The organism is Pseudomonas sp. Teo4, from assembly GCF_034387475.1.
In the GTDB taxonomy this organism is placed as follows: domain Bacteria; phylum Pseudomonadota; class Gammaproteobacteria; order Pseudomonadales; family Pseudomonadaceae; genus Aquipseudomonas.
On the sequence record NZ_JAXCIL010000001.1, the window covers coordinates 3,140,595 to 3,196,257 of the forward strand.

Annotated in this window: 61 protein-coding genes (1 of these 61 running past the window's edge); 3 read left to right on the forward strand and 58 right to left on the reverse strand. The window is 62.3% G+C overall.

Annotation, left to right across the window (positions count from 1 at the left end):
- Positions 1-30 precede the first annotated feature (30 nt).
- From PspTeo4_RS14015 to ccmA, 17 genes are all read right to left on the reverse strand, one after another.
- Positions 31-249 (reverse strand): hypothetical protein, encoded by a 219-nt coding sequence (locus tag PspTeo4_RS14015; protein ID WP_322364401.1) that lies wholly within the window; start codon positions 247-249, stop codon positions 31-33.
- Positions 250-256: 7 nt separating this feature from the next.
- The gene (locus PspTeo4_RS14020) at positions 257-445 is read right to left on the reverse strand and encodes a hypothetical protein (RefSeq protein WP_322364402.1); all 189 of its coding nucleotides are present in this window, start codon (positions 443-445) and stop codon (positions 257-259) included.
- Positions 446-563: 118 nt separating this feature from the next.
- Positions 564-902 carry an FKBP-type peptidyl-prolyl cis-trans isomerase gene (locus PspTeo4_RS14025; protein WP_322364403.1) on the reverse strand — a complete coding sequence of 113 codons (339 nt, stop codon included), beginning with the start codon at positions 900-902 and terminating at the stop codon, positions 564-566.
- 35 nt (positions 903-937) lie between these two features.
- Entirely contained in the window at positions 938-1,879 is a 942-nt protein-coding gene (locus tag PspTeo4_RS14030) for a DMT family transporter (protein WP_322364404.1), read from the reverse strand.
- A 94-nt stretch (positions 1,880-1,973) separates the two neighbouring features.
- Positions 1,974-2,381, reverse strand: coding sequence for a GFA family protein (locus PspTeo4_RS14035; RefSeq protein WP_322364405.1), 408 nt, complete (start codon positions 2,379-2,381; stop codon positions 1,974-1,976).
- A gap of 216 nt (positions 2,382-2,597) precedes the next feature.
- Positions 2,598-3,386 carry a PhzF family phenazine biosynthesis protein gene (locus PspTeo4_RS14040; RefSeq protein WP_322364406.1) on the reverse strand — a complete coding sequence of 263 codons (789 nt, stop codon included), beginning with the start codon at positions 3,384-3,386 and terminating at the stop codon, positions 2,598-2,600.
- A 51-nt stretch (positions 3,387-3,437) separates the two neighbouring features.
- A complete protein-coding gene (locus PspTeo4_RS14045; protein WP_322364407.1) occupies positions 3,438-4,376 on the reverse strand; it encodes a 2-hydroxyacid dehydrogenase in 939 nt (312 codons plus the stop codon).
- Positions 4,377-4,611: 235 nt separating this feature from the next.
- Positions 4,612-5,028 (reverse strand): hypothetical protein, encoded by a 417-nt coding sequence (locus PspTeo4_RS14050; protein ID WP_322364408.1) that lies wholly within the window; start codon positions 5,026-5,028, stop codon positions 4,612-4,614.
- A 12-nt stretch (positions 5,029-5,040) separates the two neighbouring features.
- A complete protein-coding gene (ccmI, locus tag PspTeo4_RS14055) occupies positions 5,041-6,222 on the reverse strand; it encodes a c-type cytochrome biogenesis protein CcmI (protein WP_322364409.1) in 1,182 nt (393 codons plus the stop codon).
- Positions 6,215-6,691 (reverse strand): cytochrome c-type biogenesis protein, encoded by a 477-nt coding sequence (locus tag PspTeo4_RS14060; RefSeq protein ID WP_322364410.1) that lies wholly within the window; start codon positions 6,689-6,691, stop codon positions 6,215-6,217. Before PspTeo4_RS14060 ends, ccmI begins: the two co-directional genes overlap by 8 nt.
- On the reverse strand, positions 6,688-7,224 hold the full coding sequence (locus PspTeo4_RS14065) for a DsbE family thiol:disulfide interchange protein (protein ID WP_322364411.1): 537 nt from the start codon (positions 7,222-7,224) through the stop codon (positions 6,688-6,690). The genes PspTeo4_RS14060 and PspTeo4_RS14065 overlap by 4 nt, the downstream gene beginning before the upstream one ends.
- Entirely contained in the window at positions 7,221-9,194 is a 1,974-nt protein-coding gene (locus tag PspTeo4_RS14070) for a heme lyase CcmF/NrfE family subunit (RefSeq protein WP_322364865.1), read from the reverse strand. Before PspTeo4_RS14070 ends, PspTeo4_RS14065 begins: the two co-directional genes overlap by 4 nt.
- An 11-nt stretch (positions 9,195-9,205) precedes the next feature.
- A complete protein-coding gene (gene ccmE, locus PspTeo4_RS14075; protein ID WP_322364412.1) occupies positions 9,206-9,661 on the reverse strand; it encodes a cytochrome c maturation protein CcmE in 456 nt (151 codons plus the stop codon).
- Positions 9,658-9,834, reverse strand: a complete 177-nt coding sequence (gene ccmD, locus PspTeo4_RS14080; protein ID WP_322364413.1) for a heme exporter protein CcmD — start codon at positions 9,832-9,834, stop codon at positions 9,658-9,660. Before ccmD ends, ccmE begins: the two co-directional genes overlap by 4 nt.
- A complete protein-coding gene (locus PspTeo4_RS14085; RefSeq protein WP_322364414.1) occupies positions 9,834-10,598 on the reverse strand; it encodes a heme ABC transporter permease in 765 nt (254 codons plus the stop codon). The genes ccmD and PspTeo4_RS14085 overlap by 1 nt, the downstream gene beginning before the upstream one ends.
- 46 nt (positions 10,599-10,644) lie before the next feature.
- Entirely contained in the window at positions 10,645-11,322 is a 678-nt protein-coding gene (gene ccmB / locus PspTeo4_RS14090) for a heme exporter protein CcmB (protein WP_416196925.1), read from the reverse strand.
- Complete coding sequence (gene ccmA, locus PspTeo4_RS14095; protein WP_322364417.1) at positions 11,310-11,942, reverse strand: cytochrome c biogenesis heme-transporting ATPase CcmA; 633 nt, start codon at positions 11,940-11,942, stop codon at positions 11,310-11,312. The genes ccmB and ccmA overlap by 13 nt, the downstream gene beginning before the upstream one ends.
- Positions 11,943-12,191: 249 nt before the next feature.
- Between ccmA and PspTeo4_RS14100 the strand changes: the two genes are divergently transcribed.
- The 3 genes from PspTeo4_RS14100 to PspTeo4_RS14110 all read left to right on the forward strand — a co-directional run bounded on the left by PspTeo4_RS14100 (position 12,192) and on the right by PspTeo4_RS14110 (position 16,949).
- Positions 12,192-13,754: a flagellar hook-length control protein FliK gene (locus PspTeo4_RS14100; RefSeq protein ID WP_322364419.1), complete on the forward strand. Its 1,563-nt coding sequence runs from the start codon at positions 12,192-12,194 to the stop codon at positions 13,752-13,754.
- Complete coding sequence (locus PspTeo4_RS14105) at positions 13,751-14,095, forward strand: EscU/YscU/HrcU family type III secretion system export apparatus switch protein (protein WP_322364420.1); 345 nt, start codon at positions 13,751-13,753, stop codon at positions 14,093-14,095. Before PspTeo4_RS14100 ends, PspTeo4_RS14105 begins: the two co-directional genes overlap by 4 nt.
- An 88-nt stretch (positions 14,096-14,183) precedes the next feature.
- A complete protein-coding gene (locus tag PspTeo4_RS14110; protein WP_322364421.1) occupies positions 14,184-16,949 on the forward strand; it encodes a dermonecrotic toxin domain-containing protein in 2,766 nt (921 codons plus the stop codon).
- Between the two features lie 212 nt (positions 16,950-17,161).
- Here the strand turns inward: PspTeo4_RS14110 and PspTeo4_RS14115 are convergent, their stop codons facing one another.
- The 41 genes from PspTeo4_RS14115 to PspTeo4_RS14315 all read right to left on the reverse strand — a co-directional run.
- On the reverse strand, positions 17,162-17,557 hold the full coding sequence (locus tag PspTeo4_RS14115; protein WP_322364422.1) for a DUF2802 domain-containing protein: 396 nt from the start codon (positions 17,555-17,557) through the stop codon (positions 17,162-17,164).
- Position 17,558: 1 nt separating this feature from the next.
- Entirely contained in the window at positions 17,559-18,038 is a 480-nt protein-coding gene (locus tag PspTeo4_RS14120) for a chemotaxis protein CheW (protein ID WP_003254393.1), read from the reverse strand.
- A gap of 40 nt (positions 18,039-18,078) precedes the next feature.
- Complete coding sequence (locus PspTeo4_RS14125; protein WP_322364423.1) at positions 18,079-18,984, reverse strand: CheW domain-containing protein; 906 nt, start codon at positions 18,982-18,984, stop codon at positions 18,079-18,081.
- On the reverse strand, positions 18,984-19,772 hold the full coding sequence (locus PspTeo4_RS14130; RefSeq protein ID WP_322364424.1) for a ParA family protein: 789 nt from the start codon (positions 19,770-19,772) through the stop codon (positions 18,984-18,986). Before PspTeo4_RS14130 ends, PspTeo4_RS14125 begins: the two co-directional genes overlap by 1 nt.
- 92 nt (positions 19,773-19,864) lie before the next feature.
- On the reverse strand, positions 19,865-20,722 hold the full coding sequence (gene motD, locus PspTeo4_RS14135) for a flagellar motor protein MotD (protein WP_322364425.1): 858 nt from the start codon (positions 20,720-20,722) through the stop codon (positions 19,865-19,867).
- A 3-nt stretch (positions 20,723-20,725) separates the two neighbouring features.
- Positions 20,726-21,466: a flagellar motor protein gene (locus tag PspTeo4_RS14140; protein WP_322364426.1), complete on the reverse strand. Its 741-nt coding sequence runs from the start codon at positions 21,464-21,466 to the stop codon at positions 20,726-20,728.
- Positions 21,466-22,596: a chemotaxis response regulator protein-glutamate methylesterase gene (locus tag PspTeo4_RS14145; RefSeq protein ID WP_322364428.1), complete on the reverse strand. Its 1,131-nt coding sequence runs from the start codon at positions 22,594-22,596 to the stop codon at positions 21,466-21,468. The genes PspTeo4_RS14140 and PspTeo4_RS14145 overlap by 1 nt, the downstream gene beginning before the upstream one ends.
- A gap of 45 nt (positions 22,597-22,641) precedes the next feature.
- The gene (locus tag PspTeo4_RS14150; protein WP_322364429.1) at positions 22,642-24,858 is read right to left on the reverse strand and encodes a chemotaxis protein CheA; all 2,217 of its coding nucleotides are present in this window, start codon (positions 24,856-24,858) and stop codon (positions 22,642-22,644) included.
- A gap of 12 nt (positions 24,859-24,870) precedes the next feature.
- Positions 24,871-25,659 carry a protein phosphatase CheZ gene (locus tag PspTeo4_RS14155; protein WP_322364430.1) on the reverse strand — a complete coding sequence of 263 codons (789 nt, stop codon included), beginning with the start codon at positions 25,657-25,659 and terminating at the stop codon, positions 24,871-24,873.
- An 18-nt stretch (positions 25,660-25,677) separates the two neighbouring features.
- On the reverse strand, positions 25,678-26,052 hold the full coding sequence (locus tag PspTeo4_RS14160) for a chemotaxis response regulator CheY (protein WP_104881405.1): 375 nt from the start codon (positions 26,050-26,052) through the stop codon (positions 25,678-25,680).
- Positions 26,053-26,155: 103 nt separating this feature from the next.
- The gene (gene fliA, locus PspTeo4_RS14165; protein ID WP_322364432.1) at positions 26,156-26,896 is read right to left on the reverse strand and encodes an RNA polymerase sigma factor FliA; all 741 of its coding nucleotides are present in this window, start codon (positions 26,894-26,896) and stop codon (positions 26,156-26,158) included.
- A complete protein-coding gene (fleN, locus tag PspTeo4_RS14170; protein WP_023630864.1) occupies positions 26,893-27,726 on the reverse strand; it encodes a flagellar synthesis regulator FleN in 834 nt (277 codons plus the stop codon). The genes fliA and fleN overlap by 4 nt, the downstream gene beginning before the upstream one ends.
- 93 nt (positions 27,727-27,819) lie before the next feature.
- Positions 27,820-29,127 (reverse strand): flagellar biosynthesis protein FlhF, encoded by a 1,308-nt coding sequence (gene flhF / locus PspTeo4_RS14175; RefSeq protein WP_322364434.1) that lies wholly within the window; start codon positions 29,125-29,127, stop codon positions 27,820-27,822.
- An 11-nt stretch (positions 29,128-29,138) separates the two neighbouring features.
- Positions 29,139-31,268 (reverse strand): flagellar biosynthesis protein FlhA, encoded by a 2,130-nt coding sequence (gene flhA / locus PspTeo4_RS14180; protein ID WP_322364436.1) that lies wholly within the window; start codon positions 31,266-31,268, stop codon positions 29,139-29,141.
- 158 nt (positions 31,269-31,426) lie between these two features.
- Positions 31,427-32,569, reverse strand: coding sequence for a flagellar biosynthesis protein FlhB (flhB, locus tag PspTeo4_RS14185; protein WP_322364438.1), 1,143 nt, complete (start codon positions 32,567-32,569; stop codon positions 31,427-31,429).
- Positions 32,570-32,571: 2 nt separating this feature from the next.
- Complete coding sequence (fliR, locus tag PspTeo4_RS14190) at positions 32,572-33,348, reverse strand: flagellar biosynthetic protein FliR (protein ID WP_322364439.1); 777 nt, start codon at positions 33,346-33,348, stop codon at positions 32,572-32,574.
- Between the two features lie 7 nt (positions 33,349-33,355).
- Complete coding sequence (gene fliQ / locus PspTeo4_RS14195; RefSeq protein ID WP_322364440.1) at positions 33,356-33,625, reverse strand: flagellar biosynthesis protein FliQ; 270 nt, start codon at positions 33,623-33,625, stop codon at positions 33,356-33,358.
- A 21-nt stretch (positions 33,626-33,646) separates the two neighbouring features.
- A complete protein-coding gene (fliP, locus tag PspTeo4_RS14200; protein ID WP_322364441.1) occupies positions 33,647-34,414 on the reverse strand; it encodes a flagellar type III secretion system pore protein FliP in 768 nt (255 codons plus the stop codon).
- Positions 34,414-34,854 (reverse strand): flagellar biosynthetic protein FliO, encoded by a 441-nt coding sequence (fliO, locus tag PspTeo4_RS14205; RefSeq protein WP_322364866.1) that lies wholly within the window; start codon positions 34,852-34,854, stop codon positions 34,414-34,416. Before fliO ends, fliP begins: the two co-directional genes overlap by 1 nt.
- 12 nt (positions 34,855-34,866) lie before the next feature.
- Complete coding sequence (fliN, locus tag PspTeo4_RS14210; protein ID WP_322364442.1) at positions 34,867-35,331, reverse strand: flagellar motor switch protein FliN; 465 nt, start codon at positions 35,329-35,331, stop codon at positions 34,867-34,869.
- A gap of 47 nt (positions 35,332-35,378) precedes the next feature.
- Positions 35,379-36,347 carry a flagellar motor switch protein FliM gene (gene fliM, locus PspTeo4_RS14215; protein WP_322364443.1) on the reverse strand — a complete coding sequence of 323 codons (969 nt, stop codon included), beginning with the start codon at positions 36,345-36,347 and terminating at the stop codon, positions 35,379-35,381.
- Between the two features lie 9 nt (positions 36,348-36,356).
- Positions 36,357-36,854, reverse strand: a complete 498-nt coding sequence (fliL, locus tag PspTeo4_RS14220) for a flagellar basal body-associated protein FliL (protein WP_322364444.1) — start codon at positions 36,852-36,854, stop codon at positions 36,357-36,359.
- A gap of 350 nt (positions 36,855-37,204) precedes the next feature.
- Positions 37,205-38,518, reverse strand: a complete 1,314-nt coding sequence (locus PspTeo4_RS14225; protein ID WP_322364445.1) for a flagellar hook-length control protein FliK — start codon at positions 38,516-38,518, stop codon at positions 37,205-37,207.
- A 72-nt stretch (positions 38,519-38,590) separates the two neighbouring features.
- Positions 38,591-38,938, reverse strand: coding sequence for an Hpt domain-containing protein (locus PspTeo4_RS14230; protein WP_322364447.1), 348 nt, complete (start codon positions 38,936-38,938; stop codon positions 38,591-38,593).
- A gap of 60 nt (positions 38,939-38,998) precedes the next feature.
- Positions 38,999-40,690, reverse strand: coding sequence for a fused response regulator/phosphatase (locus PspTeo4_RS14235; protein WP_322364448.1), 1,692 nt, complete (start codon positions 40,688-40,690; stop codon positions 38,999-39,001).
- A gap of 8 nt (positions 40,691-40,698) precedes the next feature.
- The gene (locus PspTeo4_RS14240) at positions 40,699-41,004 is read right to left on the reverse strand and encodes an STAS domain-containing protein (RefSeq protein WP_322364449.1); all 306 of its coding nucleotides are present in this window, start codon (positions 41,002-41,004) and stop codon (positions 40,699-40,701) included.
- Positions 41,005-41,159: 155 nt separating this feature from the next.
- The gene (gene fliJ, locus PspTeo4_RS14245) at positions 41,160-41,612 is read right to left on the reverse strand and encodes a flagellar export protein FliJ (protein WP_322364450.1); all 453 of its coding nucleotides are present in this window, start codon (positions 41,610-41,612) and stop codon (positions 41,160-41,162) included.
- A 6-nt stretch (positions 41,613-41,618) separates the two neighbouring features.
- Positions 41,619-42,977 (reverse strand): flagellar protein export ATPase FliI, encoded by a 1,359-nt coding sequence (fliI, locus tag PspTeo4_RS14250; protein WP_322364451.1) that lies wholly within the window; start codon positions 42,975-42,977, stop codon positions 41,619-41,621.
- The gene (gene fliH, locus PspTeo4_RS14255) at positions 42,967-43,728 is read right to left on the reverse strand and encodes a flagellar assembly protein FliH (protein WP_322364452.1); all 762 of its coding nucleotides are present in this window, start codon (positions 43,726-43,728) and stop codon (positions 42,967-42,969) included. The genes fliI and fliH overlap by 11 nt, the downstream gene beginning before the upstream one ends.
- A 162-nt stretch (positions 43,729-43,890) precedes the next feature.
- Positions 43,891-44,910 (reverse strand): flagellar motor switch protein FliG, encoded by a 1,020-nt coding sequence (gene fliG / locus PspTeo4_RS14260; RefSeq protein ID WP_023381528.1) that lies wholly within the window; start codon positions 44,908-44,910, stop codon positions 43,891-43,893.
- On the reverse strand, positions 44,903-46,681 hold the full coding sequence (gene fliF, locus PspTeo4_RS14265) for a flagellar basal-body MS-ring/collar protein FliF (RefSeq protein ID WP_322364453.1): 1,779 nt from the start codon (positions 46,679-46,681) through the stop codon (positions 44,903-44,905). The genes fliG and fliF overlap by 8 nt, the downstream gene beginning before the upstream one ends.
- Positions 46,682-46,697: 16 nt before the next feature.
- A complete protein-coding gene (fliE, locus tag PspTeo4_RS14270) occupies positions 46,698-47,030 on the reverse strand; it encodes a flagellar hook-basal body complex protein FliE (RefSeq protein WP_322364454.1) in 333 nt (110 codons plus the stop codon).
- 107 nt (positions 47,031-47,137) lie between these two features.
- Positions 47,138-48,514, reverse strand: coding sequence for a sigma-54 dependent transcriptional regulator (locus PspTeo4_RS14275; RefSeq protein ID WP_322364455.1), 1,377 nt, complete (start codon positions 48,512-48,514; stop codon positions 47,138-47,140).
- On the reverse strand, positions 48,514-49,731 hold the full coding sequence (locus tag PspTeo4_RS14280; RefSeq protein ID WP_322364456.1) for a sensor histidine kinase: 1,218 nt from the start codon (positions 49,729-49,731) through the stop codon (positions 48,514-48,516). Before PspTeo4_RS14280 ends, PspTeo4_RS14275 begins: the two co-directional genes overlap by 1 nt.
- A 409-nt stretch (positions 49,732-50,140) precedes the next feature.
- On the reverse strand, positions 50,141-51,616 hold the full coding sequence (gene fleQ, locus PspTeo4_RS14285) for a transcriptional regulator FleQ (RefSeq protein WP_322364457.1): 1,476 nt from the start codon (positions 51,614-51,616) through the stop codon (positions 50,141-50,143).
- Positions 51,617-51,781: 165 nt separating this feature from the next.
- Entirely contained in the window at positions 51,782-52,078 is a 297-nt protein-coding gene (locus PspTeo4_RS14290) for a flagellar protein FliT (protein ID WP_322364458.1), read from the reverse strand.
- Between the two features lie 13 nt (positions 52,079-52,091).
- A complete protein-coding gene (fliS, locus tag PspTeo4_RS14295) occupies positions 52,092-52,487 on the reverse strand; it encodes a flagellar export chaperone FliS (protein WP_322364459.1) in 396 nt (131 codons plus the stop codon).
- 171 nt (positions 52,488-52,658) lie between these two features.
- Positions 52,659-54,074, reverse strand: coding sequence for a flagellar filament capping protein FliD (gene fliD / locus PspTeo4_RS14300; RefSeq protein ID WP_322364460.1), 1,416 nt, complete (start codon positions 54,072-54,074; stop codon positions 52,659-52,661).
- 83 nt (positions 54,075-54,157) lie between these two features.
- The gene (locus PspTeo4_RS14305) at positions 54,158-54,511 is read right to left on the reverse strand and encodes a flagellar protein FlaG (protein WP_322364461.1); all 354 of its coding nucleotides are present in this window, start codon (positions 54,509-54,511) and stop codon (positions 54,158-54,160) included.
- Between the two features lie 70 nt (positions 54,512-54,581).
- Positions 54,582-55,436 carry a flagellin domain-containing protein gene (locus tag PspTeo4_RS14310; RefSeq protein ID WP_322364462.1) on the reverse strand — a complete coding sequence of 285 codons (855 nt, stop codon included), beginning with the start codon at positions 55,434-55,436 and terminating at the stop codon, positions 54,582-54,584.
- 217 nt (positions 55,437-55,653) lie between these two features.
- Positions 55,654-55,663, reverse strand: the 3' portion of a protein-coding gene (locus tag PspTeo4_RS14315) for a hypothetical protein (RefSeq protein ID WP_322364463.1). 239 nt of this gene lie beyond the right edge of the window; the window shows 10 of its 249 coding nt (coding positions 240-249); the start codon falls outside the window, past its right edge; the stop codon is at positions 55,654-55,656.

Sequence of the window (55,663 nt, forward strand, 5' to 3'; positions counted from 1 at the left end):
AACAGCGGATCAGCTACGGGCGGAAGTTGCTCAGGGCTGCACGATCGAGTCCGGCGCTGATACAGCGTCGTTAATCGTCACATCGAAGACCTGCTCGATGACCTGTTTCGGCCCTTGATTCAGGCTCCAGGTGAAAAAGACAAGAAAGCCTAACAAAAAAACGAAAAGCACTGACCCCACCAAACTCTGAATCACGCCCAACCAGAATCCCGGTTTTGCATTTCTGATTTCATTGCTGGCCTTGGCCATTCGACTGTCACTCCCTGCGCAATCGGGAGTACGCAGCCTCGAAGGCGGCCTTGATTTCGGAGCGAGTCTTTCGGGTACTGGTAACCACGCCTTCCAGTTCGCGCGGCAGCGAAATTTCCCGCTGCCCTCCGCAAGCAACAAGCATGGCGTTCGCTTCACGAACGACTCGTGCGGAAAAATGCGGTCTTATGGACATGTCGCCCTCCTTCGACAAGACAGCTGGAATCGTAGCCTTCGAATGGCAGCGGCTCAATCGGATACAGGCCAACCGCATGCGTATTCCGTTTCCGCTTCTTGTGTAGGACAGAGCCTACTCAATCATCCCGCGTCAGTACTTCCAGCAGTTCGATCTCGAAGGTAAGGTCCGAATTGGGCGGAATCGAGCCAACGCTACGCTCGCCATAGCCCAGGTGGGCCGGCACTTGCAGTTTGCGCTTGCCGCCAACGCGCATGCCCATAAGGCCCTGGTCCCAGCCCTTGATCACTCGGCCGGTACCGATGACGCACTGGAACGGCTTGCCGCGCGACCACGACGAGTCGAACTCGCTGCCGTCGGCCAGCCAGCCGGTGTATTGGGTGGTGATCAACGCGCCCTTGACCACGGCTCTGCCGTCGCCTTGCTCAAGGTCGATGATCTGCAATTCGCTGCTCATGGCATGCTCCAACGGAAATCAAAGCCGCCCTTTTCTCAGGAATGCACCGGTTTGGCAAGCGCGCGTGGCACCTCGTGCTGACGCATGGACCACAGCACCCCGCCAACCACCAGGACAATCGCGGCCCCCTCCAGCAGGCTTGGCCCGCTCTGCCGCCAAAGGAAGGCATACAACAGCGCGAACAGGGTTTCGAATACGATCAGCTGGCCACTCAGGGTTAGCGGCAGGCGTTTGGAAGCCGCATTCCACAGCGCCATGGCCAACCACGAACCGAGCACTGCGCAGCCCAGACTAGCGGCCCAGAACAGCCACCAGCGGGACATTGGTGCCTCCACCTGCAGTTGCTGCGGTTGCCACAGGGCCAGGGCAGCAACCATGAACAGGCTGGCCAACCCCGTCATCACCCCGCACAGCACCGACCACTGATGGCTGTCGAAATGGGCGCACTGCTTGAGAAAGCGACTGTTCTGCACCGCGTACCAGGTCCAGCAGGCCAGTGCGGCAAGGGCGAAACCCAGGCCCATCAGCTTGTCACCGATATCACCCGGGACAAACACGAACGTTTCCAGGTTGATGCACAAAATGCCGGCCAGGATCAGCACCAGCGGACCGATCAACCTGGTTAGCGGCACCGCACCGCTGTCATGGCGACCGCACAGGGTGATGGTCAATGGCAGCACCCCCACGATCAGCGAGGCTGGCGCCACACCCAGGCGCTGGATGGCAGCCACCAGGCAAATGAAATACAACAGGTTGCCAATCACCGCCAGGCGCAGCAGCATCCAGCCGTCGCTCAGGGTCAACTGGCGCAATTGGCGGGCCATGGGCAACGCCAGCAACAGCGAGATCACCCCGACCATCACATAGCGCACACTGCTCAATAGTATCGGGTTGAACTCCGGCAGCAGCTCCGGAACCATGAGCACCATGCCCCACAACGCGCCAGCCATGCCGGCATACATCACACCGCGTTTCACCTGACAGCTCCCCTTCGAAGATGACGCAGGCTACCGCCGGCCAGGGTTTCAGGCAAAGGATCATTGCTCATGCTGGCATTCCCTGGAGGAATGCTCAGCCGAGCTGCTCGAAGGCCTGCTCGCCGGTCAGTTCCTTGGTCTGGTTGGCGAAGCAGTACCAGGCCGGTTTCTGCTCGACGAAAATCTGCAGGTCGAAGTCCCAGGCCTCATCACCATCGAGCAGACCGACCGGCACGGCATAGAAATCGTTGGCCTTGAGCCGGTAGTACAAGTGCGTACCGCACTGGCCGCAGAAGCCGCGCTGGGCCCAGTCGGAAGAGTCATAGACGCTGGGGGCACGCCCTTCGATTTTCGGCGGCTGGCTGCAGTGCACCACCAACAGCGGCCCACCGGTCCACTTGCGGCACATGCTGCAGTGGCAGGCGCTGATATGGGTGTTGTCGACCGTGACGCTGAGGCGGGTGGCACCGCACAGGCAAGTGCCTTGTTTTTCGAGGGCCATGGGCGGGTCCTTGGGATGGGGTACGGGCTGGCAAGTATAGATGCCTGCACCGGCCTCATCGCCGGCAAGCCGGCTCCCACAGGGACGGCAGTGATCTCAAGATCTGTGCGGTCCATGTGGGAGCCGGCTTGCCGGCGATGAGGCCAGTAAAGGCAACACAAGACTGCTACTCCCACAAGATGAAGTTGTGCCTGCAGGAGCGATAAGTCTTCCCAATCAGATGAACACGCTACCCCGCAGGTAGAGCGCCGCCCGACCGCTGATAATCACCCGGCCGTTGCCCGGTACTTCACAGAACAGCTGCCCCTTGCGGGCCCCGCCCTGCTCACAGCTCAGGCTGGCCTTGCCCAGACGCTCGGCCCACAGCGGCGCCAGCGAGGTATGGGCAGAACCGGTAACCGGGTCTTCGTTGACCCCGACCCGCGGGCCGAACCAACGGGTGACGAAGTCGTAACCACGGCCCGGAGCGGTCACGGCGATGCCGCGCACATCGAAGGCCGACAGTGCAACGAAGTCCGGCTTGAGCGAATCGAGCAATGAAGCATCATCGATCATCAGCACGAAGTCGTCGCTGCGGTACAGCTGACGCGCGTCGCCAAGGCCCAGCGCCTCCAACAGGCCCTCGGGAATATCCACGGCAACTGGCTGCTTGGCCGGGAAGTCCATCGCCAGCAAGCCATCGGCGCCACGGCTGACCCGCAGTTCGCCGCTGCGGGTATTGAAGCGCAATACTTGCGCCGTCTCGCCCAGCTGCTCGAACAGCACATAGGCCGAGGCCAGGGTGGCATGACCACACAGGTCGACTTCGACCGTCGGGGTGAACCAACGCAGGTCGTAGGCTTCGCCATTGCGCACGAAGTACGCGGTTTCCGAAAGGTTGTTCTCTTCGGCAATGCGTTGGAGCACATCGTCCGGCAGCCAGCTTTCAAGCGGGATCACCGCCGCCGGGTTACCCCCGAACGGCTCAGCGGAGAAGGCATCGACCTGGAAGATCTCGAGTTGCATGCAAACACTCCTTGAGGCCCGGACAGCACCGGGCGGAATCGAAAGCGAAGGTTACGGGCGTACTGGTGTGAGCACTGGCTCGCCGGCGAAGAACGCCTGCAGGTTGCGCAGCACCAGAGTCACGGTGTCCCGCGCGGCTTCCGGCGACTGGCCGGCCACATGGGGGGTGAGCACCGTGTTGCCGAGCGCCTTGAGCGCATCGGGCACTGCCGGTTCATCGTCGAACACGTCCAGTGCGGCACCGGCGATCTGCTTGCGCTCGAGCGCCGCGACCAAGGCCTGGGTATCCACCACGCTGGCACGGGCGATATTCACCAGGTAGCCCTCGCCCCCCAACGCTTCGAGCACCTGCGCATCGACCAGGTGCCTGGTATTGGCGCCACCGGGCGTGGCGACCACCAGGATGTCCACGGCGTCGGCCAGGTGCCGCGGGCTGTCGTACCAGGTGTAGGGCACATCCGCACGTGGGGTGCGGCTGTGGTAGCTGATGTTCATGTCAAAGCCCAGGTTTGCGCGCTTGGCAATGGCTTGCCCCACCGCGCCAAGGCCGAGGATGCCCAGGCGCTTGCCGCTGACCGACGGGCTGATCACCCGCTTCCATTCGCCCCGACGGGTACTGGCGTCTGCACGCGGGATATCGCGCAGCAGCGCCAGCATCAAGGCGAGGGTGTGGTCAGCGACAGCGGCGGCATTGGCGCCGGCACCATTGGTGACGGTGATCCCACGTGCGGCGGCGGCCGCCAGGTCGACCTGCTCGTAGCCGGCACCGATCACGCAAATGATCTGCAGTTTCTGCAGCGTGTCAATCTCGGCGGCGGTCAGGCCAAGCGGACCGCGGGTGAGCACTGCGTCAATCTCATGGGCATGGCGGGTGATGGCATCGGCACGCAGTTTTGGTGAAGGGGCGCGGATCAGGCGATAGCCGGCCTTTTCGAGCAAGGGCAGGTAATCGTCGACGGTTTCCACCAGTACCAGAACTGTTTTGCTCATACCGCCTCCGGGTCAATTCGAAGGGGCATTATGCGGAGTTACCAGGCAGTACAGTCAATCAAAAAAACAGCACTGAACTGTACTGTATCGGTTGCCTGTACCGGCCTCATCGCCGGCAAGCCGGCTCCTACATGGACCGCGACGTTCTCAAGATCATTGCAGTACCTGTGGGAGCCGGCTTGCCGGCGATGAGGCCGGTACAGGCAGCGCAAGGCATGATGCCGGGTGACCTATCTTATTGGGCGAATGCTCGCCCAAGCCCTCCGGGCACACCACTGCTATCGGTTTCCTGCCACGGGCCATCCGGGCTCAGCGACCAGCTCCAGCCGCCATCCCAGCGGTAGTAGGTGCGTTGGCGATAGAAGGTATTGGGCTTCTTCTCCAGCACATACACACCCAGTTTCGGGTCCCAATGGCTGGCACCGCCAGGGGGTGGTGCGAAGCTGGCGGAGGTGCGCGGCATGGGCTTGGGTGTCGCCGCCGGCTTGCTCGGCTGGGTGGATGGCCGGCTACCCGGCAGCGGCTTGACCGCGGGGCCCTGATGCGGCGGCGGTGCAACCGGCGGCTCGGGCTGCTCGTACGGCTCGTGCACCGTACACGCAGACAAACCCAGGGCGAGGGTAATCAGGGTCAGGCGGACGGTGCTGTGCATGGCGTTGTTCTCTTACAAATCGGGGCTGTCGATGATCAGGTGCTGGGTGGCCTGGGTGCCTTTGGCCAGGGGTGCGCCCTGGCCGATCCACTCGCCGCGGGTCGGTTGACCGGCGCGTGAAACACGGGCAACCAGTTTGACTTCAGCGAAGTCCGACAGTTTCATCTGCGGCATCATCGCATCGGCGTCGGACAGCTCCACCTCGATCGGCAGCTGGGCAACCGTCACCCGCTTGGCCGCCAGCGGCATCGGCGGGCCATTGAGGGCACGGGCAAAGATGAACACCGTGTCATCGGGCTTGACCTTGTCCTTGAGCGCGGCAGCCAGTTCCACTCGCACTTTCAGCCGCGCAGCCACCGGCGCGGCCGGCTTGCCACCGAGCCGCTCGGCGGCGCGGTCGATGCCGCCCTGCAAGGCCGCGCGTGAGGCATCGCCCTCCGGCAGCAGAGCCAGCAGGCGCTGCCAGTAGTCGATAGCTTCCTGGTACCGCTCGCCCTCGAATGCGGCAATGCCACGCAGGCCCAGGCTGGTCACTTCTTTCGGGTCAGCTTGCAGTGCCTCGTCGGTGAGCGCCTGCAGTTGTGGGCTCCACTTCTTGTCGGCGGCAAAGTACAGCGCCTGAGCCCACTGCCCAAGCAGCTCGGGCTGGCGCCCGGCCAGGGCCACGGCACGTTCGAAGGTGCGCGCCGCATCGGCCGGGCGCTGCTCGGCCATGTAGGCGCGGCCCAGGAAGTACAGGCCTTCGGCAGAGTCTGGCTGTGCCTGGACGGCACGTTCCAGGCGCGTGGTCATTTCTTCCATGGTCTTGGGCGCCTCGGCGAACTCCTGGGTCAGCTCGACCTTGTCCGCTGCGCCGAAGTGCAGGTACAACCCCAAGGCCATCACCGGCACCAGCACCGCTGCCAGTAACGGCAGGGCCTTGCCCAGATGGCCTTGACGCGGCGCCTCGCCCCCTTCGGTGTCGGCCAGCAGCTCACGGGCCGCTTCGTCACGCCCAGTTGCAAATTGCGCCTCATCGAGCACGCCGGCCGCCTGCTGGGCGGCCAGTTCGGCGACCCGCTCCTGGTACAGAGCCACGTTCAATGCGGTACGGTCTTCTTCCTGCTGACGACGGCGGCCACGCAGGATCGGAATCAGCAAAAAGCCGAGGGCGGCGAGCAGCAGCAGGCCCGCACTAAGCCAGAATTCAGTCATGGGTCTGTTCTTTTTCCAGCAGTTTGGCGAGACGCTCGCGTTCTTCGACGGACAGTGCCTTGGTGCCAGCGGCGGCAGGACCACGGCGCCGACGGACGATCACCGCCAGTACCACGAAGCCACCGGCCAGCAGAATCCCAGGGCCGAACCACAGCAGCCAGGTGCGCCCGCTGAGCGCCGGCTTGTAGCGTACGAAATCACCATAGCGGTCGACCATGAAGTCGATGATCTGCTGGTTGCTCTTGCCTTCACCTAGCATGCGGAAGATCTCGCGGCGCAGGTCGGCGGCAATCGGCGCATTGGAATCGGCGATGTCCTGGTTCTGGCATTTGGGGCAGCGCAGTTCCTTGGTCAACTGCTGGTAACGCTCACGCTCTGCCTCATCGCGGAACTGGTAGGTGTCGATGGCCGCCTTGGCCACGCCGGCCAGGCTCATGCCCAGCACGGCCGCTGCCAACCAGCGCCTCATGGCTTGGCCTCATCGACCAACCCTTGGTACAGCGGCGCCAGCTGTTCACGCCAGACCGTCGCGTCGACGACACCGACGTGCTTGTAGCGGATGACGCCTTTGGCATCGATCAGGAAGGTCTCCGGCGCGCCGTACACCCCCAGGTCCAGGCCCAGTGAGCCTTGCTCGTCACGGATATCCAGCTGGTACGGGTTATGGAACTCCGCCAGCCACTTCATTGCGGCAGCGTTGTCATCCTTGTAGTTCACCCCGTAAATCACCACGCCCTGCTGGGCCAGCTGGTTCAGGTACGGGTGTTCGACCTTGCACGACGGGCACCAGGTCGCCCATACGTTGACCAACGCCGGGCGGCCAACCAGGTCGGCCTGGGTAAGGTTGCGATCGCCCTGCACCGAGGCCAGGGAAAACGCCGGGAACGGCTTGCCGATCATTGCCGAGGGCAGCTCGTCGGGCTTGAGGAACAGTCCCTTGTAGAGAAACACCGCCACCAGCAGGAACACCGCCAGTGGCACAACCATGATCCAACGCTTCATGCAGCTGCTCCAGACACGCCCAGGACATCACGCACCCGGGTCTTGACCTTGACGCGGTAGCGTCGGTCGAGGGCCGCCAGCAATCCACCCAGGCCGGTCAGCAGACCGCCCAGCCAGATCCAGCGGACATAAGGCTTGATGTGCACGCGCACGGCCCAGGCACCGTTCTCCAGCGGCTCGCCCAGGGCAACGTAGAGGTCACGGGTGAAGCCGGCATCGATACCGGCCTCGGTCATCATCGACTGCTGCACGGTGTACAGGCGTTTTTCCGGGTGCAGCGTGGTGATTTCGCGACCCTCGCGGGAGACCACCACCGTGCCTTTGTCAGAGATGAAGTTAGGGCCTTCGAAGTGCTTGGCGCCCTGGAACAGGAAGTGATAACCGCCCAGCTCGACACTCTCACCCGGCGCCATGCGCAGGTCACGCTCGGCGCTGTTGTTGCTCGACAGCACCACGCCCAGGGCGCACACCGCCAGGCCCAAGTGCGCCAGCTGCATGCCCCAGTAGCTGCGGCTCAGGCCGCGCGTGCCCTTGGCCAGGCCTTTGTGACGGGTCTTGTCGAAGATATCGCGCAGCCCGCCCAACACCACCCAGGCGGCCAGGGCGAAGGCGCTCAAGGTCGGCCAGTCGAAGTCGTCGACGATAAAGCCTGCAACCGGAGCCAGCACCGCGCTGCCGATCAGCACCGGGGTCATCATGCTGGCCAGCCATTTGCCGGGGGTGTCCTTCCAGCGCACCACCACGCCAACGGCGAGCACCACCATCAGCAAGGCCATCAGCGGCAAGAACAAGGCGTCGAAGTACGGTGGGCCGACCGAAAGCTTGGCGCCGGTCAGGGCGTCCAGTACCAGGGGGTACAAGGTACCCAGCAGAATCATCGAGGCCGCCACTACCAGGATCAGGTTGTTGGCCAGCAGCAATGTCTCGCGCGACCACAGGGCAAAGCCGACCTGGCTTTTCACCACGGGCGCACGCAGGGCGAACAGGGTCAGCGAACCGCCGACCACGAACAGCAGGAAAATCAGGATGAACACGCCTCGGGCCGGGTCGGAGGCGAAAGCATGCACCGACGTCAGCACCCCGGAACGGACCAGGAAGGTCCCCAGCAGGCTCAGCGAAAACGCGGCGATGGCCAGCAGTACCGTCCAGCTCTTGAATACACCGCGCTTTTCCGTCACCGCCAGCGAATGGATCAGCGCCGTGCCCACCAGCCAAGGCATGAACGAAGCGTTCTCCACCGGGTCCCAGAACCACCAGCCGCCCCAACCCAACTCGTAGTACGCCCACCACGAACCCAGGGTGATGCCGACGCCGAGAAACGCCCAGGCAACGATGGTCCACGGCCGCGACCAGCGTGCCCAGGCAGCATCGAGACGCCCACCCAGCAAGGCGGCAATGGCGAAGGCGAAGGCCACCGAAAAGCCCACGTAGCCCATGTACAGCATCGGCGGGTGCACGATCAGGCCGAAGTCCTGCAGCAGCGGGTTGAGGTCGCGACCATCGGTCGGCACCTGCGGCAGCAGGCGCTGGAACGGGTTGGAGGTGATGATCAGGAACGACAGGAAGCCGACGCTGATCATGCCCATTACCGCCAGCACACGGGCCAGCATCACCTGCGGCAACTGGCGCGAGAACACCGAAACGGCGAAGGTCCAGCCACCGAGAATCAGGGCCCAGAGCAACAACGAGCCTTCGTGGGCACCCCATACCGCGCTGAACTTGTAGTACCAGGGCAAGGCGCTGTTGGAGTTGCTGGCCACATAGGCGACCGAGAAATTATCGGTCAGGAAGGCGTGGGTGAGGCAGGCGAAGGCGAACGCCAGGAAGGCGAACTGCCCCCAGGCAGCCGGACGCGCCAGGCTCATCCACAGGCTGTCACCACGCCAGGCACCCAGCAGCGGCACACTGGCTTGCACGGCGGCAAAGCAGATCGCCAGGATCATCGACAATTGGCCCAGCTCGGGGATCACCAACGCCGCGTTCATGGCTTGGTCTCCGCGCCCGTCGCGGCCTGGCCGCTTTCTTTCAGGGCCTTGGTGACCTCAGGCGGCATGTATTTTTCATCGTGCTTGGCCAGTACCTCGTCGGCCACCACCACACCTTCGGCATTGAGCTTGCCCAGGGCAACGATGCCCTGCCCTTCACGGAACAAGTCAGGCAGGATGCCACGGTAGGTGATCGGCACCGACTTGTTGAAGTCGGTGACCACGAAGCGCACGTCCAGCGAGTCGGACGAGCGCTGCACAGAGCCTTTTTCGACCATGCCGCCAGCACGGATACGGGTGTCCAGCGGTGCCTCGCCATTGGCGATCTGGGTCGGGGTATAGAACAGGTTGATGTTCTGTTGCAGGGCGCTCAAGGCAAAGCCGACGGCAACGCCGACACCGACCAGCAGGCCGAGGATGAGCAACAGGCGTTTCTTGCGCTGCGGATTCACTGGTTGTTCTCCCGGCGCAGACGGCGCGCCTCTTCTTGCAGGTAGCGACGACGGGCCAGCAGCGGCGCGGCGACATTAACCGCCAACACCGCCAAGCAGATGCCGTAGGCCGACCAGACGTACAGGGCATGGTGGCCCATGGCGAGGAAATCGCCGAATGAAGAAAAGCTCATCACGCGGCCCTCCGACCCAGGCTGCTCAACACTTCCTCCCGAACCCAACTGGCCCGTGCCTCGCGTTTGAGCACCTCAAGGCGCATGCGCAGCAGCAGCACGGCACCGAAGAAGCAGTAGAAACCCAGCGCCGTGAGCAGCAGCGGCAACCACATTTCGGCAGGCATGGCCGGCTTTTCGGTGAGGGTGAAGGTGGCGCCCTGGTGCAGGGTGTTCCACCACTCCACCGAGTACTTGATGATAGGAATGTTCACCACCCCGACGATGGCCAGCACCGCGCAGGCCTTGGCCGCGCTGTCACGGTTGCTGATCGCCTGGCCCAGGGCGATGATGCCGAAATACAGGAACAGCAGGATGAGCATCGACGTGAGGCGCGCATCCCAGACCCACCAGCTGCCCCAGGTCGGCTTGCCCCAGATCGCACCGGTGACCAACGCCACGGCGGTCATCCAGGCGCCGATGGGGGCCGCGCATTGCAGCGCGACATCGGCCAGTTTCATCTTCCACACCAGCCCCACCACCCCGGCCACCGCCAACAGCACGTAGCAGGACTGGGCCAGCATGGCCGCCGGCACATGGATATAGATGATGCGGAAACTGTTGCCTTGCTGGTAATCCTGCGGGGCGAAGGCCAGCCCCCAGATCACACCGGTCACCAGCAGAACGATGGCGGAGACGGTCAGCCACGGCAGCATTCGGCCGCTGATGGCATAGAACCATTTGGGAGAGCCCAGCTTGTGGAACCACGTCCAGCTTATTTTCATCAGGGTACATCCAGGGTGTTTGCCGGGCTTGGAAGCCCGGGACTCGTTATTCGCCAACGCTGATCTTCAGGCCGGCGGCGATCGCAAAGGGTGCCAATGTCACAGCCAGGGCAGTCAGGCTGGCAAGCCAGAGCAGATGGCCGGTTGCCGGCATATTCTGCAACGCCGCTTGCAACGCACCACTGCCCAGGATCAATACAGGGATATACAACGGAAGAATCAGCAACGCCAGCAGCAAACCACCGCGCTTGAGGCCGACCGTCAGCGCAGCCCCCACGGCGCCCAGCAAGCTCAACACTGGCGTGCCCAGCAACAGTGAACCCAGCAGCACCGGCAGGCAGTGGCTCGGCAAGCCCAGCATCAGCGCCAACAGTGGCGCCAACAATACCAGCGCCAGCCCGGAAAATATCCAGTGCGCCAGCACCTTGGCCAGTACCAGCAAGGCCAGCGGGTGCGGTGACAACACCCACTGCTCAAGCGAGCCATCCTCGAAATCGCTGCGAAACAGGCCATCCAGCGACAACAACACGGCCAGCAAAGCCGCCACCCAGACCAGCCCAGGCGACAAGGTTTGCAACAATTGGGTTTCGGGGCCGACCGCCAACGGGAACAGCGCCACGACGATGGCGAAGAACACCAGCGGGTTGGCCAGCTCGGCCGGACGGCGGAACAACAGACGCGCTTCACGGCGCAACAACAGGATGAATACGCTCATGCCGCCCATTGCCCCAGGTTCAGTTCACGGTAGCCAGAGGGCTTGCGTTCGAGTGTGTGGTGAGTGGTCAGCACCACCGTGCCACCCTGCTCGCAGTGCGCCGCCAAGTGCGCTTCCAGTTGCGCCACGCCCTGCTTGTCGAGGGCGGTGAAGGGTTCGTCGAGAATCCACAACGGCGGGCTGTCGAGGTACAGGCGAGCCAGGGCCACACGACGCTGTTGCCCTGCGGAAAGGGTATGACAGGGCACATCTTCGAAACCGCGCAGGCCGACCGCCTCCAGCGCCTTCCAGATCGCTTCTTCGGTGGCCGGTTGGTGCAGGGCGCATAACCAGGTGAGGTTTTCCTCGGCCGTCAGCAGGTCCTTGATGCCAGCGGCATGGCCGATCCATAGCAGAATGCTGGCCAAGGCATGGCGCTGCTCGGCCAATGGCTGGCCGCCCAGCAGGATCTGCCCGGCAGTCGGCTGCATCAGCCCGGCCAGCAGCCGCAGCAGGCTGGTCTTGCCGCTGCCGTTGGGGCCGCTGATCTGCAGCATGTCGCCAGGACGCAGTTCGAAATGCAGATGCTCGAACAGCAGGCGCCAGTCGCGCTCGCAGGCCAGGCCCACGGCTTGGAGGTGAAGGGTCACGGGTTCGCCTTATCCAGTGTCGGGCTCATGATCTACGTTGCCTGTTTCACGGGTAAACCCGCCCCCACAAGAGCCTGTGCTGAACCCTGTGGGAGCGGGTTTACCCGCGAAGAAGACGCCAATGATCCTGAACCCTGAGTCTCAAGTCGCCCCGCTCGCTGCCGTTATACTGGCAGTGGCGGACGAACGGCATTATTACATGCGACGCTCGCCTGCCAAGAGGGCGGGTTCGACAGGTTGTATACAATCATGACTGAAATCAATAGTCTCGGCACACAAACCGCGGTCAGCCCTCAGGCGATCAAGGCGGCGATGACCAGCGAGCTGTTGCGCCTGACCGAAGCCCAGCCCGGGCTGCTCAAGCCAGGCGAGACCGCGCAGGCCGAGGTGTTATCGCTACGCCAGGTGGGCCAGGACATCCAGCTGTTGCTGCGGGTCGTGCAAGCCAACGGCAACCAGACACAGCTTCAGGCCAGTGCCAGCCAGCCATGGCCGCAGGGCAGCCAGATCACCGTCAGCCAGCCCGAGAGCAACCGCCTGGCAGTCATGGTCCAGCAGAGCACTGCCAGCAACGTCGCCACCCTCACACAACTCGACACCAGTAAAGTACCGGTGGGCACTGTGTTGCAGGGCAAAGTTCTGACCAACCAGCCCCTGCCTCCAACCCCCGGCCTGCCCCCCAGCTTCCGGTCTCTGGTCAGCCTGCTCAACAGCGCTCAAGCCGGCGCCACGCTGACCATCGACAGCCCGCGACCGCTGCCGGTGGGCAGCCTGCTCACGGCACGGGTGGAAGGTGATCAGTCACTGCGCTTCGTCCCCCTGAGCGGCCGTCAGGATCAACTGAACATCGCCCAACTGCTGCTGACCCAGCAAAACCGCCAGGCCTCGCTCCCGAGCCTGCTCAGCACCTTGCAACAAATCAGCCGCGACCCGAACAGCAACAGTGAATTGCGCGCCACCGCCGAGCGCGTGCTGTCGAGCTTGCCCGATGCCCGTCAGCTTGGCGATGCCAAGACACTGGCCCAGGCCCTGAACAACAGTGGTGGTTTTCTCGAAGCGAAGCTGCTCGGCGGCGCGCCCGGTAGCGTCGCCACCGACCTGAAGGCGCAACTGGTCCGTCTGGTCGCCCAAGCCTCGACGAACGCGCCCACTGCCGCTGCGTTCGTACCCTCGGCAGCGACCCTGGCCCAGGCATTGCCAGTGTTCGCCCGCAGCGCACTGGGCATGCTCGATCGCGTCAGCCCTCGGCAGCAACCCGGGGCGTTTCCGCTGCCTTCGCGGCTGTTGCAGGCCATGGAGAGCGAGGGCGACCTGCAACAACTGCTACGCCTTGCAGCGGCCGCTGTTTCGCGCTTGCAAAGCCACGCGCTGAGTAGCCTGCAACAGACCGGCGCCACTGAAACCGGCAACCTTCAGACCACCTGGCAGACCGAAATCCCCGTGCGCCACGGCCAGGAGTTCGTCCCCCTGCAGGTCAAGCTGCAGCGCGAAGAGACGCCCGAGCAGCACGCCGACCGGCAACGTCACGCGGCAGAACCGCTGGAGGCGCTGTGGCGCATAGAACTGGCGTTCGACCTCGCCCCGCTGGGGCCCTTGCAGGTTCAGGCGCAGCTGAGCCAAGGCCGATTGTCTGGGCAGCTGTGGGCCGAGCGCGAGCAGACGGCGCAACTGATCGAGCGCCAGCTGGGTGATCTGCGCGAGCGCTTGCTGGCCCGTGGCCTGGATGTCGGCGACCTGGAGTGCCACCCTGGCATACCGCCGCAAGGCCCAAGAACGCGACTGGAACAACGCTGGGTGGACGAAACCGCATGACCCACAAGCAACCGCGCCAGGCCATTGCCCTGAGCTACGACGGCCAACAGGCCCCCACCCTCAGCGCCAAGGGCGATGACGAGCTGGCCGAGGCCATCCTGGCCATTGCCCGCGAGCACGAAGTACCAATCTACGAAAACGCCGAGTTGGTGCGCCTGTTGGCACGCCTGGAACTGGGCGAGCAGATTCCCGAAGCCCTGTACCTGACCATCGCCGAAATCATCGCCTTTGCCTGGCAGTTACGCGGCAAGGTGCCGGTGGGTTTCAACGACGACACAACCACGGAACGCGACATCACACCGTCGTTGCTTGCCCTGCCAGAGGGCAGTGGCGGACGTTAGCTGCCCTGAGTCACCAAGCACTATCTACCACTTCGCCCCACGCCTGATCGGTAAGCCTGCGCCTCTCATCCAGAGTCAGGCAACCATCATGAACGACAGCATTATCAATAGCGCCGGCATCCAATATGTGCGGGATCACTTGGCCCACTTCCCCCGCCCGGACAATGAAGCCAAGCGAGCCCTGCGCGACTGGGCATCGAACAGGGGAGTCACCCTCGACCCTGACCAGGTCGATGTAGTGACCCTGCACTACCGGCCCGACGGCGCGCAGGGCTACCAGGCGGTGATCACCCAGCGCATGAGCCTTACCCAGGCCTTGCTCGGCAAATGGCAAGGTGAGTCGAACAACGACCTGTTCGGCTCCCTGTTCGGGGCTCCTTGGGCAGGAACCTTTCCGGCAGGACCACTGAAAATCGTCGACCAGTTGCCAGCGACTGGTTTTGCTGACAACAGCGCGCCATATCTGGTCTTCAACGGGGTGTTCCAACGCACGCAACCTGCACGGTTCGACCCATCGACCTACATCAAGCTACCCATCGAAGAGCTGCAAAGCTTCATCGACGATAGCGACTTCCATGCCTACTACACCCAAACTCTCGACATCTACTGGAGGGTCCATGCAGGCTCGCATCGGCTGAGCTGCAAGCTGGCTTTCATCGCGGCCTGCAACAAGCAGGTGGCCGAAGGCAGCCTGAGCGATGCCGCCCGCAAGCTTGCCTGGCGTGCGGCGGGCCTCATGCCCCGTGGCCGCGGGATACGCCTGAGCACGTTGACGGTCTACGGCTACGCCTCCACCGACCTGTTGTACATGAACCACGCACAAAGCGACCTGACCCTGCTGTACCTACCTGGCAACAGCTCACCGCTGCTGGAGTTCACCAGTGAGGTCGCCCTCAAGGACTGGTTTGGCGAGCAATGCAAAGACTCGGTCAAACGCCAGGCCCTGAAGCAGCACTTCAACCTCGCTGACCTCCCAGACGGCCTTGACTTCAGCGGGCTCGAAACCGCCCTTTCCGGACTTGGCGACTACCCGGCGATCCACCGGTTATCGTCCAACCGTCCCGGCTTCACCACCGACGGCCGCTGGTCGCCGCGGGACTACGTGAACTACCGCCCTGGCAAATACAACCCAAAGCTTACGGGCGATCTTTTCGAGGTCCTCACCCAAAGACAAAAGGAACGCAGCTACGCTGACGCCGACTTCATCATCACCAGCAACGGTGAACTTGCCAAAGCGAAATGGCGTGGCTATCTGAACTCGGCGCTCAATCTGCTGATGCCACTGACCTTCGTGGTGCCGGAGCTGGCCCCATTGCTGGCGCTGGGAGGTGTGGCACAGCTGGGCCTGGGCCTGGACCAGGCCATCAACGGCAAGACGTCGCAAGCAAAAGCCGAGGCCGTCGGCGAAATCGCCTATGGGCTTTTCAATGCCAGCCCGCTGGCCGTTGGCGCTGTAGCCAAGGGGTCAGGCCTGCTGCGCTTCGAGATTGAGGGTTTCGTCCCTCCAAGCAGAATCAACGATCAATGGGGCTACCCCCTGAGCCCGATGAACGCGCCTCGTCTGCCCGAGGTGGAAACCGCTCGATTTTTCCACTTCTCCGAGACCATCGAACCGCTGGATGCAATAGACCCCTTCGAAAGGCCGATAACCAGAAAAACCCGCTACGACGGCCAACCTGATCACCTGCAAGCACTCACGGTCTCGAGCGACGGCGAGGTGAAGGAACTCAACCTGATCTACGACATGGACCTTGATCTGTTTTTCGATCCCCGAGACGCGAACGAAATCAATCCACCGCGCTACAGGGCGACCGTCGGCACGCCTTTCGTCGACAGCATCGATCCCGCTACACACCTGGCAACCAACGCGTCGCGTACCGCTACCCTGCGCATCCTTGGCGTGGACCTACCGTTGCCGGCGCAGATTCCAGTACCTGTACGGGGCCTGCAGCCCATCCCCAAAACACTGTCTTCACTTTGGGTAGGTGACAAGGCCATCAGTGAGAAATTGATCGAGAACTTGGGCAACAACATGAAACTGCTGAAGAACAGCGGATACGAATACCGACTGTTCCTCTCCAACAACAACCCGACCGTTTACGCAGAGAATGTCAGCCAATTGAGCCGCAAGGCACCTGACCTGGTCGTACTGCCACTGGAAGACCAGCCGTTCTTCAACGCGTTCAAGCAAAGCAAATACTTTGAGCAATACCAGGCGGCTGTTGATGGCAATGGCGGCGTGGCCACCAATTTCTCATCGGCGTCGGACGTGCTGCGCTACCCAATGCTGCACCATGAGGGGGGGCTTTACATGGATGTGGACGACGAAGTGCTCACCCCCGGCAGTGGCCGTTTCGGCTGCATCGGCTTGGGTGTTTGTGCAGCTCAACCGATTGAACAGGTAACACTCGCCACCACCGAAGACGGTCTGCTATTGCAGCCGGCGATGTCCAACCAGCGCCTGGGCATGAACCAGCAGTACAACACCAGCATGATCGGCAGCCACGCTGGCAACCCCACCTTGGTGGCCATCTCCGATGAAATGCATGCGCGCTATCAGGCCAACAAGGACTTTTACCAGTCAAGGCCCAGCCAGGCCGAAGACCCCTCCGGCTTCAGTGCCTACGCCAAGCGCCTTAACCGGCTCACCGGCCCTGGGTTGGTGACCGACGTGGTCGATCGACTGCTTCCAGACCTGTACCGTCTGCGTCAATTCAGGCTGCTTTACAGCATGGCGCAAACCAATGCCAACCACTTCCTGGACTTGAGCGCCTGGGGCGAAGCAGAACTCGAATTGTTACCCCTGAGCCGCTTCGCCAAGGTGGGAGGGTTACATTCCTGGGCCAACACATGACAACAAACAGACGACCTTCGGGTTAATGCCGGTCAGTCAAGCCGGTTGGGACCGCTTTGCGGTCCATCGCAGGCTTCGCCAGCTCCCACGCATGAAGTGCAAGGTTCAAGATATGGAACCATTCGTGGGAGCTGGCGAAGCCTGCGATGGGCTGCAACGCAGCCCCATTTACCTCAACTGACCGACATCAACCTTCAGGTCGCCCTTGCGTATCACTCAGCCCGATGCAACTTGCTCATCAACTCCGCCTCGGCCTGGGTCAGGCCGCAGGTTTCGGTCAACTCGGCGACACTCGCCCCCATGCCCACCAGCTTGGCGGCCTGGGTGAAGGTCACGTTGCTCGGGTCACGCTGCTCAAGCCGCTCCAGACGGTCAGGCATGGAGGCGACCGCCGCACGCAGCTCATGGATCGCTTCGCCCATGCGCACGGTCACGTTCTGGTAATCGTCCAGGCGCTTGGCCAAGTCTTTGATGCGCTGGTCACGCAGCGCATCGCCGATGGCCTGCTGGGCGGCCAGTTCGCGCTGGCGCTTGCTGTAGTTGAGGAAGAACCACAGGCTCAACGCCCAGAGCAGCGCCAGGAAGATGACAGCAACCTCGAAAATCAACTCAGATGTTCTCCAGCTCGGACCACTCTTCTTCGGTCATCATCTTGTCCAGCTCGACCAGAATCAGCAGCTCGCCGTTCTTGTTGCAGACGCCCTGGATAAACTTGGCCGACTCTTCGTTGCCCACGTTCGGCGCGGTTTCGATTTCCGACTGGCGCAGGTAGACCACTTCCGCGACGCTGTCGACCAGGATGCCGACTACTTGCTTGTCCGCCTCGATGATGACGATACGGGTGTTGTCGGTCACCTCGGTTGGCATAAGCCCGAAGCGCTGGCGGGTGTCGATCACGGTCACCACGTTGCCGCGCAGGTTGATGATGCCCAGCACATAGCTCGGGGCACCCGGCACCGGGGCAATTTCGGTGTAGCGCAGCACTTCCTGCACCTGCATCACATTGATGCCGTAGGATTCGTTATCCAGACGGAAGGTGACCCACTGCAGGATCGGATCTTCAGAACCTTGTGCGGACGACTTTTTCATTCCCCTACCCCTTGAAATCCGCCCTTGGCGGTGTGTTCTGTCATTTGTGTTTGGCGTGCATCTGCTTGACGGCGCCGCTGGCGATCAATTCGGCCAGTTCGGCAACGTCGAGCAATGCACACATGTGTTCTATGACCGTGCCGGCCAGCCACGGGCGCTGGCCACGCTGGCTGCGCCATTTGATCTCGGCCGGGTCCAGGCGCAGCGAGCGGCTGACCTGATGCACGGCCAGCCCCCACTCGTAGCCCTGGACGGAAATCACGTACTGCAAACCCTGGCGAAAATCGTCGCGGTAGCGGTCAGGCATCACCCAACGCGCGGTATCCAGCACCTTCAGGTTACCGGCCTGGCACGTCAGGATGCCCAGGAACCAGTCAGGCTGGCCGAACAGCGGTGTCAGCTCTTGCCCGGCCAAGGTGTAGATCGAACCCAGGCAGACCAGCGGCACCGCCAGGGTCAGGCCTGCCACATCGAACAACAGGCACTCGAACGGCTCGGCAGCCCACGCCGGGCGCCCGTCCACAGTCGCGGGAGGCACCGGCAGGTTCGGTGCCGGCAAATGCACATCCACCAAGGGTACGACCGGCTCGATGGCCTGTTCGGTCAACACCGGAATACTGGCCTGGGCCACCACTTCGGTTTCCACCACGGTAACCACCGGCGCTTCGATCGGCAGCACGGTTGGCAGAACCTTGGCCTGCGGCTCGGCGAATGGACGAGGCGCGATGCTGGTCACCACGGCGGGCGATGGCTGTTTTCGGGCATCACGGGCCTGTTCCTCGCGCACGGCGGCGGCGAATTCATCGCTTGCCACGGTGTCGGCAACAGGCGCGCTGGACGGCACATCCAGGCTTTCGTCAGTTTCGGTCGCCTCCTGCAGAAGGCCGTCGAGATAGGACTGCAGGGCCATCTGTGGCCGTGTGCTGAGCTTCTGCGCTTGCGTCATCAGGCCACCTGCATCGCGGTTTTGTAGGTCAGCAGGTGCTTGAGCAATGCCCGGTACGCAGTAACGCCGCGGCTCTTGCCGTCAAACTGCGACGGTGTGACGCCATTGCGGCTGGCGTCACGCAGGCGCGTATCAACCGGAATATAGCCCTGCCACACATTGTGTTCGTAAGTGTCACGCAGCAGCTTGAGGGTACCCAGAGAAGCCTGGGTGCGGCGGTCGAACAGGGTCGGGACGATCTGATAGGGCAAGGCCTGCTTGCGCGAGCGATTGACCATGGCCAAGGTACCGATCATGCGCTCCAGGCCTTTTACCGCGAGGAACTCGGTCTGTACCGGCACCACCAGCTGCTGGCTGGCCGCCAGGGCGTTGACCATCAGCACGCCGAGCAAAGGCGGGCTGTCGATCAAGGCGAAGTCGAAATCCTGCCAAAGTTGCGCGAGGCTCTTGGCAATGACCAGGCCCAAGCCACTCTGCCCCGGAGACTGACGTTCCAACACCGCCAGTGCGGTACTCGACGGCAGCAGCGAGATTCGTTCATCGCTGGTCGGCAGCAGCAACTGCCCAGGCAGCCCCTCGGGCACCGTGCCCTTGTGCAGGAACAAGTCGTAGCAGCTGTGCTCCAGTGCATCGGGGTTGTGCCCGAAATAGCTGGTCATCGAGCCATGCGGGTCGAGGTCGACGACGACCACGCGCTTGCCCGCCTCGGCCAGCAAGCCGGCCAAGGCGATCGTGCTGGTGGTCTTGCCGACACCACCTTTTTGATTGGCTACTGCCCAGACTCTCATAGGACAACTCTTGACTCATTGATGTCGCAGAAACTCTGTGGGAGCCGGCAAGCCGGCTCCCACAGAGTATGCGGTGACAGAGAATTGACGACTCACTGCCCCGCCGCCGTTGCTGGTGTTGTCGGTGCACTTTGTGTGCCAGCGCGGCGCAAGGCAGCGTCCGGCGTGGCATTGGCGCTGCCGGAGCCAGTCAGGCTGCGGCGCACCTCCAGGTTGCGGGAAATCACCAGCACCACTCGGCGGTTGCGCGCTCGCCCTTCGGCGGTGTCGTTGCTGGCCACCGGTTGATATTCGCCATAACCCACCGACGCCATGCGTGCAGGGTTTACACCCTCCATGGCCAACAGTCGGACGATGCTGGCGGCCCGCGCCGACGACAGCTCCCAGTTGGTCGGGTACTGCGCGGTGCGAATCGGCAGGTTGTCGGTGAAACCCTCGACGTGCACCGGGTTGGCGAACGGCTTGAGGATGTTCGCCACCTTCTCGATGATGTCGAAGGCCTTGTCACTGGGCATGGCATCGCCACTGCCGAACAGCAGCGATGAGTTTAATTCGATCTCCACCCACAGCTCATTGCCGCGCACGGTCATCTGGTCGGACTTGATCAGGTCGCCGAAGGCATCGCGCACATCGTCGCTGATGGTCTTGAGTGGGTCGTTGCTGGTCTGCGCCAGGCCCGCATCAGTCTGCTCGCTGTCCTTGATCAGCGGCTCGGCAGGCTTGACGCTGAGCGGCTGCTCATCGCCGATGGGAATCGGCTTCATGCTGCGCTCGGGGTCGTTGAACACCCCCAGCAACGCTTGCGAGATGACCTTGTACTTGCCCTCGTTGATCGAGGAAATCGAATACATGACCACGAAGAAGGCGAACAGCAAGGTGATGAAGTCGGCGTACGACACCAGCCAGCGCTCGTGATTCTCGTGTTCCTCGGTATGGCGACGGCGACGCATGCGTTACTCCATGAAGCCTTGCAGCTTCAACTCGATCGAGCGCGGGTTCTCACCCTCGGCAATCGACAACAAGCCTTCGAGCAGCATTTCGCGGTAGCGCGACTGGCGCATGACGATGGCCTTGAGCTTGTTGGCAACCGGCAACAGGATCAGGTTGGCACTGGCCACACCGTAGATGGTGGCGACGAACGCCACGGCGATGCCGTTACCCAACTGTGACGGATCGGCCAGGTTGCCCATTACATGGATCAGGCCCATCACCGCACCGATGATACCGATGGTCGGCGCGTAGCCGCCCATGCTCTCGAACACCTTGGCAGCCTGGATGTCCCGGCTTTCCTGGGTCAGGAAGTCCACTTCCAGAATGCTGCGGATCGACTCGGGTTCGGCGCCGTCCACCAACAGTTGCAAACCTTTGCGGGCATAAGGGTCAGGTTCGGCATCCGCCACGCCTTCCAGGCCCAGCAGGCCTTCCTTGCGCGCCGTCAGGCTCCAGTTCACCACGCGGTCGATACCGCCAGCCAGGTCGACCCGAGGCGGGAAGAATATCCAGCGCAGAATCTGCAGCGCACGCTTGAATGACGACAACGGCGACTGCAACAACGCCGCCGCCAGGGTGCCACCCAGCACGATCAGCGCCGCCGGGCCGTTGAGCAAGGCGCCGACATGGCCACCTTCGAGGAAGTTGCCACCGACGATGGCGACGAAAGCCAGGATCAGGCCAATCAGGCTTAGAACATCCATCAGACGCAGGCCTCGACCAAGTGCTTGCCGATTTCATCAAGGCTGTACACCGCATCGGCCAGGTTGGCCTTGACGATGGCCATGGGCATGCCATAGATCACGCAGCTGGCTTCATCCTGAGCCCACACCGTGCTACCCCCCTGTTTGAGCAGGCGCGCACCTTCACGGCCGTCCGCACCCATGCCGGTGAGCACCACCGAAAGCACCTTGTCGCCATAGGACTTGGCCGCCGAACCAAAGGTGATGTCCACGCAAGGCTTGTAGTTCAGACGCTCGTCACCCGGCAGGATCTTCACCGTGCCACGGCCGTCGATCATCATCTGCTTGCCACCCGGCGCCAGCAGCGCCAGCCCCGGACGCAGCACGTCGCCGTCCTCGGCCTCCTTGACGCTGATCTTGCACAGCTTGTCCAGGCGCTCGGCAAAGGCCTTGGTGAAGGCCGCCGGCATGTGCTGGATCAGCACGATCGGCGCCGGGAAGCTGGCTGGCAGCTGGGTCAGCACCCGCTGCAGGGCAACCGGCCCACCGGTGGAGGTGCCGATGGCGACCAGCTTGTAGGGCTTGCGCTTGGGCGCTGGTGAATGGTGTGCGACGGGCGCCGCCGCTGGGCGAGCGGGCGCAGCGGCACGTGCCGGCGCGGGGCTGGCAAAACTGCTGGCCGGCGCATGGCTGCTGGCGACTGGAGCCGGTGCGGCAACCGGCGCCGGGCTTGCATAGCTGCCGAACCGGCGGTTGCTGCGCGAGATGGTGTGGACCTTCTCGCATAGCAGCTGCTTGACCTTGTCCGGGTTGCGCGAAATATCCTCGAAGTTCTTTGGCAGGTAATCCACCGCACCGGCATCCAGCGCGTCGAGGGTGACACGGGCGCCTTCGTGGGTCAGCGAGGAGAACATCAACACTGGCGTCGGGCAACGCTGCATGATGTGCCGTACCGCGGTGATGCCATCCATCATGGGCATTTCGTAGTCCATGGTGATGACATCGGGTTTGAGCGCCAGTGCCTGGTCGATCGCTTCCCTGCCGTTGGTCGCAGTACCGACGACCTGGATCGTCGGGTCCGCCGAAAGGATTTCCGAAACGCGGCGGCGGAAGAAACCGGAATCATCCACCACCAGGACCTTGACTGCCATAAACACTCCATTAGGCGGCGCAACCGCCAGGCTGCGCCACCGAAATCAATAACGCCGGGCGGCGTAACGCTTGAGCATGCTCGGAACGTCGAGAATCAACGCAATGCGGCCGTCACCGGTAATGGTGGCGCCGGACATGCCCGGGGTGCCCTGCAGCATCTTGCCCAGCGGCTTGATCACAACCTCTTCCTGGCCCACCAGTTGGTCGACCACGAAGCCGATACGCTGGGTACCGACCGAGAGAATCACCACATGGCCTTCGCGCTGCTCTTCGTGCACCTGGTCCTGGACCAACCAGCGCTTGAGGTAGAACAGCGGCAGTGCCTTGTCGCGCACGATCACCACCTCCTGGCCGTCGACCACGTTGGTGCGCGACAGGTCCAGGTGGAAGATCTCGTTGACGTTGACCAGCGGGAAGGCGAAGGCCTGGTTGCCCAGCATCACCATCAGGGTCGGCATGATCGCCAGGGTCAACGGCACCTTGATGACGATCTTCGAACCCTGGCCCTTGGCCGAGAAGATGTTGATCGAGCCATTGAGCTGGGAAATCTTGGTCTTCACCACGTCCATGCCCACGCCACGGCCGGACACGTCGGAAATCTCGGTCTTGGTCGAGAAGCCCGGGGCGAAGATCAGGTTGTAACAGTCCGACTCGCTCAGGCGATCGGCGGCGTCCTTGTCCATCAGGCCCTTTTCCACGGCCTTGGCGCGCAGGATGCTCGGGTCCATGCCCTTGCCGTCGTCGGAAATCGACAGCAGGATGTGGTCGCCTTCCTGCTCGGCGGACAGCACCACTCGGCCGGTACGGGCCTTGCCTGAAGCCTCGCGCTCATCGGGCATTTCCACGCCGTGGTCCACGGCGTTGCGCACCAAGTGCACCAACGGGTCAGCCAGGGCCTCGACCAGGTTCTTGTCCAGGTCGGTCTCTTCGCCGACCAGTTCCAGGTTGATCTCTTTCTTGAGCTGGCGAGCCAGGTCGCGAACCAGGCGCGGGAAGCGGCCGAAGACTTTCTTGATCGGCTGCATGCGGGTCTTCATGACCGCGGTCTGCAGGTCGGCGGTGACCACGTCGAGGTTCGACACGGCCTTGGACATGGCTTCGTCGCCGCTGTTCAGGCCCAGGCGCACCAGACGGTTACGCACCAGCACCAGCTCGCCGACCATGTTCATGATCTCGTCCAGACGCGCGGTATCGACCCGCACGGTGGTTTCCGCTTCGCTCACCGCATGCTTGTCGGCGGCCGGTGCCGGGCTGCGAGCGGGTGCAACGGGCTTGGCGGCAGCGGCAGGTGCGGCAGCCGGGGCCGGCTTGGGCGCAGGTTTGACTTCAGCCTTGGCCGCAACCGGCGCCGCGACGGCGGCAGGCGCTTCTGCGGTGACGGCTTCGCCGGAAAACTTGCCTTTGCCATGCAACTGATCGAGCAGCGCTTCGAACTCGTTTTCGCTGATCTCATCACTGCCGACAGTAGCCGGTGCTGCCGCAGGCGCGGTTGCCGATGGCAACGCATCGGCCTGGAACGCGCCCTTGCCATGCAGTTGATCGAGCAGCGACTCGAATTCTTCATCAGTGATTTCATCGCTCACCGGCGCACTGACTACCGCTTCAGGCTCAGCAGCCGCGACTTCGGGCGAGAACTGGCCCTTGCCGTGCAACTGGTCAAGCAGCGACTCGAACTCGGCATCGGTGATTTCATCGCCACCACCGGTCAGCGTTTCGCCTTGCATCTGCTCGGCAGCAGCCGCGGCTTCGGCTTTCACGGCATCGAGCGAGTCGAGCAGTTGTTCGAATTCGGTGTCGGTGATATCGGCGTCGTCGGCGGGGGTTTCAACCACCGGCGCGACTTCCACTGCCGGTGCGGCAACCTCGGCCCCGGCAGGCTCGGCCAGGCGCGACAGCGCCGCCAGCAGCTCGGGTGTGGCCGGCGTGACTTCGCTGCGTTCGCGCACTTGGCCGAACATGCTGTTGACCGTGTCCAGGGCTTCCAGGACCACGTCCATCAGTTCCGCATCGACCCGGCGCTCACCTTTGCGCAAGATGTCGAACACGTTCTCGGCGATATGGCAGCACTCCACCAGCTCGTTGAGCTGAAGGAAGCCGGCGCCCCCTTTTACAGTGTGAAAACCGCGAAAGATCGCATTGAGCAGGTCGGCATCGTCAGGCCGGCTTTCCAGCTCGACCAGTTGCTCGGACAGTTGCTCAAGAATTTCGCCGGCTTCTACCAGGAAATCCTGAAGGATTTCTTCATCGGCGCCGAAGCTCATTAAACGTGCTCCCTAAAAACCCAGACTGGACAGCAGATCATCGACATCGTCCTGACCGGACACGACGTCTTCACGCTTATCGGCATGAATCTGCGGACCTTCACCCCGGGTTGGATGTTTTTCTTGATCTTTTTCAGCGCGCAGCTGCTGGTGGTCATGTTCGATACCGGCAAAACGGTCGACCTGACTGGCCATCAGCACGAGCTTGAGCAGATTGCTTTCTACTTCGGTCACCAACGCGGTTACCCGCTTGATCACCTGGCCGGTCAGGTCCTGATAGTCCTGTGCCAGCAAAATATCGTTGAGGTGGCCGGCGACCTTGCGGTTGCCGTCAGCGCTATGCGTCAGGAAACTGTCGACGCGCTTGACCAGCTCACGGAATTCCGGCGCCTCGACTTCGCGGCGCATGAACCGTTGCCAGTCGACGCTCAAAGCCTGGGCCTCGGTTGCCAGCTCGTTGAGTACCGGCGTGCTCTGCTCGACCAGGTCCATGGTGCGGTTGGCCGCACCTTCGGTGAGTTTGACCACGTAGGACAGGCGCTCGGTGGCGTCGGTGATCTGCGAGACTTCCTCGGCCTGCGGCATGCGCGGGTCGATCTGGAAGCTGACGATCGCGCTGTGCAGCTCGCGGGTAAGCTTGCCGACTTCCTGGTACAGGCCACGGTCGCGGGTCTGGTTCAACTGATGAATCAGTTGCACCGCGTCGCCAAAACGTCCCCGTTCCAGGCTCTCGACCAGTTCCTCGGCATGTTTCTTCAGGGTCGACTCGAACTCCCCCAAAGACGTATGTGATGGTTCCATGGCGCCCCCTGACGTGCCTCAGCCGTTGACGCGCTCGAAGATCTTCTCGATCTTTTCTTTAAGCACTTGGGCAGTGAAGGGCTTGACCACGTAGCCATTGACGCCGGCCTGGGCCGCTTCAATGATCTGGTCGCGCTTGGCTTCGGCGGTGACCATCAGTACCGGCATGCCCTTCAGGCGGTCGTGAGCACGCACTTTGCGCAGCAGGTCGATACCGGACATGCCAGGCATGTTCCAGTCGGTCACCAGGAAATCGTAATGGCCGCTTTCAAGCATCGGCAAAGCCGTGGTGCCGTCGTCGGCTTCATCGGTGTTGGTGAAGCCCAGATCACGCAACAGGTTCTTGATGATCCGCCGCATCGTCGAAAAGTCGTCAACGATGAGGATTTTCATGTCTTTGTTCAATTAGACCTCCAAGCAGTCTCAAACACGCTCGGCCCCGAGCGCGCACTCAATCAATTCGGTACAACGTGAAACGACTGCAACGACCCCAGGCTCAACGCGCCCGCCATTCCCCAAGACGGCTGCGCAGGCGCGCCGCGCATTGGCTGTGCAGCTGGCTGACACGCGACTCGCTGACCCCCAGTACCTCGCCAATTTCCTTGAGGTTCAGCTCTTCGTCGTAGTACAGCGCCAGCACCAGCCGCTCACGCTCTGGCAGGTTGGCGATCGCATCGGTCAGGGCAGCCTGGAAGCGCTCGTCTTCCAGATCGCGCGACGGCTCGATCTGGCCGCTGGCGCCATCCTCGTGCAACCCTTCGTGCTCGCCGTCCTGCAACAGGTCGTCAAAGCTGAACAGGCGACTGCCCAGGGTATCGTTCAAAATCCCGTAGTAATCATCGAGACTCAATTGAAGTTCGGCAGCAACTTCGTGATCTTTAGCGTCGCGACCGGTTCTTGCTTCCACGGCGCGAATTGCATCACTGACCATGCGCGTGTTGCGGTGCACCGAACGCGGTGCCCAATCGCCTTTGCGCACCTCGTCGAGCATCGCGCCACGGATACGGATACCCGCGTAGGTTTCAAAACTTGCGCCTTTGCTGGCGTCGTACTTGTTGGCCACTTCCAGCAGGCCGATCATGCCGGCCTGAATCAAGTCTTCCACCTGGACATTGGCCGGCAGGCGCGCCAGCAGGTGGTAGGCGATGCGCTTGACCAGCGGCGCGTATCGCTCCACCAGTTCATACTGGGCATCCTTGGCCGCCCGGCTGTACATCTTGAAACCGCTCGCATTCATAGGACCGGCCCTGCGCTGGTGGGCTGCACCAGACGCTCGACGAAGAACTCCAGGTGCCCGCGCGGGTTGGCAGGCAACGGCCAGCTGTCGACCTTCTGCGCAATGGCCTTGAATGCCAGGGCGCACTTGGACCGAGGGAAGGCTTCATACACTGCCCGCTGCTTCTGTACCGCCTTGCGCACGCACTCGTCGTACGGCACGGCGCCGACGTATTGTAGGGCGACGTCGAGGAAGCGATCGGTGACCTTGGTCAACTTGGCGAACAGGTTGCGCCCTTCCTGCGGGCTCTGCGCCATGTTGGCCAGCACGCGGAAACGATTCATGCCGTAATCGCGGTTCAGCAGCTTGATCAGCGCGTAGGCGTCGGTGATCGAGGTTGGCTCGTCGCACACCACCAGCAGCACTTCCTGCGCCGCGCGGACGAAGCTGACTACCGAGTCACCAATACCCGCAGCGGTGTCGATCACCAGCACATCAAGGTTGTCGCCGATGTCGCTGAACGCCTGGATCAGCCCGGCATGCTGGGCAGGTGCCAGGTGCACCATGCTTTGCGTGCCCGAGGCCGCCGGCACGATGCGCACACCGCCTGGGCCTTGCAGCAGCACATCGCGCAGCTCGCAACGCCCCTCGATCACATCGGCCAGGGTGCGTTTGGGCGTCAGGCCCAGCAGTACGTCGACGTTGGCCAGGCCCAGGTCGGCGTCCAGCAGCATTACTCGCCGGCCAAGCTCGGCCAGCGCCAGGGACAGGTTCACTGAAACGTTAGTCTTGCCGACGCCACCTTTGCCACCGGTTACGGCGATCACCTGTACGGGATGCATGCTACCCATGTCTGTTCTTTACCTTGTCTCGCTTGGACCCAAACCACACGGGAGGCAATTCTGTGGGCCCCTTGGTGTAGGTACTGTGCACACGCTGCATCATCAACCCGCTCGCCGGGGGTTGTGATAGAGATCAGCGAACATGTCGGCCATGGCCTCTTCGCTGGGCTCGTCCTGCAATTGCACACTGACTGCGCGGCTGACCAACTGGTGCGCGCGCGGCAGGTGCAGGTCGTCAGGAATGCGCGGGCCATCGGTAAGGTAGGCCACGGGCAGTTCATGACTGATGGCAAGGCTCAGCACATCACCGAGACTGGCCGTTTCATCGAGTTTGGTCAGGATACAACCGGCCAGGCCGCAGCGTTTGTAGCTGTGGTAGGCGGCGGTCAGCACCTGCTTCTGGCTGGTGGTTGCCAATACCAGGTAGTTTTTCGCGGCTATGCCGCGCCCGGCCAGGGTTTCCAACTGCATGCGCAGGGCCGGGTCGCTGGCTTGCAGGCCAGCGGTGTCGATCAGTACCACGCGCTTGCGCAGCAGCGGCTCCAGCGCCTGGGCCAGCGACTGGCCAGGGTCGACGTAAGTCACCGGTACGTTGAGGATGCGGCCCAAGGTCTTGAGCTGCTCCTGGGCACCGATGCGGAAGCTGTCCATGCTCACCAGCGCCAGGTTCTGCGGGCCATACTTGAGCACGTAGCGGGCGGCCAGCTTGGCCAGGGTGGTGGTCTTGCCCATGCCGGCCGGGCCGACCATGGCAATCACCCCACCCTCTTCGATCGGCTCGACCTCGGGCACTTCGATCATGCGCGCCAGGTGCGCCAGCAGCATGCGCCAGGCCTGGCGCGGCTCTTCGATCTCGGCGGTCAGGTCAAGCAGCTCGCGGGCGATCGGGCCAGACAAGCCGATACGCTGCAGGCGGCGCCAGAGGTTGGCCTGTTGCGGCTTGCTGCCCTGCAACTGGCTCCAGGCCAGCGAGCCGAGCTGCACTTCAAGCAGTTCGCGCAGCCCCGAAAGCTCGGAGCGCATGGCATCGAACAGACGTGGGTCGACCGGCGCCTGCGCAGGTGCTGCGGCGGGAGCTGGCATGTCCACGTGAGGCTCGATCAACGGTTCCGCGGCGGTCAGCGACTGCCCGGCGAACAATTGGCGGTTGCCTTCGGCACCATCGTCGCGGTTGTCCAATTCGGCCTGGACATTGGCAATGCGCGACTGGGTCTTGCGCAGTTCTTGTTCGAGTTCGGCATTCGGCACACGTGGGGCCAGGGCCGACAGCTTGTAGTCCAGCGCAGCCGTCAGCTCGACACCGCCGGCAATACGGCGGTTACCGATGATGGCGGCATCGGAGCCAAGCTCATCCCGGACCAGCTTCATGGCCTGACGCATATCGGCGGCGAAAAAACGCTTAACTTGCATAACCCACTACCTCAGCCGTTGGGGCCCACAGTGGCAACGATGGTGACTTGCTTGTTATCCGGTATTTCCTGATACGCCAGAACATGCAAATTCGGTACAGCCAGACGACCGAAACGCGACAACATGGCCCGGATCGGGCCCGCTACCAGGAGAATGGCCGGCAGGCCTTGCATCTCTTGGCGCTGGGCAGCTTCGATCAACGAACGCTGCAGCTTTTCGGCCATGCTCGGCTCAAGAAGAACACCATCTTCCTGACCTTGCCCGGCCCTTTGCAGACTATTGAGCAAGATCTGTTCCAACCTTGGCTCAAGGGTGATCACAGGCAGCTCGGACTCAACGCCGACAATGCTTTGCACGATGGCACGACACAATCCGACGCGCACCGCAGCCACCAACGCGGCGGTATCTTGACTCTTGCTGGCATTGTTGGCGATGGCCTCGGCAATGCTGCGGATGTCACGCACCGGCACTTGCTCGGAGAGTAATGCTTGCAGGACCTTGAGCAGCCCCGACAAGGAAATGACACCCGGCACCAGCTCTTCAGCAAGTTTAGGCGATGCCTTGGCCAGTACTTGCAGCAACTGCTGCACCTCTTCGTGGCCGATCAGCTCATGGCAATGCTTCTGCAGAATCTGGTTGAGGTGGGTGGCGACCACCGTGCTGGCGTCCACCACGGTATAGCCCAGCGATTGCGCCTGGCCGCGCTGGCCAACGTCGATCCATACCGCCTCCAGGCCAAACGCGGGGTCACGCGCAGCGATACCGTTGAGCGTTCCGAACACCTGGCCGGGGTTGATGGCAAGTTCGCGGTCCGGGTAGATCTCGGCCTCCGCCAGAATCACCCCCATGAGGGTCAGACGGTAAGCGCTCGGCTGCAGGTCCAGGTTGTCGCGAATGTGCACCGTCGGCATCAGGAAGCCCAGGTCCTGGGAGAGCTTCTTGCGTACGCCCTTGATCCGCGCCAGCAACTGGCCACCCTGGTTGCGGTCAACCAGCGGAATCAAGCGATAGCCCACTTCCAGGCCGATCATGTCGATGGGCGTGACATCGTCCCAGCCCAGCTCCTTGGTCTCCTGCGCACGCTGCGGCGACGGCAGCAGGTCTTGTTGGCGCTTCGCCTCCTCCTGCGCCTGGACCTTGGCCTTCTGCTGCTTCTTCCACACCATGTAGGCGCCACCACCGGCCAGCAGGCCGAGGCTGAGGAAAGCGATGTGTGGCATGCCCGGCACCAGGCCCATGACGATCATCAACGCGCCGGAAACCGCCAGGGCTTTGGGCGAGTCGAACATCTGCCGGTTGATCAGCTTGCCCATGTCCTCCGAGCCCGAGGCCCGGGTGACCATGATCGCCGCCGCGGTGGACAGCAGCAGTGATGGCAATTGCGCCACCAAACCGTCACCGATGGTCAGCAGCGCGTAGACCTTGCCCGCGTCACTGAACGTCATGCCGTGCTGCAGCATACCGATGAGCATGCCGCCGATCAGGTTGATGAACAGAATCAGCAGGCCGGCAATTGCGTCACCGCGCACGAACTTGCTGGCACCGTCCATCGAGCCATAGAACTCGGCTTCCTGGGCCACTTCGGCGCGACGTGCCTTGGCTTGAGCCTGGTCGATCAGGCCGGCGTTGAGGTCGGCGTCGATGGCCATCTGCTTGCCGGGCATGGCATCCAGGGTGAAACGCGCGCTGACTTCGGAGATACGCCCGGCACCCTTGGTCACCACCACGAAGTTGATGATCATGAGGATGGCAAACACCACCGCACCCACGACGTAATTGCCGCCGATCACCACCTCACCGAAGGCCTGGATCACCTTACCGGCGGCGCCATGACCCTCCTGGCCATGGAGCATGACCACCCGGGTGGACGCTACGTTCAGGGCCAGACGCAGCAAGGTGGCGACCAGCAGAATGGTGGGGAACGCGGCAAAGTCGAGCGGGCGCAAGGCGTAGACACAGACCAGCAGCACGACGATCGACAGGGCGATGTTGAAGGTGAAGAACACGTCGAGCAGGAACGGCGGGATCGGCAACATCATCATTGCCAACATCACCAGCAACAACAGCGGCACGCCCAGGTTGCCCCGGCCGAGACCGGCCAGGTTGTTGCGGGCGTTGCTGATTAACTGAGTGCGATCCACCGCGATTCCTCTTCAAGCAAAACTTTGACGCCCAAGGGGCGCTTGGGCGTGGCTTTGCAAGAAGCTTTCCAACTTTGCATGGCTTGAGGTATTTGGCGCCTGGGAGATCGGGCGGCGCTCGATCTCACGACCACCACCACCCCACCGCCAAACACCTATCAACTGTCGCGGCGCAAATCCGGCGGAATCGGCAAGTCATCCTTGAGCGGATCCGGTCGCTTGCCCTTGCCCGCCCGGTACTGGCGAATCTGGAACACATAGGCCAGCACCTGCGCCACCGCCAGGTACAACCCTGCAGGAATTTCCTGCTCAAGCTCGGTGGAGTAGTAGATGGCCCGCGCCAGGGCCGGCGACTCAAGAATCTGCACGTTATGCTCGACGCCGATCTCACGCATCTTCAAGGCAATGAAATCGGTACCTTTGGCCACCAGCAACGGCGCCACCCCACCCTTCTCCGGATCGTACTGCAAGGCCACCGCGTAGTGCGTCGGGTTGGTGATGATCACATCGGCCTCGGGCACTGCCGCCATCATGCGCCGCTGCGACACCTCACGCTGAAGCTGACGAATACGCTGCTTCACCTCGGGCTTGCCTTCGGTGTCCTTGTATTCGTCACGCACTTCCTGCTTGGTCATCTTCAGTTTCTTGTGCGTCTGGTACAGCTGGAACGGCACATCGACTGCGGCAATCAGCAGCAACCCCGCCGCCATCCACAGCGCGCTCCATCCCACTACCTGGACACTGTGGATGATCGCCTGGTCCAGCGGCTCGTTGGCAATGGACAGCAAGGCCTGACGGTCAGACACCAACACCAGCAGCGCCACCACCAGAATCACGAAGAACTTGGCGATCGCCTTCAGCAACTCGGTCAAGGCATGCATCGAGAACATGCGTTTGATACCCGCCAACGGGTTCATGCGACTGAACTTGGGCTGCAGCAAGCTGCCGGAAAACAGGAACCCGCCCAGGGCGATGGGCGCGACGAAAGAGATGACGAACAACAGGATCAACAACGGCTGACTCGCCCAGATCGCCATCTTGCCCGATGCCAGCAGGAAGGCACCCATCGAGCGCTCGTCGACGATCACCTCGCGGGTCAGGCTGAAGTTCAGGCGCATCATCTCGAGCAGGGTCTCGGCCATGTGGCCACCGAACGCCAGCAATCCGCCCGCCCCGGCCAGAGTCACGGCCACGGTGTTCAGCTCCTTGGAACGGGCAATCTCACCTTTCTCACGCGCGTCGCGCTTGCGTTTGTCGGTGGGTTCTTCTGTCTTGTCCTGACCGCTCTCGCTCTCAGCCATGCTCAGCGCGCCCTCGCCAGTTCACGCAGCCATTGCAGCGCTTCGCTGGCCAATGCCTGGTAGTGCGAAAGAATATCGGCAAGGCCCACCCAGAAGATGCCCATGCCCAGCACCAGGGTCAGCGGAAAACCGATGGAGAAGATGTTCAGCTGAGGCGCGGCACGCGTCATCACGCCAAAGGCGATGTTCACCACCAGCAGCGCGGCGATCGCCGGCAGAATCAACAACAGGCCCGCTCCGAACACCCAGCCCAACCGCCCGGCCATCTCCCAGAAGTGGTTGACCACCAGCGCACTACCCACCGGCAGCGTGGTAAAGCTTTCGGTCATTATCTCGAACACCACCAGGTGGCCGTTCATCACCAGAAACAGCACGCTCACCAGCATGGTCATGAACTGGCTGACCACCGCCACGTTGACCCCGTTGGCCGGGTCGACCATCGAGGCGAAGGCCATACCCATCTGGATCGCAATGATCTGCCCGGCAATCACGAAGGCCTGGAACAGCAACTGCAACGAGAAGCCGAACAACGCCCCGACGATGATCTGCTCGCCACACAACAGCAAGCCGCGCACGCTCAAAGGGTCGAACTCAGGCAGCGGCGGCAACCCTGGCACGATCACCACGGTAATGGCCAAGGCAGCATAAAGACGGACCCGCGCCGGCAGCATGCGGGTACCGAAAATCGGCATGGTCATCAGCACGGCGGTGACGCGGAACAGCGGCAGGACGAAGGTGGCGACCCAGGTGCCGATCTGCGCGTCGGTCAGCTCCAGCATGCCGACCTCACCCGATCAGCTGCGGAATGCTGGAGTACAGGCCAATGATGTACTCCATGAACTTCTGCACCAGCCACGGCCCGGCGACGATCAGCGTCACCAGCATCACCAACAGACGCGGCAGGAAGCTCAGGGTCTGTTCGTTGATCTGGGTGGCAGCCTGGAACATCGCCACCACCAGGCCAACCAACAGGCTCGGCACCACCAACACGGCCACCATCAGCGTGGTCAGCCAGAGGGCATCGCGAAACAGGTCGACGGCTACTTCTGGGGTCATGCAAGGCTCTCCTTGACGGCGTCAGACACCGCCGAAACTGCTGGCCAGGGTACCCATGATCAGCGCCCAGCCATCGACCAGCACGAACAGCATGATCTTGAACGGCAACGAAATGATCAGCGGCGACAGCATCATCATACCCATGGCCATCAGCACACTGGCGACTACCATGTCGATGATCAGGAACGGGATGAAGATCATGAAACCGATCTGGAACGCGGTCTTGAGCTCAGAGGTGACGAACGCTGGCACCAGGATGGTCAGCGGCACCTGGTCAGGGCCGGCAATGTCGGTGCGCTTGGACAAGCGCATGAACAGGTCCAGGTCACTCTGCCGGGTCTGCGCCAGCATGAAGACCTTGAGCGGCCCTTGCGCCTTCTCGATGGCTTGCTGGGCGGTCATCTGCTCTTTGAGGTACGGCTGCAGGGCATCCTGGTTCACCCGGTCGAACACCGGCGCCATGATGAACATGGTCAGGAACAGTGCCATGCCGGTGAGCACCTGGTTGGACGGCGTCTGCTGCAGGCCCAGGGCCTGACGCAAAATGGAGAAGACGATGATGATCCGGGTGAAGCTGGTCATCAGAATGACGAACGCCGGAATGAAGCTCAGCGCCGTCATGATCAGCAGGATCTGCAGGCTGACCGAATACTCCTGCTGCCCGTCCGGGGTATTGGACAGGGTAATCGCCGGAATCGACAACGGGTCGGCGGCCTGAGCCAGTGGCGCGGCCAGCAGCAGCGCGATCGGCAACAGGGTGCTCAACAGTAAGCGCAGCGCGCCAATCATCACTTCTTGTCCTTCTGATCCTTGCCCATCAGCTCCAGAAGGCGCTGGGCAAACTCTGGCGTCGCCGTGCGGGCGTCGGCGGGCACATCCACAGGCTCGGCCATCACATGCAAGGTTTCGATACTGCCGGGGCTATGCCCGATCAGCACCTGCTCCTTGCCGACCTGCACCAGCAGCAGCCGGTCACGCGGGCCGATGGCGCGACTGCCGACGATCTCGATCACCTGGCCGCCCCTGGGGGCTGCGCCCTGCATGCGACGCAGCAGCCAGGCCAGGAAGAAGATCAGACCGACCACCAGCAACAGCCCGAACACCATCTGCGCCAGTTGCCCACCCAGGCTGCCGGGCGCGGACGCCGCAGGCGTTACAGGGTTCGGCGTGGCAGCGGCAAGCGCCACCTCGCTGGCCAGCAGCGTTGCCAGGGCCATCACAGCCCGCATCATGCCCTTCACTCAGCGCAGCTTCTTGATGCGTTCGCTGGGGCTGATCACGTCGGTCAGGCGAATGCCGAACTTCTCGTTGACCACAACCACCTCGCCGTGGGCGATCAGCGTGCCGTTGACCAGCACGTCGAGTGGCTCGCCGGCCAGGCGGTCGAGCTCGATCACCGACCCTTGGTTGAGCTGCAGCAGGTTGCGGATATTGATCTCGGTGCTGCCCACTTCCATCGAGATGCTCACCGGAATGTCCAGGATCACATCCAGGTTCGGGCCATCCAGGCTGACGTTTTCCTTGGGCTTGGGCGAGCTGGCGAACTCTTCCATCGGCAGGCGGCCGGCACCACCGTTGCCGCTATCGCCACCGAGCAAGGCGTCGATATCGGCCTGGCCAGCGTCGCCGGTTTCTTCCAGGGCGGCGGCCCACTCATCGGCCAGAGCCTGATCTTCTGGGGATGTGATCTCGTTTTCGTTAGCCATGATGTCCTCGACAAGCATTCAATTCGTAGAGAGCGATCGGCACGCCGTCAGCGGCGTTCGATCGGGTCGATGATCTGCAGCGCCAGGGTGCCCTTGTGCGACCCCAGCCGGGCCTTGAACGACGGCACGCCATTGGCACGCAGCACCAGGTGCTCGGGCAGCTCGACGGGGATCACGTCACCCGGCTGCATGTGCAGCACATCGCGCAACTTCAACTGACGGCGGGCAACCGTGGCAGTCACTGGCACGGAGACATCGAGCACGTCTTCGCGCAGGGCCTTGACCCAGCGCTCGTCCTGGTCGTCCAGGTCGGACTGGAAACCAGCGTCGAGCATTTCGCGCACCGGCTCGATCATCGAATAAGGCATGGTCACGTGCAGGTCGCCGCCACCGCCGTCCAGCTCGATGTGGAAGGTCGACACCACCACCGCTTCGCTCGGGCCGACGATGTTGGCCATGGCCGGGTTGACCTCCGAGTTGATGTACTCGAAGTTGACCGGCATGATCGCCTGCCAGGCTTCCTTGAGGTCGACGAAGCACTGGTCCAGCACCATCCGCACCACGCGCAGCTCGGTTGGCGTGAACTCACGGCCCTCGATCTTGGCGTGACGGCCGTCACCGCCGAAGAAGTTGTCCACCAGCTTGAACACCAGCTTGGCGTCGAGGATGAACAGCGACGTGCCGCGCAGCGGCTTGATCTTCACCAGGTTGAGGCTGGTGGGCACGTACAGCGAATGCACGTACTCGCCGAACTTCATGACCTGCACCCCACCCACCGCCACGTCGGCGGAGCGGCGCAGCAGGTTGAACATGCTGATTCGGGTGTAGCGGGCAAAACGTTCGTTGATCATTTCCAGGGTCGGCATGCGACCACGGACGATCCGATCCTGGCTGGTCAGGTCGTAGCTCTTGATGCTGCCGGGTTCGGCAACGCTCTCGGTCTGTACCAGCCCATCGTCGACGCCGTGCAACAGGGCGTCGATTTCATCCTGGGACAGCAGGTCCTGTACGGCCATTGCGGACTCCTACTGCAATACGAAATTGGTGAACAGCAGCTGGTCGACGACCGGCTTGCCGACTTCCTTCTGGGCGACTTCCTGCACCACCGCGGTGGCTTTCTGGCGCAGCATCTCCTGGCCTACCGGGCTGCCGGCCAAGGTGTCGAAGCCCTGCCCGGAGAACATCATCACCAGGTTGTTGCGGATCACCGGCATGTGCACCTTCAGCGCCTCCAGGTCAGCCTGGTTGCGACCCTGCATGGTGATGCTCACCTGCATGTAGCGCTGGCGGCCGTTCTGGTTGAAGTTGACGACAAAGGCAGGAGTCAGCGGCTCGTAGATCGCCGCCGGCTTGATGTTGCTCGCCACTGGCTCGGCCGCTGGCGCGGGTTCGCTCTTGTGCATGATGAACCAGGTGGCGCCTACAGATAGGCCAACCGCCAGCAGCAAGGCCAGCACCAGCAGCAAGATCAGCTTGAGTTTGCCTTTAGAGGCGGGGTCTTTCACTGCGTCGCTCTTTGCCATGCCAATAATCCGTCGTCCATCGGGTTTCATAGGAGGATGACGTGGCTTGAGCAAGTGTTATGCCAGATTTGGCGAAGAGCGCTAGACGTTCGTTTTTCGGGGCGATTGAGAACGAGCGCCGCCCGCGCGGCGCATCGCGAGCAAGGCTCGCTCCTACGTTTGTTTACGGCCAGTAACGCCTGTGACCGGCGCGCGCGACCGCCTTGTGTGTACGACTCGAAATCAAGCCATGCGCCAAGGCGTTCGCGCGCAAATCCCACAGGCATAACTGGCCTGAAACAAACGTAGGAGCGAGCCTTGCTCGCGATGCGCCGCGCGGGCGGCGCTCGATCTCAACCCCACCACAACCCTCAAGCGTAGTAATCGACGGCGCTGTCGCCAATCACCACCTGTTGTTCCAGCGGGCGGGAAGCATCGGCAAGCTCGCCCTGCTCAGCGCCACCCTGCCCGCGCCGCGCCGCCACCCCGGAGAACTGCGAACCATCCTGCTGGGCCTGCTGTTGCTGTTGCCCGCGCGACTGGTCGGCCACATTCACATCCGGCTGCGCCAGCCCTTGCTGGGCGAAAAGCTCACGCAAACGGTGCACCTGGCTGTCCAGCGCATCACGCACGCCGGCATGGCCGCTGATGAAGGTCACCTGAGTGGACTGGTCCGTCGCTACATTGACGCGAATGTCCAGGCGACCGAGCTCAGCAGGTTCAAGCTGGATGTCTGCCGATTTGAGGTTCTGGCTGGACAGGTACATGACCCGGTTGACCAGGCCTTCGGTCCAGGCGTTCTGGTTCATCGCCAGCGGCTGATGCAGCGGACTGCTGCTCACCGGCACCGCATTGGCGGTCTTGGCCGTGGCGGCCTGGGTCAGGTTGGCCAGGCGGTTGGCAAAATCGTCGACACGGGTATCACTGCTGGCGCCCTTGGTGTCCTTCAGGCCGTCCTCGAGCAGCGCGCTGAATGCCTTGTCACCTGGCTCCGACTGCCCGCCATCAGCCTCAGGCTTGTCGAGCAGATTCGCCAAGGTATTGACGGCCGCTTGACCCTCGTCACCCTGTACCTGGGATGGATCTGAAGCCGGGGCGGCATGTGCCGACGTCGTGCCCTTGGCCTGGGCGCTCTGCTCCAGCGCCAGACGCAGGGTGGGCAAGCTGGCCAGCGGGTCGGCCTCGGGGTCGAACGCATCCTCCTCTGGCGCTTCCGGCAAAGGGCTGACCAGCTGTGGCTTCGCGGGCTGTGCCGCAGCCTGCAGCACTGGCGCCACCGCCTCGGCCTGAGCCTGAATCAGTTGCGCGCCAGGCTGCGCATCGGTGACCTGACCGGCCACCAGGTTCGCATCCAGCGAGTTCGAATCACTGACTGGCGCAGTGTCTGCAGCGGCCTGACCCTGGTCGTCAGCTGGCAATTTGTTGCCGTCATCGGCAACCTCTGGCTTGTCGGCAGCTTCCTTTTTGCCGCTCTGAGCCGCTTCAGGCTTGTCCTTCGGCTTGGCAGCTACAGCCTTGTCATCCTGGGCCGGCACCTTGTCACGGCCCTGCTTGGCCATCACCTGATCAAAGCCAGAACCCTGCTCGCCCGCCGCCTGTGGCGACTTGTCCGCCAACGAGCTGGCCACGCGCGACGGCTTGCCCACGGCGTTGGCTTGCAACAAAGGATTGGATGCGACAGGCATCGAGGGGTCTCCGCGCCAGATACAAAAAAAACGTCTGGGCAAAGACAGGCAAAAGTCGCGCCAAGTCGCAAATCAACCTGCAGAAACGCGCTCTTGCTCACCGCGATAGAAGCGCTGAACCTCCAGGTACTCCTGGTCGATTCGATTGATCAGGTCTTCGATGCCGTACAGCGGCTGCTGCCTGACCCGATCCTCCAACTGCTGGCACAAGCTGGCCAGGCCGACCGCACCCATATTGCTGCTACTACCCTTGAAGCTGTGAGCAGCAATACCAAGCTCATCGGCATTCTTGGCTTCATGCAGCTGACTCAAGCGCCGTTCGGAATCTTCCAGAAAGGTCTCCAGCAGTTGCAGGTAGCCATCTTCCATGACTTCCCGCAAATCACTGAGCACCTTGTGGTCTATATGCATGTCAGTCACTTGTTCACTCCTTGATCAAGTTGGATTATGCCTGAGCCGCCCTGCGACCCACCATTGGACTTACCAGTCAAAGCAGACCCGTGCGCAGCGCCCGCCTTCGCACCATTCGGCGCGGTCACCCAGCCGCTGCACCAGGCCCAGGCCACGACCACTGAGCCCCTGCTCCCGAGGCGTTCGCGACAACACCTGGTAAACATCGAAGCCGGCACCGCTGTCTCGCACTTCGATGGTCAGACGCCCGCCATGGGCAAGCGGTTCCACCCGCAGGTCGATCCGCACATGGCCTTCGACCAATGAACCTAAACGCCGGGCGCGTTCCTGATAATAGTCGGCAAAACCCTGAACATCACGCTTGAGCTGCGAATCCAGGCCCAGAACACCATGCTCCAGGGCATTGGAATACAACTCGCTGAGCACGCTGTGCAAACTGCCGGTACTGGGCCGCAGGCCATGAATTTCCTGCAGCAACTGCACAAGATACGGCACCGGGTTGAAACGCTTGAGGCTTTCACCACGTAGCTCGAACCCCAACGACCAGTCCAACGGGCTTGAGCGCCCACTATCTGAGTACAGCGTCGGTGCAGGCACCCGCTCGCCAGGGGCGAACATGCGAATGTCGCACAGGCTGATGTCATCCCTGGGACGCCCGCCAAACCGCTTGAGCGCCTGCATGACCTCGTCGAACAGCAGGCCTGGGTCACTGTTGTCGGCCAGCACCTCACGCAGGCGCTGAACACCGAACAGACGATCCTGCTCATCGGCCGTATCGACCACGCCATCGGAAAGCAGCAGCAAACGCTCGCCAGGGGCCAATGGAAGCACTTCGGTGCTGTCGTCGAAACGCTCCGGCGCGAGGATGCCCAGCGGTAGATGACGCGAGCTGAGCGTCGACAGCACCTCACCGCTGGCCGACAGCCGGTAGCCATCGGGCATGCCGCCGTTCCATACCTCCACCGAGCCACGCTGCACGCTGAGGTTAAGCAGCATCACGCAGGCGAACATGTCCACCGGCAGGATGCGCTTGAGCTTGGCGTTCATTTCGCGCAGGGTCTGCGCCATGCCGTAGCCCTTGGCGGTCATGCCATAGAACACCTCGGCCAGGGGCATGGCGCCGACGGCAGCGGGCAGGCCATGGCCGGTGAAGTCGCCCAGCAGTACATGCATGTCACCGGACGGAGTGAACGCCGCCAACAACAAATCGCCATTGAATAACGCATAGGGCGACTGCAAGTAACGAATGTTGGGCGCCGACAGACAGCCGGAATGGGCCACCTTGTCGAACACCGCCTTGGCAACCCGCTGCTCGTTCAGCAGGTGATGGTGATGACGAGTGATCTGGTCGCGCTGCTCAAGCACCGTGGCCTGCAGGCGTCGCAAACGGTCCATGGCGCGGATCTTGGCACCGAGAATCACCGCACTGTAGGGTTTGGCCATGAAGTCATCGCCACCAGCCTCCAGGCAGCGCACCAAGGCATCCTCCTCACTTAACGAGGTGAGAAAGATGATCGGCACCAACGCCTCACCCGCCAGGGCCTTTATCTGCCGTGCGGCCTCGAAGCCATCCATCACCGGCATGAGCGCGTCGAGCAACACCAGCTGCGGCCTTCGCTCGACGAACAGGGCCACCGCCTGCTCACCGTTTTCAGCGGTGAACACCTGATGCCCCTGGCGCCGGACGATTTGCGCAAGCAACAAGCGATCAGCCGCGCCGTCCTCAGCCACCAGCACGGTCAACGCCTGATCAGCCGACATCACGACACTCAACTGATATCGAACAGTTTTTCGAAATTGGAGATCGCCAGGATCTTGCGCACATCAGAGCTGGCGTGCACCACCCGCACGTCCGAGTCGTCGCCGCCTGCGTGATCACGCAGCAACAGCAGCATGCCGAGCGCGGAGCTGTCCAGGTAGGTGGTGTCCTTGAGATCGACGACTACCGAGTCAGGCCGGCTGGCCTGGCGCTCGTAAGCATCCCTGAACTCCTGATGCTTGCCGAAATCGAAGCGCCCCTTGATCTTGATCGTCAGCTTTTTCTCGTCCTGCGAAAAATCACTCTCGACTGCCATACTAGCGATTCCTTCGATGATGGCGAATGCAACTCTTCAAGGTTTAGCAGCCACTGACAGGCGCCGCAAGGCAGTATCTGCAACCTGTACCGGCCCTATCGCCGGCAAGCCGGCTCCCACACGGACCGCGCCGTACCTGCAGGAGCCAGCACAACCTACAAGTGCCCCTGCCGCGGAAGGCGCTGCGACAGTTCATCCAGCAACCTTTGCTCCCGCTTGTCCTCGGCCCGCCGCGCCTCATCCATGTACCGCTGCACCAACTTGCGCAGGCCTTCCACCCGGGCATAGGCCTGCTGCCAGATGCCACGGGCATTGTTGAGGTTATTCTGGTGCCAGCTCAGACTCTGCCGCTGCTGGGTCATGGCCGTTTCAAGCTGCGCCAGGAAACGCTGGTAGTTCAGCAGCCAGCTACCATTGACACCCTGCCCCCCGCGATTGATCCATTGCGCCTGGTAACCCTCACGAAAGGTCTCAAGCTCCGCCAGCTTGGCCTGGGCCTGGGCAACCTGCTGCTGGAAATGCCCCAGGCGCTGAGCAGCCTTGCGCTCGGCCTCTTCGGCCATGTCCACCACTGGCGCAAGACGCGCGGCACGACTGGGCAAGGCCATCGACTATCAGCCCCCACCCGGCGGCGTGAAGATCATCGCCAGTTGCTCACGGCTCTTGGCCATGCCGACGTTGTCATCCAGACCTTGTCGCAGGAAGTCCACCAACTTGGGCTGCAAGGCAATGGCCAGGTCCGTTTCCGGGTCGCCACCGGCCACATAGGCACCGACGCTGATCAGGTCGCGACTTTGCGACAGGCGCGACCACAGCTGCTTGAATTTCTGCGCCTGGCGCAAATGGTTGGCATCGACCACCTGGGGCATCACCCGGCTGATGGACGCCTCGATATCGATGGCCGGGTAATGCCCCTCCTCCGCCAGGCGCCGCGACAGCACGAAGTGGCCGTCCAACACACCCCGCGCGGAGTCGGCGATCGGGTCCTGCTGGTCATCGCCCTCCGAGAGCACCGTATAGAACGCGGTGATCGACCCACCGCCCGGCTCACCATTACCTGCCCGCTCCACCAGCTTGGGCAGCTTGGCGAACACCGACGGCGGGTAACCACGGGTCGCCGGCGGCTCACCGATGGCCAAGGCAATTTCCCGCTGGGCCTGGGCAAAGCGAGTCAGGGAATCCATGAGCAACAGGACGTTCTTGCCCTTGTCGCGGAAGTACTCGGCAATTCGGGTGCAGTACATGGCGGCGCGCAAACGCATCAAGGGGGCATCGTCGGCGGGTGACGCCACCACCACCGAGCGCTTGAGCCCTTCTTCACCGAGAATATGCTCGATGAACTCCTTCACCTCGCGGCCCCGCTCACCGATCAGGCCGACCACGATGATTTCAGCCTCGGTGAAGCGGGTCATCATGCCCAACAGCACCGACTTACCGACACCGGTACCGGCGAACAGACCCAAGCGCTGACCACGGCCGACGGTCAGCAGGCCGTTGATGCTGCGGATGCCCACGTCCAGCGGCTGGCTGATCGGGTCACGATTGAGCGGGTTGATGATCGGGCCGTCCATCGGCACCCAGTCCTCGGCCTTCATCCCGCCCTTGCCGTCCAATGCGCGGCCGGCACCGTCCAGCACCCGACCCAGCATGCTCATGCCCATGGGCAGGCGGCCGCTGTCGTCCAGCGGCACCACCCGCGCGCCCGGGGCAATGCCGGCAATGCTGCCTACCGGCATGAGAAAGACCTTGGTACCGGCAAAGCCCATGACTTCGGCTTCGACCTGCACCGGGTGGTAGCTGTCATCGTTGATCACCAGGCAGCGGCTGCCCACAGCAGCGCGCAAGCCCTCGGCTTCCAGGGTCAGCCCCACCATCCGCAGCAGGCGGCCCTCGACCACCGGCTGGGTGGGCAGCTTGATCGCCTCGACGTAGGTGCCCAGGCGCTTGCCGAAACTGGTGCGGTCAAGGCGCATCGTGGTCGCCCAGCTCGACGCTGAGGTCCGGCGCTGCCGGATGCAGCGACTGGTCGTGCAACTGGTCGAACAGCTGCGTCACAGCCTTCTCGATGCGCGTCTCCATGGTCGCATCGATGCGACTGTGGGCCGTTTCGATACGGCAGCCACCCGGCAGGAGCGCTTCATCCTCCAGCAGCTTCCAGCTTTCTTCGTGACGTTCGCGCAGGGCCTTGGCCAGCTCGAAATCCTGGGGGTTGAGGTGAATGCGAATGTTGTCGGCGCCCATGGGCAACAGCTTGAGCGCCTCGCGCAGCACCTGGGTGATCTGACTGGAATCGGTGCGCAGTTCGCGACCGATCACCTGGCGAGTCATGTGCGCGACCAGGTGCACCAGGGTTTTCTCGATCTGCGTGTCCTGCTCGGCAATCGGCTCGAGCAGGTTGCCCATCAGCTGCTCCAGGCTGGCCAACTTCACCGCCAGGGCTTCCTCAGCCTCCTGACGCACCTTGAGCTGAGTGCTGTGAAAGCCCTCGCGCTCGCCGGTGGCGAAGCCTTCGTTGTAGGCCTCCTGACGGATCGCCTCAAGTTCTTCGAGGGTCAGCGGCTGGACTTCCTCCAGCGGCACCTCTTCGACCTCTTCCTCGATGACTTCGGGTTCAGGTTCAGGCTCGGGCTCCGGCTCTGGGTCGAAGCTGGGCAGCGCCCAGACATCGACGCCCTCGAGGTCGCGGGCGCGGATCAGGTCGCTGGGGTGTTCAGTGGTGGACATGCCGTCAGATTCTCAAAAACATGTTCAGCCAATGCATTCCCTGTGGGAGCGGGTTTACCCGCAAATGCATCGGCAGGGGCAACCTCATCGGCCGGTCTGGCGCATTCGCGGGTAAACCCGCTCCCACAGGGGCAGCGCCAGCCAGCATGAACCGGCAACCTTTTAAATCATTTCCTCGGCACCCTTGCCGCCGAGCACGATCTCGCCGGCTTCGGCCATACGACGGGCAATGGTGAGGATTTCCTTCTGCGCCGTTTCCACGTCGCTGACGCGCACCGGCCCCTTGGCCTCGAGGTCGTCGCGCAGCAGCTCCGACGCACGTTTGGACATGTTCTTGAAGATCTTGTCCTTGACCCGCTCGTCGGCACCTTTGAGCGACACCACCAGCACGTCGGAGGACACCTCGCGCAGCAGCGCCTGGATACCGCGGTCGTCGACATCGGCCAGGTTGTTGAAGACGAACATCAGGTCTTCGATCTGCTCGGACAGGTCGTTGTCAATTTCGCGGATCGAGTCCATCAGCGCGCCTTCCACCGAACTGTCGAGGAAGTTCATGATGTCGGCAGCACGCTTGATACCACCCAGCGTGGTCCGCGCGGCGTTGGAGTTGCCCGAGAACTGCTTCTCGAGGATCTGGTTCAGCTCTTTGAGCGCTGCCGGCTGCACGGTATTGAGCGACGAAACACGCAGAATGATGTCCAGACGCACCTTGTGGTCGAAGTTGCTCAGCACTTCACCGGCCTGGTCAGGGTCGAGGTAGGCCACCACGATGGCCTGGATCTGCGGGTGCTCGTAGCGAATGACATCGGCCACGGCGCGCGGCTCCATCCACTTCAGGCTGTCCAGGCCACTGGTGTTGCCACCAAGCAGGATGCGGTCGATCAGGCCGTTGGCCTTGTCTTCGCCCAGCGCCTGGTTGAGCATCTTGCGGATGTAACCGTCCGAGCCCACGCCCAGGCTGGTCTGGTCGCCGACGATGTCGACGAACTCGCTCATCACCTGCTCGACCTGCTCGCGGTGCACGTTACCCATTTGCGCCATGGCCACACCGACCCGCTGCACTTCCTTGGGCCCCATGTGTCGCAGGACCTGGGCGGCATCGGTCTCGCCCAGGGAGAGCAGGAGAATGGCCGCTTTGTCTACGCGGCTCAGCTTGGCGGCAACGGCTCGGTTATCACTCATCGGCGTTAATCCACTCTTTCACGACCTGGGCCACACGACCCGGGTCTTCGGCCACCAGGCCCTTGATTGCGTTGAGCTGTGCCTCGTAGCCCTCGGAAGGGCTTGGCAACAGAATGCTGCTCGGGCCACCCAGGCTGACGCGGTCGTTGGCCAATTCGCCATCCAGACCGATCATGCCGCCCAGCTCCATGTCGCTGTCCGTGGCAGCCTGCTTGCCGCCACCTGTGATGTTGTTGAGCACCGGACGCAGCACGCCGAACACCAACACCAAAATAAACACCACGCCCAGCACTTGCTTGACGATGTCCCAGAACCACGGCTGCTGGTAGAACGCGATTTCGGCGATCTCTTCGCCACGGTCAGCGGCGAACGGCACGTTGATTACCGTCACGCTGTCGCCACGGCTGGCATCGAAGCCCACCGCGTCCTGTACCAGACGGGTGAAGCGCGCCAGATCCTCGGCACCCCATGGGGCGCGAGTGGTCTCGCCGCTGGCGGCATCGACCTTGACCTGGTCGTCGACCACCACCGCCACCGACAGACGGGTCAGGCGACCCTGCTGTTGACGGGTGTGGCTAATGGAACGGTCCAGCTCGAAGTTCTTGGTGGTCTGCTCACGTTTGTCAGCCGGGTATGGCGCCAGCATCGGCTGGCCAGTGGCCGGGTCCATGATCTGCTGGCCGTTGGCATCCACCAGGGGCTGACCTGGCTGGATCGCACCGGCCGCAGGTGCGGCGGCAGTTGCGTTTTCCGGTGCTGCGGCGCCTGCCGGGGGCTGGTTGCTCAGCGCACCCGGCACGCCCTGCGGGCCTTGGCTGCTGGAGCGTTGCTCGTTGACCGCCTGCTCGCTGCGCAGTGCAGGCTGGTCTGGATTGAACTGCTCGGACGTGGATTCCACCGCGCTGAAGTCCAGGTCGGCGGACACTTCGGCCTTGTAGCGATCGTTACCCAGCACCGGCTGCAGGATGTTGTGCACGCGCTGGGTCAGCATGCTTTCCATGCGGCGGCTGTAGTCGAACTGCTTGCCGGCCATGGTCAGGGCGGTGTCCTGCAGCTGGTCGGAGAGCAGGTTGCCCTTCTGGTCGACCACGGTGACCTGCGACTTGTCCAGCTCTGGCACACTGGTGGCGACCAGGTTGACGATAGCCATCACCTGCCCCGCCTCCAAGGCGCGGCCCGGATACAGCTCGACCAGCACCGAGGCGCTTGGCTTGCGCTCATCACGGACGAACACCGAGCTTTTCGGGATCGCCAGGTGCACACGCGCCGCCTTCACATTGTTCAGGCTGGAAATGGTACGTGCCAGCTCGCCTTCCAGACCACGGCGGTAGCGGGTAGCCTCCATGAACTGGCTGGTGCCCAGGCCTTGCTCTTTGTCGAGAATCTCGAAGCCCACATTGCCGTCGCTCGGCGCCACGCCGGCGGCAGCCAGTTTCAGGCGCGCACGGGAGAGGTCGTCGGCCTTGACCAGCAGAGCACCGGAATTGGGCTCGACGTTGTAGGGAATGTCGGCAGCCGCCAGCACATCCATGACCTGCTTGGTGTCCATCCCGGCCAGGCTGCCGTACAGCGGGCGGTAGTCCGGCTGTTGCGACCAGAGCACCACGGCAAAGCCGATCGCCACGCTGGCGGCCAACCCGACCAGCAGGCCGACCTGACGCAGCATGGGCATCTGCGAGATGTTTTCCAGGAACGCCATGCCGAACAGCGGCGGCTTGGCCGCTGGCGGGCCACTTTTGGCGGGGGCGTTATCGACGACTGCTTCGGCCATGACTTAACTTCCGTCCTTAAACCGGCATCTGCATGATGTCCTGGTACGACTGAACCAGCTTGTTACGTACCTGCGTCAGCGCCTGGAAGGACACCGAGGCTTTCTGCGAAGCAATCATCACGTCGGTCAGGTCGACACCGCTCTTGCCGATCTCGAAGGCGTTGGCCAGCTGGTTGGAAGCCTGCTGGGTCTCATGCACCTTGTTGATAGCCTGGCCGAGCATGTCGGCGAAGCTGCTTTGGCCCGGCGCCAGCTCTGCGGCGGCCGACGCCTTGGGCGCGGACATGGCTTCAGCCTGCATGGCACGCATGTCCAACATCAGACGATTGAATTCAACACCTTGGCTCATGACCTTCTCTCTCCGGCGGCCGCATTTTTTTGACACTGATGCAGCGGATAGCCTGGAGCTAGCAACAAGAGTGCCAGCCCGCTCACCATCCTGTTAATTTCGTGGTTTCAGCCGTACAGGCTGGCTTCGACATCAAGCCCGGCATCACGCATCTGCGCCAACTTGTAACGCAGGGTACGCGGGCTGATCCCCAGCCGTTCGGCAGCTTCCTTGCGGCGACCACGCTCGGCGCGCAGGGTGTCGATGATCATCTGGAATTCGTGACGACGCATGTCATCACCCAGCCCAGTGGCCTCGACCGTCAAATCTTCGGATAATGGCTCAATAGTGGCACTTACTGTACCCGCCAAGGGTATGGCGCCAGCCAGGCAGAAATCCGCCGCCTCGATCACGCCACCCTGCTGCAGGATCAAAGCCCGCTGCAGTGCGTTATCCAGCTCACGGACGTTACCCGGCCAGGCATAACCCTGCAGGCAAGCGCGCGCCTCGGTGGACAGACGCACCGGCGCATGCTTCATCTTGGCCACATGACGCGCCAGCAGGCGCTCGGCCAACGGCAGAATGTCGCCATTGCGCTCACGCAGCGGCTGCCATGCCAAAGGGAACACCGAAAGGCGGTAATACAGATCTTCACGAAAACGCCCCGCCGACACCTCGCCAGCCAGGTCACGGTTGGTGGTGGCCAGCACACGGATGTCCAGCGCAACCGGCTTGCGCCCACCAACCCGCTCCACCTCGCGCTCTTGCAGCACACGCAGCAACTTGGCCTGCAGCCCCAGCGGCATCTCGGAAATCTCATCGAGCAGCAAGGTGCCGCCATTGGCCTGCTCGAACTTGCCTTCTTGGGCGGCGATAGCACCGGTGAAAGCGCCCTTTTCATGGCCAAACAAGGTGGCTTCGAGCATGTTGTCGGGGATCGCCGCGCAGTTGATCGCCACAAAAGGCTGCGCTGCGCGCAGCGATTGCTGGTGAATGAAACGCGCCAGCACTTCCTTGCCAGTGCCTGACTCCCCCGAAATCAACACGGTGGAATCACTGCGCGCGACCCGCGTCGCCAGCTCCAGCAATTGCCGGCTGGCCGGCTCGCAAGCCACTGGCCCATCTTCGTCAGCCGCCCCTACGCGCCCGGCAGCATGTCGCTCCACCAGACTCAAGAGCGCCTTGGGCTCGAACGGCTTGACCAGGTAGTCGACCGCACCTTGGCGCATCGCCTCGACAGCACGCTCCACCGCGGCATGGGCCGTCATCAACAACACCGGCAAGTGTGGGTGGTGACGCCGCAACTGAGCCAGCAGCTGGTGACCATCCATGCCCGGCATGTTCACATCGCTGACCACCAGGCTGAACGCCTCGCCACTTGCAGCTTCGAGCGCTTCCTCGGCACTGCCCACGGCACGATAGGCGTAGCCACCGATTTCCAAGGTATCGCCCAATGCCTGGCGCAATACGCGGTCATCCTCGACCAGCAGCACCTTGATTTCCATTACATAGCCTCCGCTGGCTGCCCGTCGATCAACGGCAACTCGACCCTGACACAGGTGCCGCGCCCCACCTTCGAACGCAAGCGCACACTGCCCTGATGCGCACGCACCACCGCCTTGACCACCGCCAGACCCAGCCCGGTTCCCGTGGCCTTGGTGGTCACGAACGGCTCACCCAGACGCTCAAGCACATCGGCCCCGATGCCGCAGCCGGCATCGCTGACGCACAGATGCAGCACCTGCTGGCGACGGTACAGGTGCACCTTGAGCCGGGCCGGTCCGTCACTGGCCTGCAAGGCATTTTCGATAAGGTTGAGCAACGCGCCGACCAAGGTATCGCGATTGCACAACAGCTCGCCCAGGTGGCTGTCGCACTGCCAACGCACGGCATGCCCCTGGACATGGGACTGCGCCGCCTGCTGCAGCGCCTGAAACAGCCCCTTGGGCGTGATACGGTCGCCCAACGGCAATTCGCCACGGGCAAACACCAGCATGTCACGCACCTGGTGCTCCAGTTCGTGCAAGCGCTCCTTGAGGTTGCTGGCAAAGCGCTGACGGGTCTGCGGCGCGAGCGCTTGGCTTTCGTCCGCCAAATGGCTGGCGTAGAGCATGGCGGCCGACAACGGCGTACGAATCTGATGCGCCAGGGAAGCGACCATACGCCCCAGGGATGACAGACGCTCATGGCGCGCCAACTGGTCTTGCAGGCGACGGGTTTCAGTCAGGTCGTTGAGCAACACCAACTGGCCTGGTTCAGCGTCGAGCGAGCGCGTGGCAATGGACAACCGACGGCCATCGCGCAGGGACACCTCGTGGCCGTCATCTTTGCGCGGCGCGAAACTGCGGGCGATCACTTCGCGCCACAGCTGCCCCACCAGCGGCTCACCCAGCAGGTCGCAAGCCGCCGGATTGGCCTCACTCACCAGCCCTTGCCCATCAATGACGATGACGCCACCCGGCAGCAAGTCCAGCAGATTCTGCAAACGATTGGCCAAGCGCTCCTTCTCACCCAGTTCGTCCATGCGCTGCGCACTGACAACCGCCAACTCGCCACGCAGCTCGCTGACGCGGGCCTCGAGCATGTTGTAGGACTCACTGAGCTGACTGGAAACCTGATTGAACAGGGCGAAAGCCTGCTCAAGCCCTTGTCGACTCTCCTGTTCGACCGAGGCACCCCCTGGTGGATTGGGGGTTCGGGAAAAGTGGGCGGCCTGGGGCATCGTGCTCTCTCGCGTGGCTGACCGTCATAAAAACGGTATGTTGCTAGCGATGTAGCAATAGCCGTGCCGGAGATGGGGGTTTGCTGAGGGTAGGGCTTGGGTTTTGCGGGGAGGTACACCTTGGGATTTGTGGCGGGATCGAGATCGAGCGCCGCCCGCGCGGCGCATCGCGAGCAAGGCTCGCTCCTACGTTTGTTTCGGGCCAGTTATGCCTGTGGAATTTGCGCGCGAACGCCTTGGCGCATGGCGGGACATCGGATCGTACGAACAAGGCGGTCGCGCGCACCGGTCACAGGCGTTATTGGCCGTAAACAAACGTAGGAGCGAGCCTTGCTCGCGATGCGCCGCGCGGGCGGCGCTCGATATTCGCCGCACCGCAAACCGCAAGGCTTGCGCAAGGCCTACCCAATCAATCCTCAGCCTGATCCTCGCCACCCTGGCGGCTCATGCCGTACTTGCGCATCTTCTCGACCAGGGTGGTCCGACGAATACGCAAACGTTCAGCCGCGCGCGCAACGATACCGTTGGCATCGTCCAGCGCCTGCTGGATCAACCCCTGTTCGAGACTGCCCAGATAGTCCTTCAGGTCCAGACCCTCGGGCGGCAACATGGCATGGTTGGCGAAGTTCGGTGCATGGCCATTGATGGCCACGCGCTCTTCGAGATCGCTGCGCAGGCTGTCGACCAACTGCTCGTCTTCGTCATCGACGTAGCGGAACTTCTTCGGCAGCTCCGAGACGCCAATCACCCCATACGGGTGCATGATCGCCATGCGCTCGACCAGGTTGGCCAGCTCGCGGACATTGCCCGGCCAGCCGTGACGGCACAGCGACATGATCGAAGCCGAGTTGAAGCGGATCGAACCGCGCTTCTCGTGCTCCATGCGCGAAATCAGTTCGTTCATCAGCAGCGGGATGTCTTCCACACGCTCACGCAGCGGCGCCATCTCGATGGGGAACACGTTGAGCCGGTAATACAGGTCTTCGCGGAAGGTCCCGTCCTCGATCATCGTTTCGAGGTTTTTGTGGGTTGCCGCGATGATTCGCACATCGATGCTCTGGGTCTTGTTGCTGCCAACGCGCTCGAAGGTACGCTCCTGCAACACCCGCAACAGCTTGACCTGCATCGGCAACGGCATGTCACCGATCTCGTCGAGGAACAACGTACCGCCATTGGCCAACTCGAAGCGCCCGGCACGGCTGGTGATGGCCCCGGTGAAGGCGCCCTTCTCGTGGCCGAACAGTTCGCTTTCCAGCAACTCGGCAGGGATCGCGCCGCAATTGACCGGCACGAATGGCGCTTCACGGCGCTTGGAGTGGTAGTGCAGGTTACGCGCCACCACCTCCTTGCCAGTGCCGGACTCGCCCAGGATCAGCACGCTGGCGTCGGTGTCGGCCACCTGCTGCATCATCTGCCGCACGTGCTGGATCGCCCGACTGGTACCCACCAGGCTGCGGAACAGGTTCGGCTCACGCTGCCGACCACGCTCACGCGCCTGGTCGTACATCTCGCGATAAACCTGGGCACGGTGCAGGGAATCGAGCAGCTGGCTGTAGCTTGGCGGCATTTCCAGGTTGGACAGGACCCGGCGGCGCAAGTCTTCCGGGAAGTCCGCAGAAGAAATTTCACCTAAAAGCAGAACCGGAAGGAACTCATCCCACCCAGCCACTGTCTTAACGAGCCCGAGTACTCCACCTGGAGCATTCACGGTACCGACCAGCACGCACAGCACTTCGCGACTCGAAGACAACGGCTCGACCACCCGTTGCCAGTCCTGACTGGAGCACGGGAGGTTTTCTTCGCCGAGGAAGTTCAGGACCACCGCCAGATCGCGGCGGCGCTCGCTGTCGTCATCGATCAGGAGAATTTTGGTTTCACGCCACATGCAATAGCAACTTCCCTAGTCATATCGGCGCCCTTAGGCGTGCTCGACATCATTCCGACTGAATGGTCAGTGTTCGGACGTCTGAAATTCGAAAACAGCCACTAGTAAAGTCAAAAAACAGCACGTAGTCAAATTAATGGCGCACGGCTTTTTGTACATCTGTGGTCAACTGAACAGATGGTATACCTTGGCAGCACTTTTCGCCTGACGGATTTGCGTCATCTCGTCGACTATTGATTGACGCTCGCCACTTGCAACCTCGATTAGCTGCTGATAAACCGCCAGCAGCCCCTCAAGACTCGAACGCACTGCAGCCTCGTTGCTGAGCGCCTCTGCCAGTACATCCTCGACACAGATACGGCATTCAAGGTCGAGCTCGCTGACCACATTCCAGTCACGACTGGCCAAAGCGGCCAGCAATGCATCGCGGGTCCGCTCGATACGCTCGATCACCTCGCTCATACAACCTCCCGGCTCAGGATGCCGCCGACTGCTCGCCGACCGCATCCCAACCTTCCTTGACCGTGGTCAGCAAGTCCCTGACCTCGTCCAGAATCGACGGGTCATTATGGACATTGGCCTCGCTCAGACGGCGAGTCATGTACAGGTACAGGTTATCGAGACGATTGAGCTCATCCGTCATGTTGTCGCGATCCAGACCTTCGCGCAGCCCGCCAATGATGCCGATGGCCTTGCCGATTGCGATGCCTTTGCCGGCAATGTCCTTACGCTGCATCGCACCGCTGGCCTGGGCAATACGGTCCAGGCCGCCTTCCATCAGCATTTGCACCAGACGATGCGGACTCGCCTCGGAGGTCTGCGCCTGGGCGCCGATCTTCTGGTATTGCCGAAGGGCTAACATTGGATTCATGGGTACCTCGTCACCACGGGGTTGCTGTATGACCGGGCTATCGGCGCGGCGTCAAAAAACTTTAGCGAGAATACAAAAAGCCCGACAGAGCGTCACGCTTCGTCGGGCTTTTGGCGTTACTTTCGACTTACCCCATCGCATCTCTGACCCGGCATCACCGGGCGATGTCAATCAGGAGTTCTTCTGCTGGGCCGCCATCGCTTCGAAGATGGAAACAACGCTGTCGCGCTGCGCGTTCAACTGACCGACCAAGGTATCCATGGTGTTGTACTTCTTGGTCAGAGATGCTTCCAAATCCTTGATACGGGCATCCAGCGAGCTCTGCTCCAGACTCAGGCCCTTCTTGGCTACCTCAAGCGACTTGCTGCGCTCATCAAGCACACCACCCGTTGCCGAGAACGGCTCCATGGCCTTGGTCATTCGATCCAGCAGACCACCATCGCCATTGAACAGGCTCTGCACCTCGCCGCCGAGCTTCTGATCTTCGATCGCCTTGGTGAACTTGGTCGAATCGAATTCCAGAAGACCACTGCCTTGAGTGGTATTGATCCCCAGCTGCGAAAGCACACTCAACTGCCCCGAACCGGAAGTCGCCGGAACCACCAGTTCATTACGCAGCGCCGTGAGCATGCTGCGCACTGCAGAGTCGCCCGACAGCGCAGGCGTCGACCAGGTACCATCAGATCCCTGGACCGACTTGCTGACACCATTGATTGCCAGCACCAGCGAGTTATAGGCATCGACAAAGGACTGCACGGAGGTCTTCAGGCCCTCGGTGTTCGCCGTCACGCTGATCGATACCGGTGACAGCGCTTCAGTCTTGGACAACAACTCGAACGTCATGCCACTGATAGCGTTGTCGACCTTGTTCGACTTGCTGGTCAGAGCCATGCCGTCGATTACAAACTCAGCATCCTGCGCCAGGTCACCAATACGCCCGGCACCGCCATCATCGGTGATCTGATCGGCCGGACTAATCGCCAAAGAGTCGATGCCCGAGGTGGAAATATCCGAAAGCTCGCCCATGGTCGTGGAGCTCAAGACCAGACGGGAGCCCTGCCCATCATTGACGATATTGGCCGTGAAGCCTTTCGAAGTCGCCTGTGCGTTGATCGCATCACGCGCCTGCTGCAAGGTAGCGTTGGCCGGAATGGTAACGTCGAAGCCGACGCCGTTCTGGGTAATGGTCAGCGTGCCGCCAGTGTCAGAAACCTCGGAGCTGCTGTCAGCAAACCGCTGACTGGCAACCCGCGAAGCCGTCGCCAGTTGCGTGACCTGGACAGAATAGCTGCCATTGACCGCCGAACTGCCAGCGGTAGCCTTTACGTACTTATCGTTGGAGGTAGTGGCCACAGACCCGAGAAATGCCGGGTTGGAGCTGTCATTGAGCTTCTCCAGCGCAGTCTTGTATGCCGCCAGAGCACTCTTGAGACCACCTACTGCGGAAATCGACGCGGTATTGGCCGAGGTGCGGCGATCGATCTGGCTTTGCTTGGGGGTTTTCTCGGCATCAACCAGGGCCTTCACAATGGACGCGGTATCGAGACCGGAACCCAGCCCCAAACTCGGTAGAATTGGACTTGCCATTACATCCTCCTTCTCTGGTTAACGCCGAAAAGCTGAGCTTCCTCATCAGCATCGGTGCAACAATTCAAATGACCTGCCAGCCGTCAAGCTTTCTCATCGAAGAGCAGACTGTTGACGTCGTGCAAACTCCGAGCCAGCTCCAGCGCGGTTTCCGACGGTATCTGCCGGATCACCTCGCCACTGTCACGGGCAACGACCTTGACGACCCAGGTGCCGGTGGAATCATCCACCGAAAATTCCAGGTTGCGCTGCAACGACTGGACGAAATCCTGTATTTCCTTGACAGCCGAATGCAACTCGGCCTCGCTCTTGGGAGCGTCTTCCTGCGATGTCTTGCGGACCTGCCCGTAGGCTTTCTCGACCGCATCATCCTTATGGGTATTGCCGGCCAGCGACGACACCGGATACGACGGGCTCGACTTGACGCTTATGTCCATCGCACATCACCTCTGAAAGTAAAAAGCGAGAGAGTGCGTATACACCCTCTCGCCGAACTTCATCGCGCTATTACTGAAGCAGTTTCAGTACGGCGGATGGCAGCTGGTTGGCCTGAGCCAGAACTGCGGTCGAAGCTTGCTGCAGAGTTTGCTGCTTGGTCAGCTGAGCGGTTTCTGCGGCGAAGTCGGTGTCCTGAACACGGCCCAAGGCGGAAGACGAGTTCTCGTTCATGCTCTGCAGGTTGTTGATGGTGGACTGGAAGCGGTTCTGGATAGCACCCAGTTCCGACTTCTTGTCATCCACTTTCTGCAGTGCGGCGTCGATCGCAGTGATTGCACCGTCAACGGCGGTGTGCACTGCGGAGTCGGAAGTACCCGAGATCGCCAGAGCACCGGTACCAACAGCCAGGGCGGTAGCCGCGAAGCTGGAGGTCATCGAAACGCTCAGAATCTGGCTGGTACCGGTCATGGCACCGACCTGGAACTCCATGGTGCCAGCGGTGCCGTTCAGCAGTTGCTTGCTGGTGCCGTAGGTGGTGGAGGTAGCGATACGGGTGATTTCGTCGGACTTGGCAGCGAACTCTTTGTTCAGAGCGGCGCGTTCAGTGGTACCGTTCGAGTCGTTACGCGCTTGCAGAGCCAGCTCACGCATACGCTGCAGGATGTTGGTGATTTCCGACAGAGCGCCTTCAGCGGTCTGGGTGATCGAGTTACCGTCGTTGGCGTTCTTGATGGCAACGGTGGTACCGGTAACCATGGTCTGCAGCTTGTTGGCGATCTGCTGACCAGCGGCGTCGTCTTTGGCGCTGTTGATACGCAGGCCCGAGGACAGACGAGTCATCGAGGTGCTCAGAGCGTCGGAAGCTTTGTTCAGGTTCTTCTGCACGCCCAGCGAAGTGGTGTTGGTGTTTACGGTTAATGCCATGACGAATTCCTCGTTGGATGGATACTGCGGCTTCCGGCCCTGGCATCCGCCGGGTGTGGCCTAGAGAACCTTCGTAATGGTTATCGTCGGGTTTGCAAGTTGCTTTAGGGGTTTTCCAAAAAAAAATGCCATCACCGCGCCACCCCTTGCAAACCGGGCCCTCCAGCCCAACCCCTCACCATCCCGCGCACCAACACTGTGTGACGCACTTCACACTTCAGTTCGAA

What these genes read in the sequence shown, in the direction of transcription:
- PspTeo4_RS14015 (WP_322364401.1), bottom strand. Translation starts at nt 249, where the DNA reads ATGGCCAAGGCCAGCAATGAAATCAGAAATGCAAAACCGGGATTCTGG.
- PspTeo4_RS14020 (WP_322364402.1), bottom strand. Translation starts at nt 445, where the DNA reads ATGTCCATAAGACCGCATTTTTCCGCACGAGTCGTTCGTGAAGCGAAC.
- PspTeo4_RS14025 (WP_322364403.1), bottom strand. Translation starts at nt 902, where the DNA reads ATGAGCAGCGAATTGCAGATCATCGACCTTGAGCAAGGCGACGGCAGA.
- PspTeo4_RS14035 (WP_322364405.1), bottom strand. Translation starts at nt 2,381, where the DNA reads ATGGCCCTCGAAAAACAAGGCACTTGCCTGTGCGGTGCCACCCGCCTC.
- PspTeo4_RS14040 (WP_322364406.1), bottom strand. Translation starts at nt 3,386, where the DNA reads ATGCAACTCGAGATCTTCCAGGTCGATGCCTTCTCCGCTGAGCCGTTC.
- PspTeo4_RS14045 (WP_322364407.1), bottom strand. Translation starts at nt 4,376, where the DNA reads ATGAGCAAAACAGTTCTGGTACTGGTGGAAACCGTCGACGATTACCTG.
- PspTeo4_RS14050 (WP_322364408.1), bottom strand. Translation starts at nt 5,028, where the DNA reads ATGCACAGCACCGTCCGCCTGACCCTGATTACCCTCGCCCTGGGTTTG.
- ccmI (WP_322364409.1), bottom strand. Translation starts at nt 6,222, where the DNA reads ATGACTGAATTCTGGCTTAGTGCGGGCCTGCTGCTGCTCGCCGCCCTC.
- PspTeo4_RS14060 (WP_322364410.1), bottom strand. Translation starts at nt 6,691, where the DNA reads ATGAGGCGCTGGTTGGCAGCGGCCGTGCTGGGCATGAGCCTGGCCGGC.
- PspTeo4_RS14065 (WP_322364411.1), bottom strand. Translation starts at nt 7,224, where the DNA reads ATGAAGCGTTGGATCATGGTTGTGCCACTGGCGGTGTTCCTGCTGGTG.
- ccmD (WP_322364413.1), bottom strand. Translation starts at nt 9,834, where the DNA reads ATGAGCTTTTCTTCATTCGGCGATTTCCTCGCCATGGGCCACCATGCC.
- PspTeo4_RS14085 (WP_322364414.1), bottom strand. Translation starts at nt 10,598, where the DNA reads ATGAAAATAAGCTGGACGTGGTTCCACAAGCTGGGCTCTCCCAAATGG.
- ccmB (WP_416196925.1), bottom strand. Translation starts at nt 11,322, where the DNA reads ATGGGCGGCATGAGCGTATTCATCCTGTTGTTGCGCCGTGAAGCGCGT.
- PspTeo4_RS14100 (WP_322364419.1), top strand. Translation starts at nt 12,192, where the DNA reads ATGACTGAAATCAATAGTCTCGGCACACAAACCGCGGTCAGCCCTCAG.
- PspTeo4_RS14105 (WP_322364420.1), top strand. Translation starts at nt 13,751, where the DNA reads ATGACCCACAAGCAACCGCGCCAGGCCATTGCCCTGAGCTACGACGGC.
- PspTeo4_RS14110 (WP_322364421.1), top strand. Translation starts at nt 14,184, where the DNA reads ATGAACGACAGCATTATCAATAGCGCCGGCATCCAATATGTGCGGGAT.
- PspTeo4_RS14120 (WP_003254393.1), bottom strand. Translation starts at nt 18,038, where the DNA reads ATGAAAAAGTCGTCCGCACAAGGTTCTGAAGATCCGATCCTGCAGTGG.
- PspTeo4_RS14125 (WP_322364423.1), bottom strand. Translation starts at nt 18,984, where the DNA reads ATGACGCAAGCGCAGAAGCTCAGCACACGGCCACAGATGGCCCTGCAG.
- PspTeo4_RS14130 (WP_322364424.1), bottom strand. Translation starts at nt 19,772, where the DNA reads ATGAGAGTCTGGGCAGTAGCCAATCAAAAAGGTGGTGTCGGCAAGACC.
- motD (WP_322364425.1), bottom strand. Translation starts at nt 20,722, where the DNA reads ATGCGTCGCCGTCGCCATACCGAGGAACACGAGAATCACGAGCGCTGG.
- PspTeo4_RS14140 (WP_322364426.1), bottom strand. Translation starts at nt 21,466, where the DNA reads ATGGATGTTCTAAGCCTGATTGGCCTGATCCTGGCTTTCGTCGCCATC.
- PspTeo4_RS14145 (WP_322364428.1), bottom strand. Translation starts at nt 22,596, where the DNA reads ATGGCAGTCAAGGTCCTGGTGGTGGATGATTCCGGTTTCTTCCGCCGC.
- PspTeo4_RS14150 (WP_322364429.1), bottom strand. Translation starts at nt 24,858, where the DNA reads ATGAGCTTCGGCGCCGATGAAGAAATCCTTCAGGATTTCCTGGTAGAA.
- PspTeo4_RS14155 (WP_322364430.1), bottom strand. Translation starts at nt 25,659, where the DNA reads ATGGAACCATCACATACGTCTTTGGGGGAGTTCGAGTCGACCCTGAAG.
- PspTeo4_RS14160 (WP_104881405.1), bottom strand. Translation starts at nt 26,052, where the DNA reads ATGAAAATCCTCATCGTTGACGACTTTTCGACGATGCGGCGGATCATC.
- fliA (WP_322364432.1), bottom strand. Translation starts at nt 26,896, where the DNA reads ATGAATGCGAGCGGTTTCAAGATGTACAGCCGGGCGGCCAAGGATGCC.
- fleN (WP_023630864.1), bottom strand. Translation starts at nt 27,726, where the DNA reads ATGGGTAGCATGCATCCCGTACAGGTGATCGCCGTAACCGGTGGCAAA.
- flhF (WP_322364434.1), bottom strand. Translation starts at nt 29,127, where the DNA reads ATGCAAGTTAAGCGTTTTTTCGCCGCCGATATGCGTCAGGCCATGAAG.
- flhB (WP_322364438.1), bottom strand. Translation starts at nt 32,569, where the DNA reads ATGGCTGAGAGCGAGAGCGGTCAGGACAAGACAGAAGAACCCACCGAC.
- fliR (WP_322364439.1), bottom strand. Translation starts at nt 33,348, where the DNA reads ATGCTGGAGCTGACCGACGCGCAGATCGGCACCTGGGTCGCCACCTTC.
- fliQ (WP_322364440.1), bottom strand. Translation starts at nt 33,625, where the DNA reads ATGACCCCAGAAGTAGCCGTCGACCTGTTTCGCGATGCCCTCTGGCTG.
- fliP (WP_322364441.1), bottom strand. Translation starts at nt 34,414, where the DNA reads ATGATTGGCGCGCTGCGCTTACTGTTGAGCACCCTGTTGCCGATCGCG.
- fliO (WP_322364866.1), bottom strand. Translation starts at nt 34,854, where the DNA reads ATGCGGGCTGTGATGGCCCTGGCAACGCTGCTGGCCAGCGAGGTGGCG.
- fliN (WP_322364442.1), bottom strand. Translation starts at nt 35,331, where the DNA reads ATGGCTAACGAAAACGAGATCACATCCCCAGAAGATCAGGCTCTGGCC.
- fliM (WP_322364443.1), bottom strand. Translation starts at nt 36,347, where the DNA reads ATGGCCGTACAGGACCTGCTGTCCCAGGATGAAATCGACGCCCTGTTG.
- fliL (WP_322364444.1), bottom strand. Translation starts at nt 36,854, where the DNA reads ATGGCAAAGAGCGACGCAGTGAAAGACCCCGCCTCTAAAGGCAAACTC.
- PspTeo4_RS14225 (WP_322364445.1), bottom strand. Translation starts at nt 38,518, where the DNA reads ATGCCTGTCGCATCCAATCCTTTGTTGCAAGCCAACGCCGTGGGCAAG.
- PspTeo4_RS14235 (WP_322364448.1), bottom strand. Translation starts at nt 40,690, where the DNA reads ATGTCGGCTGATCAGGCGTTGACCGTGCTGGTGGCTGAGGACGGCGCG.
- PspTeo4_RS14240 (WP_322364449.1), bottom strand. Translation starts at nt 41,004, where the DNA reads ATGGCAGTCGAGAGTGATTTTTCGCAGGACGAGAAAAAGCTGACGATC.
- fliJ (WP_322364450.1), bottom strand. Translation starts at nt 41,612, where the DNA reads ATGGCCTTGCCCAGTCGTGCCGCGCGTCTTGCGCCAGTGGTGGACATG.
- fliI (WP_322364451.1), bottom strand. Translation starts at nt 42,977, where the DNA reads ATGCGCCTTGACCGCACCAGTTTCGGCAAGCGCCTGGGCACCTACGTC.
- fliH (WP_322364452.1), bottom strand. Translation starts at nt 43,728, where the DNA reads ATGTCCACCACTGAACACCCCAGCGACCTGATCCGCGCCCGCGACCTC.
- fliG (WP_023381528.1), bottom strand. Translation starts at nt 44,910, where the DNA reads ATGAGTGATAACCGAGCCGTTGCCGCCAAGCTGAGCCGCGTAGACAAA.
- fliF (WP_322364453.1), bottom strand. Translation starts at nt 46,681, where the DNA reads ATGGCCGAAGCAGTCGTCGATAACGCCCCCGCCAAAAGTGGCCCGCCA.
- fliE (WP_322364454.1), bottom strand. Translation starts at nt 47,030, where the DNA reads ATGAGCCAAGGTGTTGAATTCAATCGTCTGATGTTGGACATGCGTGCC.
- PspTeo4_RS14275 (WP_322364455.1), bottom strand. Translation starts at nt 48,514, where the DNA reads ATGGAAATCAAGGTGCTGCTGGTCGAGGATGACCGCGTATTGCGCCAG.
- PspTeo4_RS14280 (WP_322364456.1), bottom strand. Translation starts at nt 49,731, where the DNA reads ATGCCCCAGGCCGCCCACTTTTCCCGAACCCCCAATCCACCAGGGGGT.
- fleQ (WP_322364457.1), bottom strand. Translation starts at nt 51,616, where the DNA reads ATGTGGCGTGAAACCAAAATTCTCCTGATCGATGACGACAGCGAGCGC.
- PspTeo4_RS14290 (WP_322364458.1), bottom strand. Translation starts at nt 52,078, where the DNA reads ATGAGCGAGGTGATCGAGCGTATCGAGCGGACCCGCGATGCATTGCTG.
- fliS (WP_322364459.1), bottom strand. Translation starts at nt 52,487, where the DNA reads ATGAATCCAATGTTAGCCCTTCGGCAATACCAGAAGATCGGCGCCCAG.
- fliD (WP_322364460.1), bottom strand. Translation starts at nt 54,074, where the DNA reads ATGGCAAGTCCAATTCTACCGAGTTTGGGGCTGGGTTCCGGTCTCGAT.
- PspTeo4_RS14305 (WP_322364461.1), bottom strand. Translation starts at nt 54,511, where the DNA reads ATGGACATAAGCGTCAAGTCGAGCCCGTCGTATCCGGTGTCGTCGCTG.
- PspTeo4_RS14310 (WP_322364462.1), bottom strand. Translation starts at nt 55,436, where the DNA reads ATGGCATTAACCGTAAACACCAACACCACTTCGCTGGGCGTGCAGAAG.